53 protein-coding genes and 1 tRNA gene (2 of these 54 only partly in view) are annotated in these 56,472 nt (G+C 66.2%); 27 read left to right on the top strand and 27 right to left on the bottom strand.

Annotation, left to right across the window (positions count from 1 at the left end):
* On the top strand, positions 1–174 hold the end of the coding sequence (locus ACTZWT_RS02805; RefSeq protein ID WP_444768456.1) for a TPM domain-containing protein. The gene continues 324 nt to the left of window position 1, outside the view; only the last 174 of its 498 coding nucleotides appear in the window; the start codon falls outside the window, past its left edge; the stop codon is at positions 172–174.
* 11 nt (positions 175–185) lie between these two features.
* Here the strand turns inward: ACTZWT_RS02805 and ACTZWT_RS02800 are convergent, their stop codons facing one another.
* Positions 186–422: a DUF2798 domain-containing protein gene (locus ACTZWT_RS02800; RefSeq protein ID WP_444768189.1), complete on the bottom strand. Its 237-nt coding sequence runs from the start codon at positions 420–422 to the stop codon at positions 186–188.
* Between the two features lie 118 nt (positions 423–540).
* On the opposite strand from ACTZWT_RS02800, the gene ACTZWT_RS02795 reads away from it, so the two are divergent.
* Both ACTZWT_RS02795 and ACTZWT_RS02790 read left to right on the top strand, forming a co-directional pair.
* Positions 541–981: an RrF2 family transcriptional regulator gene (locus ACTZWT_RS02795; RefSeq protein WP_444768188.1), complete on the top strand. Its 441-nt coding sequence runs from the start codon at positions 541–543 to the stop codon at positions 979–981.
* Between the two features lie 13 nt (positions 982–994).
* Positions 995–1,885 carry an NAD(P)/FAD-dependent oxidoreductase gene (locus ACTZWT_RS02790; protein ID WP_444768187.1) on the top strand — a complete coding sequence of 297 codons (891 nt, stop codon included), beginning with the start codon at positions 995–997 and terminating at the stop codon, positions 1,883–1,885.
* A 15-nt stretch (positions 1,886–1,900) separates the two neighbouring features.
* Here the strand turns inward: ACTZWT_RS02790 and ACTZWT_RS02785 are convergent, their stop codons facing one another.
* Positions 1,901–2,512 carry a glutathione S-transferase family protein gene (locus tag ACTZWT_RS02785; RefSeq protein ID WP_444768186.1) on the bottom strand — a complete coding sequence of 204 codons (612 nt, stop codon included), beginning with the start codon at positions 2,510–2,512 and terminating at the stop codon, positions 1,901–1,903.
* 196 nt (positions 2,513–2,708) lie between these two features.
* On the opposite strand from ACTZWT_RS02785, the gene ACTZWT_RS02780 reads away from it, so the two are divergent.
* The 3 genes from ACTZWT_RS02780 (at position 2,709) to ACTZWT_RS02770 (ending at position 5,898) form a co-directional block, all read left to right on the top strand.
* Positions 2,709–3,665: a hypothetical protein gene (locus ACTZWT_RS02780; protein WP_444768185.1), complete on the top strand. Its 957-nt coding sequence runs from the start codon at positions 2,709–2,711 to the stop codon at positions 3,663–3,665.
* Positions 3,666–4,195: 530 nt separating this feature from the next.
* The gene (locus ACTZWT_RS02775) at positions 4,196–5,704 is read left to right on the top strand and encodes a hypothetical protein (protein ID WP_444768184.1); all 1,509 of its coding nucleotides are present in this window, start codon (positions 4,196–4,198) and stop codon (positions 5,702–5,704) included.
* Positions 5,705–5,736: 32 nt separating this feature from the next.
* The gene (locus ACTZWT_RS02770) at positions 5,737–5,898 is read left to right on the top strand and encodes a hypothetical protein (protein ID WP_444768183.1); all 162 of its coding nucleotides are present in this window, start codon (positions 5,737–5,739) and stop codon (positions 5,896–5,898) included.
* Here the strand turns inward: ACTZWT_RS02770 and ACTZWT_RS02765 are convergent, their stop codons facing one another.
* Together ACTZWT_RS02765 and putA are read right to left on the bottom strand one after the other, a co-directional pair.
* On the bottom strand, positions 5,899–7,104 hold the full coding sequence (locus ACTZWT_RS02765; RefSeq protein WP_444768182.1) for a CaiB/BaiF CoA transferase family protein: 1,206 nt from the start codon (positions 7,102–7,104) through the stop codon (positions 5,899–5,901).
* Positions 7,105–7,333: 229 nt separating this feature from the next.
* Positions 7,334–10,342 (bottom strand): bifunctional proline dehydrogenase/L-glutamate gamma-semialdehyde dehydrogenase PutA, encoded by a 3,009-nt coding sequence (gene putA, locus ACTZWT_RS02760; protein WP_444768181.1) that lies wholly within the window; start codon positions 10,340–10,342, stop codon positions 7,334–7,336.
* A gap of 149 nt (positions 10,343–10,491) precedes the next feature.
* Between putA and ACTZWT_RS02755 the strand changes: the two genes are divergently transcribed.
* Complete coding sequence (locus ACTZWT_RS02755; protein ID WP_444768180.1) at positions 10,492–11,145, top strand: hypothetical protein; 654 nt, start codon at positions 10,492–10,494, stop codon at positions 11,143–11,145.
* 76 nt (positions 11,146–11,221) lie between these two features.
* Here ACTZWT_RS02755 and ACTZWT_RS02750 read toward each other — a convergent pair whose 3' ends face one another.
* From ACTZWT_RS02750 to ACTZWT_RS02735, 4 genes are all read right to left on the bottom strand, one after another.
* Complete coding sequence (locus ACTZWT_RS02750; protein WP_444768179.1) at positions 11,222–11,479, bottom strand: hypothetical protein; 258 nt, start codon at positions 11,477–11,479, stop codon at positions 11,222–11,224.
* A gap of 348 nt (positions 11,480–11,827) precedes the next feature.
* Complete coding sequence (locus ACTZWT_RS02745; RefSeq protein ID WP_444768455.1) at positions 11,828–13,504, bottom strand: adenylate/guanylate cyclase domain-containing protein; 1,677 nt, start codon at positions 13,502–13,504, stop codon at positions 11,828–11,830.
* A 701-nt stretch (positions 13,505–14,205) separates the two neighbouring features.
* A complete protein-coding gene (locus tag ACTZWT_RS02740; RefSeq protein WP_444768178.1) occupies positions 14,206–15,324 on the bottom strand; it encodes a YcjF family protein in 1,119 nt (372 codons plus the stop codon).
* Positions 15,321–16,790: a YcjX family protein gene (locus ACTZWT_RS02735; protein ID WP_444768177.1), complete on the bottom strand. Its 1,470-nt coding sequence runs from the start codon at positions 16,788–16,790 to the stop codon at positions 15,321–15,323. Before ACTZWT_RS02735 ends, ACTZWT_RS02740 begins: the two co-directional genes overlap by 4 nt.
* A 225-nt stretch (positions 16,791–17,015) precedes the next feature.
* Here ACTZWT_RS02735 and trhA point away from each other — a divergent pair, with 225 nt between their 5' ends.
* Entirely contained in the window at positions 17,016–17,714 is a 699-nt protein-coding gene (gene trhA / locus ACTZWT_RS02730) for a PAQR family membrane homeostasis protein TrhA (protein ID WP_444768176.1), read from the top strand.
* A 113-nt stretch (positions 17,715–17,827) separates the two neighbouring features.
* Complete coding sequence (locus tag ACTZWT_RS02725) at positions 17,828–18,631, top strand: SDR family oxidoreductase (protein WP_444768175.1); 804 nt, start codon at positions 17,828–17,830, stop codon at positions 18,629–18,631.
* 193 nt (positions 18,632–18,824) lie between these two features.
* Here the strand turns inward: ACTZWT_RS02725 and mdlC are convergent, their stop codons facing one another.
* From mdlC to ACTZWT_RS02700, 5 genes are all read right to left on the bottom strand, one after another.
* Positions 18,825–20,447: a benzoylformate decarboxylase gene (gene mdlC, locus ACTZWT_RS02720; RefSeq protein ID WP_444768174.1), complete on the bottom strand. Its 1,623-nt coding sequence runs from the start codon at positions 20,445–20,447 to the stop codon at positions 18,825–18,827.
* 301 nt (positions 20,448–20,748) lie between these two features.
* Complete coding sequence (locus ACTZWT_RS02715; RefSeq protein ID WP_444768173.1) at positions 20,749–21,606, bottom strand: FAS1-like dehydratase domain-containing protein; 858 nt, start codon at positions 21,604–21,606, stop codon at positions 20,749–20,751.
* Positions 21,607–21,619: 13 nt separating this feature from the next.
* Complete coding sequence (locus tag ACTZWT_RS02710; RefSeq protein WP_444768172.1) at positions 21,620–22,714, bottom strand: CaiB/BaiF CoA transferase family protein; 1,095 nt, start codon at positions 22,712–22,714, stop codon at positions 21,620–21,622.
* 199 nt (positions 22,715–22,913) lie between these two features.
* Positions 22,914–24,089 carry an acyl-CoA dehydrogenase family protein gene (locus ACTZWT_RS02705; protein WP_444768171.1) on the bottom strand — a complete coding sequence of 392 codons (1,176 nt, stop codon included), beginning with the start codon at positions 24,087–24,089 and terminating at the stop codon, positions 22,914–22,916.
* 30 nt (positions 24,090–24,119) lie between these two features.
* Complete coding sequence (locus ACTZWT_RS02700) at positions 24,120–25,385, bottom strand: cytochrome P450 (protein WP_444768170.1); 1,266 nt, start codon at positions 25,383–25,385, stop codon at positions 24,120–24,122.
* Between the two features lie 365 nt (positions 25,386–25,750).
* On the opposite strand from ACTZWT_RS02700, the gene ACTZWT_RS02695 reads away from it, so the two are divergent.
* A complete protein-coding gene (locus ACTZWT_RS02695; protein ID WP_444768169.1) occupies positions 25,751–26,923 on the top strand; it encodes an isovaleryl-CoA dehydrogenase in 1,173 nt (390 codons plus the stop codon).
* 301 nt (positions 26,924–27,224) lie between these two features.
* Here the strand turns inward: ACTZWT_RS02695 and ACTZWT_RS02690 are convergent, their stop codons facing one another.
* Together ACTZWT_RS02690 and ACTZWT_RS02685 are read right to left on the bottom strand one after the other, a co-directional pair.
* Positions 27,225–28,040, bottom strand: coding sequence for a DUF2927 domain-containing protein (locus tag ACTZWT_RS02690; RefSeq protein ID WP_444768168.1), 816 nt, complete (start codon positions 28,038–28,040; stop codon positions 27,225–27,227).
* A gap of 86 nt (positions 28,041–28,126) precedes the next feature.
* Entirely contained in the window at positions 28,127–28,711 is a 585-nt protein-coding gene (locus tag ACTZWT_RS02685) for a L,D-transpeptidase (RefSeq protein ID WP_444768167.1), read from the bottom strand.
* Between the two features lie 183 nt (positions 28,712–28,894).
* Here ACTZWT_RS02685 and ACTZWT_RS02680 point away from each other — a divergent pair, with 183 nt between their 5' ends.
* Together ACTZWT_RS02680 and ACTZWT_RS02675 are read left to right on the top strand one after the other, a co-directional pair.
* Positions 28,895–30,439 carry an acetolactate synthase large subunit gene (locus ACTZWT_RS02680; RefSeq protein ID WP_444768166.1) on the top strand — a complete coding sequence of 515 codons (1,545 nt, stop codon included), beginning with the start codon at positions 28,895–28,897 and terminating at the stop codon, positions 30,437–30,439.
* A 101-nt stretch (positions 30,440–30,540) separates the two neighbouring features.
* Positions 30,541–30,975, top strand: a complete 435-nt coding sequence (locus ACTZWT_RS02675; protein WP_444768165.1) for a DUF5413 family protein — start codon at positions 30,541–30,543, stop codon at positions 30,973–30,975.
* Positions 30,976–31,169: 194 nt separating this feature from the next.
* Here the strand turns inward: ACTZWT_RS02675 and ACTZWT_RS02670 are convergent, their stop codons facing one another.
* Positions 31,170–31,487, bottom strand: coding sequence for a hypothetical protein (locus ACTZWT_RS02670; protein ID WP_444768164.1), 318 nt, complete (start codon positions 31,485–31,487; stop codon positions 31,170–31,172).
* Between the two features lie 688 nt (positions 31,488–32,175).
* Between ACTZWT_RS02670 and ACTZWT_RS02665 the strand changes: the two genes are divergently transcribed.
* The 6 genes from ACTZWT_RS02665 to ACTZWT_RS02640 all read left to right on the top strand — a co-directional run bounded on the left by ACTZWT_RS02665 (position 32,176) and on the right by ACTZWT_RS02640 (position 39,816).
* Entirely contained in the window at positions 32,176–32,481 is a 306-nt protein-coding gene (locus ACTZWT_RS02665) for a hypothetical protein (protein ID WP_444768163.1), read from the top strand.
* A gap of 140 nt (positions 32,482–32,621) precedes the next feature.
* Positions 32,622–34,598 (top strand): hypothetical protein, encoded by a 1,977-nt coding sequence (locus ACTZWT_RS02660; protein ID WP_444768162.1) that lies wholly within the window; start codon positions 32,622–32,624, stop codon positions 34,596–34,598.
* A gap of 7 nt (positions 34,599–34,605) precedes the next feature.
* A complete protein-coding gene (locus ACTZWT_RS02655; protein WP_444768161.1) occupies positions 34,606–36,486 on the top strand; it encodes a glycosyltransferase family 2 protein in 1,881 nt (626 codons plus the stop codon).
* Positions 36,483–37,949 (top strand): hypothetical protein, encoded by a 1,467-nt coding sequence (locus ACTZWT_RS02650; protein ID WP_444768160.1) that lies wholly within the window; start codon positions 36,483–36,485, stop codon positions 37,947–37,949. The genes ACTZWT_RS02655 and ACTZWT_RS02650 overlap by 4 nt, the downstream gene beginning before the upstream one ends.
* Entirely contained in the window at positions 37,840–38,973 is a 1,134-nt protein-coding gene (locus tag ACTZWT_RS02645) for a response regulator (RefSeq protein WP_444768159.1), read from the top strand. The genes ACTZWT_RS02650 and ACTZWT_RS02645 overlap by 110 nt, the downstream gene beginning before the upstream one ends.
* 66 nt (positions 38,974–39,039) lie before the next feature.
* On the top strand, positions 39,040–39,816 hold the full coding sequence (locus tag ACTZWT_RS02640; RefSeq protein ID WP_444768158.1) for a transporter: 777 nt from the start codon (positions 39,040–39,042) through the stop codon (positions 39,814–39,816).
* Here the strand turns inward: ACTZWT_RS02640 and ACTZWT_RS02635 are convergent, their stop codons facing one another.
* From ACTZWT_RS02635 to ACTZWT_RS02615, 5 genes are all read right to left on the bottom strand, one after another.
* Positions 39,817–40,860: a glycoside hydrolase family 113 gene (locus ACTZWT_RS02635; RefSeq protein ID WP_444768157.1), complete on the bottom strand. Its 1,044-nt coding sequence runs from the start codon at positions 40,858–40,860 to the stop codon at positions 39,817–39,819.
* Positions 40,857–41,552: a response regulator gene (locus ACTZWT_RS02630; protein WP_444768156.1), complete on the bottom strand. Its 696-nt coding sequence runs from the start codon at positions 41,550–41,552 to the stop codon at positions 40,857–40,859. The genes ACTZWT_RS02635 and ACTZWT_RS02630 overlap by 4 nt, the downstream gene beginning before the upstream one ends.
* Positions 41,549–43,780, bottom strand: a complete 2,232-nt coding sequence (locus ACTZWT_RS02625) for a PAS domain S-box protein (protein WP_444768454.1) — start codon at positions 43,778–43,780, stop codon at positions 41,549–41,551. Before ACTZWT_RS02625 ends, ACTZWT_RS02630 begins: the two co-directional genes overlap by 4 nt.
* Before the next feature lie 95 nt (positions 43,781–43,875).
* Positions 43,876–44,544: a LuxR C-terminal-related transcriptional regulator gene (locus ACTZWT_RS02620; protein WP_444768155.1), complete on the bottom strand. Its 669-nt coding sequence runs from the start codon at positions 44,542–44,544 to the stop codon at positions 43,876–43,878.
* 14 nt (positions 44,545–44,558) lie between these two features.
* A complete protein-coding gene (locus ACTZWT_RS02615) occupies positions 44,559–44,975 on the bottom strand; it encodes a response regulator transcription factor (protein WP_444768154.1) in 417 nt (138 codons plus the stop codon).
* A 317-nt stretch (positions 44,976–45,292) separates the two neighbouring features.
* On the opposite strand from ACTZWT_RS02615, the gene ACTZWT_RS02610 reads away from it, so the two are divergent.
* The 4 genes from ACTZWT_RS02610 to ACTZWT_RS02595 all read left to right on the top strand — a co-directional run bounded on the left by ACTZWT_RS02610 (position 45,293) and on the right by ACTZWT_RS02595 (position 47,186).
* Complete coding sequence (locus ACTZWT_RS02610; RefSeq protein ID WP_444768153.1) at positions 45,293–45,526, top strand: hypothetical protein; 234 nt, start codon at positions 45,293–45,295, stop codon at positions 45,524–45,526.
* Positions 45,527–45,620: 94 nt separating this feature from the next.
* Positions 45,621–46,151: a response regulator transcription factor gene (locus ACTZWT_RS02605; protein ID WP_444768152.1), complete on the top strand. Its 531-nt coding sequence runs from the start codon at positions 45,621–45,623 to the stop codon at positions 46,149–46,151.
* A gap of 203 nt (positions 46,152–46,354) precedes the next feature.
* Positions 46,355–46,699, top strand: a complete 345-nt coding sequence (locus tag ACTZWT_RS02600) for a hypothetical protein (protein WP_444768151.1) — start codon at positions 46,355–46,357, stop codon at positions 46,697–46,699.
* A 133-nt stretch (positions 46,700–46,832) separates the two neighbouring features.
* Positions 46,833–47,186, top strand: coding sequence for a Spy/CpxP family protein refolding chaperone (locus tag ACTZWT_RS02595; RefSeq protein WP_444768150.1), 354 nt, complete (start codon positions 46,833–46,835; stop codon positions 47,184–47,186).
* A 61-nt stretch (positions 47,187–47,247) separates the two neighbouring features.
* On the opposite strand, the gene ACTZWT_RS02590 is transcribed toward ACTZWT_RS02595, so the two are convergent.
* On the bottom strand, positions 47,248–48,006 hold the full coding sequence (locus tag ACTZWT_RS02590; protein WP_444768149.1) for a VIT1/CCC1 transporter family protein: 759 nt from the start codon (positions 48,004–48,006) through the stop codon (positions 47,248–47,250).
* A gap of 849 nt (positions 48,007–48,855) precedes the next feature.
* Here ACTZWT_RS02590 and ACTZWT_RS02585 point away from each other — a divergent pair.
* The 3 genes from ACTZWT_RS02585 (at position 48,856) to ACTZWT_RS02575 (ending at position 50,574) form a co-directional block, all read left to right on the top strand.
* On the top strand, positions 48,856–49,020 hold the full coding sequence (locus tag ACTZWT_RS02585; protein WP_444768148.1) for a hypothetical protein: 165 nt from the start codon (positions 48,856–48,858) through the stop codon (positions 49,018–49,020).
* 307 nt (positions 49,021–49,327) lie between these two features.
* Entirely contained in the window at positions 49,328–49,510 is a 183-nt protein-coding gene (locus ACTZWT_RS02580) for a hypothetical protein (protein WP_444768147.1), read from the top strand.
* A gap of 317 nt (positions 49,511–49,827) precedes the next feature.
* Positions 49,828–50,574 (top strand): Crp/Fnr family transcriptional regulator, encoded by a 747-nt coding sequence (locus ACTZWT_RS02575; RefSeq protein ID WP_444768146.1) that lies wholly within the window; start codon positions 49,828–49,830, stop codon positions 50,572–50,574.
* Positions 50,575–50,647: 73 nt separating this feature from the next.
* Here the strand turns inward: ACTZWT_RS02575 and ACTZWT_RS02570 are convergent, their stop codons facing one another.
* From ACTZWT_RS02570 to ACTZWT_RS02555, 4 genes are all read right to left on the bottom strand, one after another.
* The gene (locus ACTZWT_RS02570; protein ID WP_444768453.1) at positions 50,648–51,331 is read right to left on the bottom strand and encodes a Crp/Fnr family transcriptional regulator; all 684 of its coding nucleotides are present in this window, start codon (positions 51,329–51,331) and stop codon (positions 50,648–50,650) included.
* 618 nt (positions 51,332–51,949) lie between these two features.
* Positions 51,950–52,024: transfer RNA gene (locus ACTZWT_RS02565), tRNA-Val, on the bottom strand.
* 154 nt (positions 52,025–52,178) lie between these two features.
* Positions 52,179–53,414: a hypothetical protein gene (locus ACTZWT_RS02560; protein ID WP_444768145.1), complete on the bottom strand. Its 1,236-nt coding sequence runs from the start codon at positions 53,412–53,414 to the stop codon at positions 52,179–52,181.
* A gap of 253 nt (positions 53,415–53,667) precedes the next feature.
* Positions 53,668–54,267, bottom strand: a complete 600-nt coding sequence (locus ACTZWT_RS02555; protein WP_444768144.1) for a DUF1134 domain-containing protein — start codon at positions 54,265–54,267, stop codon at positions 53,668–53,670.
* Between the two features lie 110 nt (positions 54,268–54,377).
* Between ACTZWT_RS02555 and ACTZWT_RS02550 the strand changes: the two genes are divergently transcribed.
* Complete coding sequence (locus tag ACTZWT_RS02550; RefSeq protein ID WP_444768143.1) at positions 54,378–54,884, top strand: YHS domain-containing (seleno)protein; 507 nt, start codon at positions 54,378–54,380, stop codon at positions 54,882–54,884.
* Positions 54,885–54,921: 37 nt separating this feature from the next.
* Here the strand turns inward: ACTZWT_RS02550 and ACTZWT_RS02545 are convergent, their stop codons facing one another.
* Positions 54,922–55,695 (bottom strand): 3'(2'),5'-bisphosphate nucleotidase CysQ family protein, encoded by a 774-nt coding sequence (locus ACTZWT_RS02545; RefSeq protein WP_444768142.1) that lies wholly within the window; start codon positions 55,693–55,695, stop codon positions 54,922–54,924.
* A 195-nt stretch (positions 55,696–55,890) separates the two neighbouring features.
* Between ACTZWT_RS02545 and chpT the strand changes: the two genes are divergently transcribed.
* Positions 55,891–56,472 carry the 5' portion of a histidine phosphotransferase ChpT gene (gene chpT, locus ACTZWT_RS02540; RefSeq protein WP_444768141.1) on the top strand. 72 nt of this gene lie beyond the right edge of the window, so 582 of the gene's 654 nt are visible here — the first part of the coding sequence; the start codon lies at positions 55,891–55,893; the stop codon falls past the right edge of the window.

The following is a 56,472-nucleotide window of genomic DNA, read 5'->3' as shown; positions in this document are numbered from 1 at the left end:
GACGCTGCGGCGTGGGAGGACATCTGCCGCGAGATGGAGAGCGCCTTTCGCGACGGCCGCTTCGAGGCCGGCGTGCTGCGCGGCATCGAGCTGATCACCGCGCATCTGGCGCGGCATTTCCCGAAAGACAGTCGCGGCGACAACGAATTGCCCGACGCGCCTGTTGTGGTGTGAGCCCCGGGGCGTCAGATCCGGTCTTCGGTGGTGAGCGCCAGCGTCAGCCGCCGCAGCATCGGCGCCGCGAACAGCACCACCGGCAGCATCACCATCCACGACACCAGCCACGCGCCCAGCCAATGCTCCACGAAGGTCCCTTCGCCGAGGAAGGGTACGCTGGCGACCATCGAGGCGACCGCGGTGGTGATCCCCGATTGCAGCACCGCGTAGACGAAATGGCTGAATCTGCGAGGAATGCCGAGCATCGATCAATCCCGTCAGGGGCGAATGGCTCGGATTCAAGCAAACCTCGTGCCGTTTCGCCAGAGATCAGCCGGATCATCCGGCTTGCGTTTGCGTCCTAATCGTAATAATTGAAGTTACATGAAAAGGGACAGCCGCCTGTCGTCGGTTCTGCATGCGCTGCTGCACATGGCGGAGCACGACGAGCCGATGACCTCCGACCAGCTCGCCGCGTGCATGTGCACCCATCCGGTGGTGGTGCGGCGGACGATGGGACTGCTGCGCGAGGCCGGGCTGGTGGCGTCCGAACGCGGGCCGTCCGGTGGCTGGCTCATCACGGCCGATCTCGAAGCCGTCACCCTGCGCGACCTGCACGACGCGCTGGGGGAGCCCGCGATCTTCGCGATCGGCAATCGCAACGAGACGCCGCAATGCCTCGTCGAGCAGGCCGTCAACGCCGCGCTCGACGGCGCCTTCGCCGAGGCCGAGGCGCTGCTGCTCGACCGCTTCGCCAAGGTGACGCTGGCGAAGCTGTCGGCGGATTTCAACCGGCGCCACGCGGCGCATCGCACCCGCACATAAAGGATCGATCGACATGCAGCACGACGTCATCGTGATCGGCGGCAGCTATGCGGGCATGGCCGCCGCGCTTCAGCTCCTGCGCGCCCGCCGCAGCGTGCTGGTGATCGACGCCGGCGAGCGCCGCAACCGCTTCGCCGCGCATTCGCACGGCTTTCTCGGCCAGGACGGCGCCGATCCGGCCGCAATCGCCGCCTCGGCGCGGCGGCAAATCGAGGCCTACAAGACGCTGCGCTGGATCGACGGCGTGGCCGACGCCGCATCGGGCACGAAAGACGCATTCGCCGTGACGACGCGCGACGGCGCGCAGCATGGCGGCCGGCGCTTGCTGTTCGCCACCGGCGTGTCGGATCGTCTGCCGGCGATCGAGGGGCTGCAGGCGCGCTGGGGCGTCAGCGTGTTTCTCTGTCCGTATTGCCACGGCTACGAACTCGACCAGGGCCGTATCGCGGTGATCGCCACCGGGCCGATGTCGCTGCATCAGGCGCAATTGCTGCCCGAATGGGGCGAGGTCACGCTGTTCACCAACGCCGCCGTCGCGGCTGACGACGCGACGCGCGCCGATCTGATCGCCCGCGGCGTGACCATCGAGGACACGCCGGTCGCGCGCGTCGACGGCCATGCCGACATCGTGCTGAGCGACGGCCGGCGGCTGCCGTTCGCCGGCATCTTCACCACCGCACGCAACGCGCCGGCGACGCCGGTCGCCGAATTGCTGGGCTGCGCGCTGGGCGAGACGCCGTTCGGCACGCAGATCGTCACCGACGAGGCGAAACAGACCAGCGTGCCGGGCGCGTTCGCCTGCGGCGATGCGGCGCGGGTGCCGCATTCGCTGTCGCTGGCGGTCGCCGACGGCGCCTGGGCCGGCGCAAGCCTGCATCGCTCGCTGGTGTGGCCGGACGCCTGACGACGGCAGGCTCGACTAAGCCTTCGCCGACGGCCGCGCCGCGATCCGCTTGTGCCATTCCACCAGCACGGTGTTGGCCGGATCGAGCGGCTGGCCGACCTGCGCGCCGAAATCGATCCAGCCGTACAGCAAGAGATCGGCGAGCGTGAAGCGCGCGCCGCAGACGAACTCCTTGCCCTGCATCTGCGCGTTCATCCATTGCAGCCGGTCGGCGGCCATTTTCTTCAGCCCGGACGCGGCTTCGGGGACACACAGCAAGCGGTTCTGAAACATCTTCAGGCCTTCGCTGAAGCGGAAGCCATTGGTCAGCGGCTCGCAGACATAGAGGTCGATCCGCCGGGTCCACATCCGGCACTCGGCGCGCTCCTCGGCGGTCGAGCCGATCAGCGGCGGGGTCGGATGTTTCTCTTCGAGATATTCGCAGATCGCGGTGATCTCCGACAAAAAGCTGCCATCGTCGAGTTCGAGAGTGGGGGTCTGTCCGTGCGGATTGCGCGCCAGATGCTCGGGCTTGCGGTTGTCGCCGGCCCGGATGTCGACGCTCTGGGTCGGGATCGTCAGGCCCTTCTCGGCGATGAACATCCGCACCAGGCGCGGATTGGGCCCGATCGAATCGTACAGCTTCATGGTCGTCTCCCTGATCGGCGGCTTGGTGCGCCGTTGCAACGATCTGTCCTAGCGCGGGACAGCGCGCGGCGCAAAGCCGCGCGGCCGCGGCGCGCCGGGGATCTGAATCCTGAAATTTTGGTAAGCAACGAGGGAAGTAACGGATTGGCAAGTAATCAAAGTTACCGAATGGTCAAGCGTATCAGGAGGATTTGACGTGGACGAGCATCGCAAACAGCCCAACGGCGAAGATCAGGCTGGCGCCGGCGCTGCGGCGGGCGCGTCGGAAGGCGCCGCGCATTCCGCGCAGCCGCCGGCCGTGAACGCGAACGGCGATGCCGCTTCGTCGCAAGGCCCCGGGGCCGAGCCGGCGAACGAGTCCGCGACATCGGCCGGCGAGATCGCCCAGCGCCGCCCCGGCACCGTCACCATCATGGCGCCGCCGCGCAAAGAGGACTGGGCTCGCCACTGGGACGACGAGATCGAGGTCGAGGCGCCGGATGAACCCGACGCGTCGGCCGCAAAGCCGCACGGCCGCCGGCAACTGGCGCTGGTCGCCGTCGCTGTCATTCTGGCCGCGATCGCGGGCGCAGCCGGCGGCGCGCTGACCAGCGCAGGCTTCGCGCATGTCGGCGGCAATGCCGATGCGGCGGCCGAGGCGCAGGCGCAGACGCGCGCGCTGGACGAGCAGGTCTCCAAGCTGCAGACCGAACTCGCCGCGCTGAAGGCCAGCGTCGATCGCGCCGACAAGGCCGCCAGCGCCCAGATCGCCAAGGCCAATGATCGGATCGAGAAGGTCGAAAAGGCGCAGGCCGAACCGGCGCAGAAGATCGCCAGGCTGAGCGAGACCGTGGAAAAGCTGCGCACCGCGCAGGCCGAGAAGCCGGCGCCCGCGCCCGCACCGGCACAGGTCGCCTCCGCATCGCAGGACATCACCGGCTCGGTGCCGCCGAAGCCGGCGGCGAAACCGAACGACGTCGGCCGGCTGCCGACGGTCTCCGGCTGGGTGCTGCGCGAAGTCTATGACGGCGGCGCGGTGATCGTCGGTCGCCAGGGCACGTTCGAAGTCTATGCCGGCGATCCGGTACCGGGCCTCGGCCGCGTCGACGCGATCCGACGCCAGGACGGACGCTGGGTGGTGGTCACCAGCCGCGGCCTGATCGTCGGGCGCTGATCGTTACACAGGCTTGTTGTTCGGCGGCGCGGCGTATGCAGACACGTCGCGCCGTTTGCTTTGGGGGGTTCTATCGATTGATCGAATCGATATGGCCCTTGCCAGATGCGCTGACTCGTCATCCTGAGAGTCTGACCGAAAATGCGGCCAATGGAATCAGTCACTGTCGTCTCAACTCGTCATGCCCGGCCTTGTGCCGGGCATCCACGCCATGCAGCGGAAGCCGCGAGAAAGGCGTGGATGGCCGGGACGAGCCCGGCCATGACGGAGTGAATTGCGACGTGAACCTTCAAACGCGATTGATTTTGCTGCCTGCATTAGTCGGATTCTGAGGAGCCCGCGAAGCCGGGCGTCTCGAAGGATGGGGTGACGCAGGGCCCGTGGCGCATGGTTCGAGACGGCGCTGCGCGCCTCCTCAGTTGTGCCTGTGGTGAGTGTCCAGGACCATCAGTGCTGATTCCATCGGAGACAGAATTGCGTTAGCTTCTCCGCAGACCCGCTGCTCCTTCGCAGCGCGACTGCTCGGGAGCATGGCACGGGTGCGACGTCTCCTCGGCCTGGCATTGCTGATCAGCGCTCTGCTGCGGCCTGCGGCAGCCGGGCCGGCCGAAGATTTGTCACGTGGCCTTGCGATCACCGATCCGCTGGCGCTGCGTGAACTCGATCGGCGCGATCATCGTGACGACGGCTCGACGCATCCGGGCTTCGGCCTGCGGCAGATGCTCGATCCCTCGTCGTCCGGGCCGCTGCACAACGATCGACTGTTCGCGCTGCCGGCGATGACGGCGCTGCGCGCCGAACTCGACGACGAATTCCTTAACTATCAGCAGGCGCGTCCGGGACAAACCCTGCGGCTGTTCGACCGCGACCGGCTCTATGCCGACGCGACGCGCTTCGTGCTCGCCGGCATCGTCAACCGGCTCGACCGCGGCTTCGTCGCAGCCGACGGTTGCGGCGAGATCCGGCTGATCTATCGGCCGATCGACGACGCAGCCGGCGCGCCGCAGCGGCTGCCGATGACGCTGAACATCGTGCTGCGCGCGACGGCCGCCGGCATCGCCTGCCGCGAGGTCGCGCGGCGCTGGCTCGCCGCGGGCGAATGGCCCGACACCGGCGCCGATCTGGCGCGCAGGCTGATCGCGGCGGATGGCCCGCTGGCGCTCCTCGGTCCCGCGGATATCGACCGCATCGAGATCAATCTGCAGATCGCCACGATGCCGGCCGCAGCGGGCGGCGCGTTTCGTGCGGACTATCTGATGAAAGTCTTCCGCTTCGATCCGGCGTCGCAGCGTTATCAGGCCGCGCCGATGGAGAACCAGATCGATCGCGACAAGCTGCTGGCCGACCGCGATCTCGGATCGCGGTTCAAGCGCTGGCTCCTGCAGCCGGAGAATTTCGCGGCATTCGATCGCGGCACGCTGTTCGTGCCCGAAGCCTATCTCGCCCACAGCGCCATCGCCGCGACGCCGGCGGCATTCACGCATTCGGAGCTGCGGCTCGCTTTCGGCCTCGCAGGCCAGGGCACGCCAGATCCGCTGTTCAGCGATGACGACGTGGTCGCGGCGCTGCAGCGCGCGGCTGATCGCGGCGTCGCCTTGCAGAATATCCGCTCGCCGGCCGGGTTCGCGCGGCGGCTCAACGACATCACCTGCTCCGGCTGTCATCAGACGCTCGGCATCGGCGGTTTCCATTTCCCGGGCGTCGACGGGAGCGCGGAATCGGCGTCGCGCGCCGCCGCGCCGGGATCGCCGCATTTCGTCGGCGACCAGCCCCGCCGCCGCGACATCGTCGCTGCGATCCGCGACGGCCGCGCGCCCGACTATTCGCGCGGCTTCACCGATCGGCCGCAACTGCGCGGCGCCACCGCACTGAACGGCACCGACGACGACGGCTGGGGCGCGGCGTGCGGCCTTGCCGGCCCGGACGGCACCATCGATCCGAGCTTCGGGAACTGGCGCTGCGCGGCCGGGTTGACCTGCCAGCCGGTGCGTGGCGCGGCGGCGTTTCCGATCGGCATGTGCTTCGTCGGCCACCGCTGATCCCGGGCACAGGCCGAAGTGAGGAGGCCGCGATGAGCGATCCGAGTCCGGACACCAAGCAGCGCAATCAGGAAATCGCCGACAATGAAGCGTCGCGCAAGACCGCGAGCGAGGTCCGCGTCTCCGGCTTCGTGATCGCCGTCACCGCGCTGATTGCGCTCGCCGCCTTCGGCTGGATCTTCTTCGGTCGCTGATTATCCCACGGTGCCCGACGTCCGCAGCGCGCGGATCGCCGCGTCGTCGTAGCCGGCGCCGCGCAGCACGTCGTCGCTGTGCTCGCCGAGCGCCGGCGGCAGCCGCGGCCGCGTCTTGGCGCTGCCCTCGACCCAGATCGGGCTGTTGATGGTCATGATGGTGTTGTTCTCGAACGGCACCAGCACGTCGTTGTCGATCATCTGCTGATCGTTCGGGATGTCGTCGAGGATGCCGACGACGCCGAACACCAGCCCGCTGCCGTCGAGCGCCTTGCGCCAGTCGGCAAGGTCGCGGGTCGCGAAGATCTCGTCGAAGATCGCGATCAGTTCGACCGAGCGGGCATGGCGGTCGGGTTTGGTGGCGAAGCGCGGATCGTCGGTGAGGTCCTCACGGCCGAGGCAGCGCGTCAGCGTCGGCCACTGCTTCTCTTCGTTGAGCAGCGACAGGATCAGCCAGCGGCCGTCGCGGCAGCGATAGTGATTAGCCACCGCGTTGAGCGCGCGCTCGCGCGGCATCCGCGGCTGGAACTGCGCGCCGACCAGCTTGGCCTGCGCCAGCACGCTCGACGACCACACGCCGTTGGCCATCAGGTTCGACTTCACCTCGCTGCCCTTGCCGCTGCGCTCGCGCTTGTACAACGCGGTGACGATGGCGCCGTACAGCGCCATCGCGCAGGGATGATCGCCCATGCCGGCGACCGAGCGGGCCGGCGTGGTGTCTTCATCGGCGCGGACCAGATCCATCATGCCGGAGCGCGCCCACCACGCATTGCTGTCGAAGCCCGGCTTGTTGGCCTCCTCGCCGCGCTCGCCATAGCCGGTGAAGCTGGCATAGATCAGCCGCGCGTTGAGCGGCGCCAGATCCGCATAGGCGATGCCGAGCCGCGCCCGCACCTGCGGCGGGAAATTGGTGATGAACACGTCGGCCCCGGCGACCAGCCGGCGCAACACCTCCTTGCCTTCCGGCTTGGCGAGGTCGAGCGCGAGGCTGCGCTTGTTGCGGCTCTCGATCATCCACGCGTAGTTGTGCTCGCTGCGCGGATAGCCCGGCAGGTTCGGCAGGTTGCGATAGGGATCGCCGGCGCCCGGCGGCTCGATCTTGATGACGTCGGCGCCGAAATCCGACAGCACGGTCGCCGCCGCGGGGGCTGCGATGAAGCTCGCGCAATCGAGCACCTTGAGGCCCTTGAAGATGCCGTCGTCCATTGTGCGTCGCTCCTGGCGTTTCTTGTTTTTCGTCGTCCGGAATTCGTGCTGGCGCAGGTTTCCGGCTGCGGCGCGCATATGAACCGGGTTGGCCGGACGATGCAATATTGGAACCGCAACTCCCGTCATTGCGAGGAGCGAAGCGACGAAGCAATCCAGCGTTGCAGTGCACGGAGCTCTGGATTGCTTCGCTGCGCTCGCAATGACGGATATTGAATGGCCGGGTGTCTCAGTCCTGTTCCGACAGCAGCGCCGCGTTGCCGCCGGCGGCCGCGGTATTGATCGACAGCGTCTGTTCCAGCGCGAAGCGCGGCAGATAATGCGGGCCGCCGGCCTTCGGGCCGGTGCCGGACAGGCCCGAGCCGCCGAACGGCTGCGCGCCGACCACGGCGCCGATGATGTTGCGGTTGACGTAGACGTTGCCGATCGCCAGCCGGTCGACGATGCGCGCCACGGTGTCGTCGATCCGCGACTGCACGCCGAGCGTCAGCGCGTAGCCGCTGCGCGCGATCGTGGCGAGCACATCGTCCAGATCGGATGCCTTGTAGCGCACCACGTGCAGGATCGGGCCGAACACCTCTTCGGTCAGGTGTGACGCGTCGCGCAGTTCGAAGACGTGTGGCGCGACGTAGTTGCCTTGCGTCGGTGCAGTGCCTGCAAATTGCACGCTCGCCTCGCGCGTCATCTTCGCGGCATGCGCATCGAGCTTCGCCTTGGCCTCGGCGTCGATCACCGGGCCGATATGGGTCGCCGGATCGCGTGGATCGCCGATGGTCAGTTCGCGGGCGCTGCCGGCGATCATCTCGATCATCCGGTCGGCGACGTCGTCCTGCACGAACAACAGCCGCAGCGCCGAGCAGCGCTGGCCGGCGGAGCGGAACGCCGAGGCCACGACGTCGTCGGCGACCTGCTCGGGCAGCGCGGTGGCGTCGACGATCATCGTATTGATGCCGCCGGTCTCGGCGATCAGCGGCACGATCGGGCCGTCCTTCGCCGCGAGCGCGCGGTTGATCGCGCGCGCCACCTCGGTCGAGCCGGTGAACACCACGCCGGCGACGTCGCGATGCGCCACCAGCGCCGCGCCGATCGCGCCGTCGCCCTGCACGAGCTGCAGCGCGGCCCGCGGCACGCCGGATTCGTGCAGCAACCGCACGGCGGCTTCCGCGACCACCGGCGTCTGCTCAGCCGGCTTGGCGACCACCGCGTTGCCGGCCATCAGCGCCGCGGTGACTTGCCCGAGAAAAATCGCCAGCGGAAAATTCCACGGCGAGATCGCGACGAACACGCCGCGGCCGCGCAGCCGCAGCGTGTTGCGCTCGCCGGTCGGGCCGGGCAGCACGACACCGTCGCCGAACAGGCGGCGGCCTTCGGTCGCGTAGTAGCGGCAATAGTCGACCGCCTCGCGGACCTCCGCAACGCAATCGTCGAGCGTCTTGCCGGCTTCGTCCTCCAGCAGCGCGATGAAGTTCGCGCGGCGCTGCTCGAGAAGATCGGCCGCGCGCACCAGCGCGGCGGCGCGGGTGTCGGCGGGCGTCCGGCTCCAATCCGCGAAGCCGTCACGCGCAGCGACAATCGCGGCGGCGGCATCTTCCGGCGTTGCGGGGGTGATGCGCGGCAGCGGCCGGCGCGCAGCGTCGATCTCGCTCACCAGCCGCTGCAGCGCGGCGCGGTCGCCGAATTCGATGCCGCGCGAATTCTGCCGCTGCGGCTGAAATAGATCGCGCGGCAGCGGGATGTTCGGATGGCGGGCGTCGTTCGGCGCGCCGATGATCTCCTCGGGCCGTCGCAACAGTTCCGCCACCGGCACGGTGTCGTCGCCGGCCTGCGCCACGAACGAGGAATTGGCGCCGTTCTCCAGCAACCGCCGCACCAGATAGGCCAGCAGATCGCGATGGCCGCCGACCGGCGCGTAGATCCGGCATTCCAGCTCGGGATGCTCGGCGCGCAGCCGCGCATACAGCGCCTCGCCCATGCCGTGCAGCCGCTGGAATTCATAGCCGTCGCTGTCGCCGGCGAGCTCGCGCACGCTGGCGACCGTCAGCGCGTTGTGGCTGGCGAATTGCGGGAAGATCCGCGGCCGCAAGCGCAGGAGCTTGTCGGCGCAATGCAGGTAGTTGAGGTCGGTCATCGCCTTGCGGGTGAACACCGGATAGTCGTCGAGCCCGCGCTCCTGCGCGCGCTTGATCTCGGTGTCCCAATAGGCGCCCTTCACCAGCCGCAGCATCAGCCGGCGATCGAAGCGTTGCGCCAGCGCATCGACGTGGTCGATCACCGCGGAGGCGCGTTTCTGATAGGCCTGCACCGCGAGGCCGTAGCCGTCCCAGCCTTTGAGCGAGGGGTCGGCGAGGCAGGCGGCGAACACTTCGAGCGAGAGTTCGAGGCGGTCGGCCTCCTCGGCGTCGACGGTGAAGCCGAGGTCGTGGTGTTTGGCCTGGCGCGCCAGCTCGATCAGGCGCGGCGTCAGCTCGCGCATCACCCTGTCATGGCTCACCGCCTCGAACCGCGGATGCAGCGCCGAGAGTTTCACCGAGATGCCCGGCCGCGCCTGCAGCGGCGCGTTGCCGGCGGTGCGGCCGATCGCCTCGATCGCCCGCGCATAGGACGCGTAGTAACGCTCGGCGTCGGCCTGCGTGCGCGCGCCTTCGCCGAGCATGTCGTAGGAATAGCGCGCGCCGCCGGCACCATGCGCCTGCGCGCGGGCGAGCGCATCGTCGATGGTCTCGCCGAGCACGAAGTGATTGCCGAGCAGCCGCATCGCCTGCCGGGTCGCCGCGCGCACCGCCGGCGCGCCGATCCGCTTCGCCAGCGCGGCGAGCGTGCTTTGCGGCGTGTCGCCGGCTTGCACCACGCGTGCCGACAGGCCGAGTGCCCAGGCCGAGGCATTGACCAGCAGCGCATCGGACTTGATGCGGTGATGCGCGAAATCGCCCTGGCCGAGCCGGTCCTCGATGAAGGCGTCGGCCGTCGCCGCATCCGGCACCCGCAGCAGCGCTTCGGCCAGCACCATCAGCGCCAGCCCTTCTCTGGTCGACAGTGCGTATTCGCGCAGCATCGCCTCGACGCTGCCGAGGTGGTGATCGCCGGCGCGGATCGCGGCGATCAGTCCGGTCGCGGTCGTGTCGATCCGCGCCTCACCTGCGGGGTCGCGCGGCATCGCCGCGATCAGCGCCGCCGCGAGCGTGGCGTCGTCGGGCGCGTAGGCGGCGTCGAATGCGGGAAGCGGCGAATCAGGCGGCATGATCGGTCCTCGCGCGGAATCCGCGGTGCGGACGGTGTGTGCGGGACGCATCAGCCGTCCCGCAAATACGCCGCCGCCCGACTCCAATATTGGCACCGCAGGCCGGTCACGCTAGCGTCCCGGCGATGAAGATGCGGGCAGGAGCGAGGATGCAAGTGGGATTAGTCGGTCGATCGCAGCGGTGGCGCGGCTTGGCGCTGGTGCTCGCGGCGATCTCGGCGGTCGGCGCGGGCCTGTTGCCAGCGCGGGCCGATCCGCTCAGCCGGGAGGTGGCGCAGCTCTACAGTTCGGTGTCGATCAACCCGCCATCGGCCTCCGGCATGACGGTATGCTACGGCTTCGTCTGCCGCCGCCGCCACGAACTCGCCTTCGGCCCGGGCGACCGCGCCGCGCTGTCGCGGATCATGGCCTCGGGCCGGGCCTCGGCCGCCGCCGAGCGCGCGGCGGTGCAGAAGGCGGTGGTGTGGCTCGACCGAAGGCTCGGTCCGGTGCTCGGCACCGACAAGCGGATCGCCCGCGCGGATTTCCGTTACTTCGACGACAAGCACAATTTCGATTGCTGGGACACCACCCGCAACACCACCAGCCTGTTGCTGGTGATGCAGGGCTGGGGGCTGTTGAAGCATCACAGCGTCGGCGATCCGAAATATCGCGGCAACGTGCTGGTGCTGCAGACGCCGCACAACACCGCGGTGCTGGTCGAGCGCGGCAGCGGCGCCCAGTGGGTGGTCGACATGTGGACCCGAGGCTATGCGAAGGCGCCTGAAGTGATGCCGGTCGCTCAGTGGGTCAAGCTGGACTGATCATCAGCTCATCGGGAAACGGAAATCCCGGCCGCGCCGGCGGCCGGGACTCCCACATCTGCGACGTCGGAAAACCTCAGTAGCAGATGTTGAAGGTGCGCCAGCGCCAGCCGTGCGGGGTCGGAACGCGGCGGGTGACGTAGCAGCTTCCGTAACCGGCGCCGTAGCCGGCACCGATATAGCCGACGCCGAAGGCGGGGCCGTGGAAGTGGTGGTGATGGCCCCAGCCATGGTGATGCCACTTGCCGCCGCCGGCGGAAGCGGAAGTCGGCGCCAGCGCGACGACGCTGAGCGAAGCGGCAGCAAACAGTCCAAGTGCGATCTTGCGAAACATGGTCGTTCTCCTCGAAATGCGCCCGCGGCGCGGTTGTTACTTCATCAAGTCCGGTGGTCGTGGACCTGCCCATCGCACGTTCGTCGCGATGAAATTTGCGCGGGTTCACGCCGTGTGGCGGCGGATCGAGGAGGCGATTTGCGCAATGTGCTCTGGATCACGTTGTCGGAAAGCGGATCGATCCGGTCGTGGCTGCCCCACGCAAGTCATTCCGGGACGCGCCGTCAGGCGCGGACCCGGAATCCGGAGGTTGGTGAACGAGGCGCGCTGAACAGCTCCGGATTCCGGGTTCGCGAGCTGCGCTCGCGCCCCGGAATGACGGCATGGTTGCTGGCTTTCGGCCTGCTCTTACGCCAACGTCAGTTCGCTGTGGTCGAGCGCCGCGGCGAGGTCGCGCGATTGCGCGATCGGGCAGACCAGCATCGGCTCGGCGCGGCCGCGGATCTCGACCTGCTGGGTCGGCCACGAATCCGCGGCGATGCCGGCGGTGGCGCGCAGTTCGTCGGACAGCAGCGTCTCGCAGCCGAGCGCCTTGGTCATGTCCTGCAGCCGGGCCGCGACGTTGACCGAGTCGCCGAGCGCGGTGAACACCATGTGGTCGCGATAGCCGATCTCGCCGAGGATGACGTCGCCGCCATGGATGCCGATGCCGAAGCGGATCGGTTCGGGGAGATCGTGGCCGATGAAGCCGTTGAGTTCGTCGACGGCGGCGGCGATCGCCGAGGCGGCGCGGATCGCGTTGCGGCAAGCGTCGCGCGGCGTGTCCTCGAGGCCGAACAGCGCCAGCACGCCGTCGCCGATGAACTGATTGGGCCGGCCGCCGCAAGCGATCACGGCGCGCGACACCGCGCCGAGGAAACGGTTGACGATGAACACGGTGTCGAACGGCAGCCGCGTCTCGGCGATCTTGGTCGAGCCGCGCAGGTCGACGAACATGCTGACGAGGTAGCGCTCCTCGCCGGCTTTCGTGGCGCGCGCCATCCGCCGTGCCGCCGCCGCGTTGCGCGGCGCAAAGACCGGCATGAAGGCGAGGTCGTGGGTCGGCCGGAGCTGGCAGGCGAGGCGGACCGACGGATCGTCGCCGGCACCCACGCTGGCGAGCACGAAGGCCTCGCGGCCCGACGGCGCCGGCAGCTCGGCGGGGTCGCCGATCACGCGAATCCGGCAGGTCGAGCAGCGGGCGCGGCCGCCGCAGACGCTGGCATGCGGAATGTTGTGGCGCTGGCTCGCCTCCAGCACGCTGGTGCCCTTCGGCACGCGGATGCTGCGGTCGGTGCCGTAGGTGAGACGGATCATGCCGCCGCGCCGCTCGTTCAGGCTGCGCGCGGCGCGCCCGAGCAGCGCCAGGCCGATCAGCCCGAGATAGCCGACCACGAACGCGTCGCCGATCCGGTCGAGCGTCGCCCGCTGGTGCAGCGTGCCGAGCTGCTTCACCGACATGTTGGCGTCCTGCCAGCCCGGCGCCGATGCCGCCCGGATGGTGTCGCGGCCACCCTGATAGAAGCCGAGCAGCGCCAGCGTCGGGATCAGCACCGCGAGCGCGAGCAGCCACGGCATCACCCGGCGCGCCATCGGTTTGATACGCAGCCAGATATACAGCCCGATGCAGCCATGGACCCACGCCACCACCAGGACCGTCACCATCAGCCACAGCCGGTAGGTCGGCTCCGCGATCCAATAGGCGTAGAACACCTGCGGATACAGCTTGTCGATGTCGTACAGCGCGTTGCTGAGCCGCAGCCCGATCACATGGCTGTAGATCAGCAGCGGCACGCTGAGGCCGAGCAGGAGCTGCAGCGGCTCGACCGTGCGCCATCGGAATTGCCGGCGCTGAACCAGCGCCCACAGCCCCAGTCCGGTATGCACCGCGACCGAGCCGTAAAACAGGATCGCCACCGGCAGGAACTGCCAGAATGCGAGGTGCCACATCACCCCGGCTTCGAGCGCCTCCGCCGAGACGTTGCCGAGCGCGTGATTGAGGTAGTGGCTGAGCAGATAGGCGAACAGCACCAGCCCGGTGAACATCCGGACCTGGCGCAGGCCGATGCGGCGGACGAAGCCGAAGCGGTGCGGACGCGTCACGTCCACGCTGCGAGGTCGGTCGGTGATGGTTCGCGGGTTCGGCACTGGCGGGTTGTCGAGGGAATCCCGGCCGCGGTCAACACGCGGGGCGGCATTCGCGATACCGTGCCTTCACCTCTCCCCGCTTGCGGCAGGGCGATCGCATATGAATCGATTATTCAGCCGCTGCATCCGCAACGAGTCGTCCCCGCGCAGGCGGGGACCCATATCCCCTGGCTTCCCGAGTGAAGGAAGGCCTCTGCCACAAGGTTTCAATCGAGATGCTGCGGCGTATGGGTCCCCGCCTGCGCGGGGACGACAGAGGATAGGCATGACCAAGCCACTTATCGACACCGGGCTGGAGCCCGCGAGCGCCGCGAAGCCGGGCGGGTGAGGGGGCGCTTCCGCAAGGCAGAGACTCAATGCTTGCGTCGCCCCTCACCCCAACCCTCTCCCCGCAAGGGCGGGGCGAGGGAGCGCGCCGTGCCGCGGGGCAGCTCATCTTTCCAGCTTCGGCACGAAGCGCACTTCTTGTTCGTGCACGAAGTGCGCTTCTTCGCCTCTCACAGCGTGGGGAGCCGAGGCCGGCGCTTCGATCGCGATCATCGTTAACGAGCCGTTAGCGGAAGTTAACAAGTGCTGAACCGCCGCATGCGTCCGCCCGCTTACTCTTCCTTCTCGCGCTTCTTCAGCAGGTCCTTGACGAGATCGCCGAGCACCGGCCGGGGCAGGGCGTCGAAGGGGAGCGGCCTCGTCAGGTCGATGGCGGCGAGGCCGAGGCGGGCGGTCAGCATGCCGTTGACGACGCCTTCGCCGAGCTTGGCGGACAGCCGCGAGGCGAGGCCGTGGCCGAGCACGGATTGCATCACGCTGTCGCTGAGCGCGATGCCGCCGGTGACGGCGAGGTGCGACACTGTCTGCCGCATCAGCTTGAACATGCCGAGCGCGCCGGGGCGGCCGCCATACAGCCGCGCCAGCTGGCCGATCAGCCGGGTGGCGACGATCGCCACGAACAGCACGTCGATCAGCGCCTTCGGGCTGATCGCGGTGACCAGCGAGACGCGCTGCGCCGCCTTCGAGATCAACACCCGCGCCTCGATGTCGAGCGTCGTCATCAGCTCGCGCTCGGCCAGCCGGATCAGGTCGGCGCCGTCGATGATGTCGTCGACATGTTTGGCGAGCATGGCGCGGCCATGGGCGAGCTGCGGATTGGGGTGCTCGAATTTCAAGAGCTCGCGAATGATCGCCTGGGCCTCGGCGCGGTTGTCGGTTTCCAGCACCTTGGCGGCGCGGGCGTGCAACTGCTCGATCCGCGCCAGCCGGATCAGGCCGAACGCCTCGCGGCCGACAATGATCGCGAGCGAGCCGGCGGCCAGCAGCGCCAGCACCATGCCGACGGTGCCGAGCATCTGGCTCTGCGCGAACAGATCCTCGATCAGCTTGCTGACCCACAGCCAGAACGCCAGCGTCACCAGCCCGGTTGCGGCCGTCCAGAACAGCGCGCCCCAGCGAAAACCCTTCTTCGGGTTGATGACGCTGGCCGGCGGCTTCGGCGCGACGATCGGCGGCTCGGCTTCCCTAGCGAGCTGGATCCGCGCCCGCGGCGGCGGCGCCGAGGCTGATGCCGAGGCTGACGACGACGCCGAGGACGATGCTGACGTCGTCGCGCTCGCCTGCGCGGCAGCGCGGCTGGTGCTGCCGCTGTCGTCGGCATCGATCAGCACGACGCTCGGGTCGGTGAGCTTGAAGGTCGCCGGCCTTCGGGGAGGCACCCGCTCGGTCATTGCAGTTTGTCTCCGATCAGGAACTGGAGCGCGCGGTCGAGGCGGATGTGAGGCAGTGCCGGACCCTCGGGATCACGCGTATCGAGCCGCGGCGGCCGGAAGCGCAGAAAGCGGAAATCGGCGTCCTGATGTGAGCCCGCCGCCAGCCCGCGGAAGGTGTCCTCACCCTTGAACAGCCCCTGCAGATTGGTCGGCAGGTCGCCCGGGAAGGTCGCGACCTCGGTCTCGCCGTCGAACACTTCGCCGTCGGCCATCTCGCCCATGATCGGGGTGCCGACGATCGATGGCAGCCGGTCGCGGCCGCGCTGCACCTGCGCCTCGCGGGTGGCGCGCACCGCGGCCAGCGCCACCACATCGACCTTGGCGCCGGCGAATTCGGCGCGCTGCATCGCCCGCTCGACCAGCTTGCGGAGGATCGCCTCGAGCCGGTCGTGGCTGGAATGGTGCAGGTGGTCGGCCTTGGTGGCGGCGAACAGGATGCGGTCGATCCGCGGCCGGAACACGCTGGAGAGCAGCGTCGAGCGCCCGACCCGGAAGCAGTCGAGGATGCCGGCAAGCGCGGCTTCGAGATCGTGCAGCGCCTCGGGGCCGGCATTGAAGGCCGACAGCGCATCCGCCAGCACGATCTGGCGGTCGAGCCGGGCGAAGTGATCGCGGAAGAACGGCCGCACCACGACGTCCTTGTAGGCCTCGTAGCGCCGCCGCATCATCGCCCACAGCGAGCGCTCCGGCGCGGTGCCGCCCTCCGGCACATCGAGCGGGGCGAAGGTCAGCGCCGGCGAGCCGGCGAGGTTGCCGGGCATCAGGAAGCGGCCCGGCGGCAGCAGGCTCATCGCGAACTGCTCGTTGCGGCAGTCGCGCAGATAGGTGGTGAACAGCCGCGCCGCGGTCAGCGTCTCCTGCTCGTTCTCGCGGCCGTTCGGGTCGAGCGTGGCGAGATGGGCGTGCCAGTTCACGGCGACGCGTCGGCGCGGGTCCTGCCGCGACAGCGCCAGGCTCTCCGCCGCCCATTTTTCGTAGCTTTTGGTCAGCAGCGGCAGGTCGAGCAGCCATTCGCCGGGATAGTCGACGATGTCCAGCGTCAGCGTCCGCTCGGCGCCGTTCTTGCGCTGATAGTCGATCACCAGCCGCAACTCGCTGATATCTACGGTCGAGCTCGGCCAGCTGCGCTGCTCCATCAGGGTGGCGAGAAAGCCCTCATAGCCGAACCGCGGCACCGCGTCGTCGGGCTGCGGCGCCAGCCGGGCCTTGGCGATCCGCCCGGTCGACATCGATTCGAAGATCGGGAAACGGCCGCCGCGCGACAGGCCGTGCACAAGCGCGGTGATGAATACCGTCTTGCCGGCGCGTGACAATCCGGTGACACCGAGCCGGATCGTCGGATTGAACATGGTTTCGCTGTAGTCTTTCAGCGCCCGCGCCGACAGCCACGCTTCCTCGACCAGATGGGAAAAACGGAAGGCCATGCGCGCTAATGTTCAATCAGGAGGCAGGTACCGGCGAAACTAGCCGCAAAACGTGCGATGCGACAATCCGACCTGATGCCGATCGGCCCCGGGGCCTTGGCTTCGCCGCCTTTCAGGGGGATAAAATCGATCAGGAACGGCAGGACGCGCCGCGAATTGTATTGCATTGCCGTCGTGAACCATGAATGCGCCAGATCAATTCGAGACAGGGTGTCGCCTCCGCCTATGACGATCTTTCGGATGAAGCAAATCGATTCGCATTCCAGGATCGACTCCAGGGGATCGGTTCACTGGAATTACGATCGCGCTGAGCTGATTGCGGATGGCGTGGTCCACGTGCTGGGCCTCGTCGCCGGCCTGATCGCCGTGACCGCGTTGATCACGCTGACCGGAGTGTTCGCGAATACGTCCAAATTCGTCTCGGTCACGGTCTATGCCACCGGCCTGCTGGCGATGCTGGGTTTGTCGGCGGCCTATAATCTGTGGCCGGTGTCGCCGCGCAAATGGCTGCTGCGGCGGTTCGACCATTCGGCGATCTACATCCTGATCGCCGCAACCTACACACCGATCATCAGCCAGATCAAGGACCAGACGTTCGCGCTGGCGCTGCTCGCCGGCGTGTGGAGCGTCGCCCTGATCGGCATCCTGCTGAAGCTGTTCAAGCCGGGCAAGTTCGACAAGCTTTCGGTCGGGCTGTATCTGGCGATGGGCTGGAGCGGGTTGATCGCCTATGAGCATGTGATCGAAACGCTGCCGAATCTGGCGATGTGGTTCCTTGCCGCCGGCGGCGCGCTGTATACGCTCGGCGTGATCTTCCACGCCTGGCGCCGGCTGCGATTCCAGAACGCGATCTGGCACGGCTTCGTGCTGATCGCCGCCGCCTGCCACTATGTGGCGGTGATGGACCTGGTGCTGGCCGCCTAACGCTCGGCCGGCGACGGTTTCCCTTTGCGCATATCCCGGTCGCAAAACCGGGTGCCACTTTTGCGGGATACGCGCTAAGAACCCCCGAACAACAACCAGTCGGGGGAAATCCAATGCAAGTTGTGGGCAAGGTCGTCGTCGTCACCGGCGGCGGCAATGGGATCGGTCAGGCGATGTGCGAGGCGTTTGCCAAAGCGGGCGCCGCCAAGGTCGTGGTCGCCGATCTCGATTCCGCCCGCGCCGAGGCGGTCGCCGCATCGATCGGCGGCGCGGCGTTCAAATGCGACGTCGCGGTTGAATCCGACATCAAGCACGTGATCGACGAGACCGAACGGCGCTTCGGCCCGATCGCGCTGTTCTGCTCCAATGCCGGCATCGGCGGCGGCTTCGATCCGCTGTCGGAGAATGCCGGCGGCGCGTCCGACGAGCCGTTCATGAAGAGCTGGATGATCCACGTGATGGCGCATGTCTATGCCGCGCGACATCTGATCCCGCTCTACAAGGCGCGCGGCGGCGGCTATTTCCTCAACACGATCTCGGCGGCGGGCCTGCTGTCGCAGGTCGGCAGCCCGGCCTATTCGGCGACCAAGCACGGCGCGGTGGGCTTTGCAGAGAATCTGGCGATCTCGCACAAGGCGCACAACATCAAGGTCTCGATCCTGTGCCCGCAGGGCGTCGACACCAACATGCTGCGCGGAATCCCCAAAGGCCCGCAATCCGCCGACGGCGACCTTTCGCCCGAGCAGGTCGCGCAGGACGTGATCGAGGGGCTCGCGCAGGAGAGCTTCCTGATCCTGCCGCACAAGCAGGTGATCGACTACATGCGCAAGAAGACCGAGAACTACGACCGCTGGATCGGCGGCATGGCCAAAATCCAGGCCGGCCTGCGCGAGGCGTTCGGGAAGAAGGCAAACTGAGCCTTCGTCGCTTCGCCCAAACTATCGTTCGTCATTCCGGGGCGCTCGCGTAGCGAGCGAACCCGGAATCCATAACCTCTGTGTTCTCAGCAAGAAACGGGGAGACGAATTTTTGCAATTAATAGTTCAGGGGATATGGATTCCGGGTTCGCTCACTCCGTGAGCGCCCCGGAATGACGCCGAGAGGGTGTCTCTACCCGTTCTTCGCATAGAGCAGCGGCACCGCGCTATCCAGCATTGCTTCGACCACGAACACGCCATCATGCGCCAGCGCGCGGGCGAGCACCGGCGCGAGGTCCTCACAGCGTGACACGCGTTCGGCGACACAGCCCATCGACTGTGCGAGCTGCACGTAGTCGATCCCCGGCAGCTCCAGCCCCGGCACGTCGCGGACCTGCATCACCTGGCTGAACGAGCGCATCGCGCCGTAGCCGCCATTGTTCAGCACCACCACCGTCAGCGGCAGCCGGCGCTGCGCCGCGGTCCACAGCGCCTGGATCGAATACATCGCCGAGCCGTCGCCGATCAGGCACACGGTGCGGCGCTGACCATGCGCCAGCGCGAAGCCGACCGAGGCCGGCAGCGACCAGCCGAGCCCGCCGCTCGCCATCGTGGCGAAACTGTCCTGGCCGCGCATCGGCATGTATTTCTGCATCGCCAGCCGATGCGACGGCGCCTCCTCGACCAGCATCGCGTCGGCCGGCATCGCCTTGCTCAGCGCATCGAGCAGAAATTCGGCCGGCATCGGATCGGCTGCGGCAGGCGCTGGCGGCAGCGCCCGCGCCGGCGGCGCCGCGCGTTGGGTCTCTGGTAACAACTCCAGCAGCAGCGCCAATGCCGGCTTCATGGTGGCGATGATACTGGTGCCGCGCGGCGTCACCGAGGCGGCCTCAGGATCGTCGGTGATCTGGAACAGCGCCGTGCCGCCGTCGAAGATCGACGCGCGGCCTTCGACATGAAAGGTGAACACCGGCGCGCCGATCACCACCACGACGTCGAAAGCGCCGAGGGTCTCGGAGAGTTGCCCCGGCGAGGCGGGCAGGAAGCCGGCGAACAGCGGATGCCGCTCCGGGAAACTGCAGCGCGCCGAGAACGGACTGACGAACACCGGCGCATCGGCGCGCTCGGCGAGGCGCACCATCAGATCGACCGCCGCGGCGCGATCGATCGCGGGGCCGGCCACCAGGGCGGGCTTCTTCGCCTCCGCCAGCGCCTCCGCCAGCGCCTGCATCGCCGCGCGCTCCGGGCCGAGTTCGCGCGTCACGTTGCGCGGTGCGACTGGCTGCGCGGGGCGGACCCAGTCGTCGATCGGCACCGACACGAAGGCCGGCCCGCACGGCGGCTGCATCGCCACATAGTAAGCGCGCGCGATCGCCGCCGGCACGTCCTCGGCGCGCGCCGGTTCGATGCTGTATTTCACATATGGCCGCGGAAATTCGGATGCGCGCTCGGCGCCGAGAAACGCCTGCAGGGGAAGGATGCTGCGCGCCTGCTGGCCGGCGGTGATCACCAGCGGCGTCTGGTTCTTGAACGCGGTGTAGATGTTGCCGAGCGCGTTGCCGACGCCGGCGGCCGAATGCAGATTGACGAAGCCGGCATTGCGCGTCGCCTGCGCATAGCCGTCGGCCATCGCCACCGCGCTCGCCTCCTGCAGCGCCAGCACGTAGTCGATGTCGTCCGGCCAGTCGCTGAGGAACGGCAGCTCGGTGGAGCCGGGATTGCCGAACACCTTGTCGATCTTGAACGCGCGGAGCAGATCGAGCGTGGCGGATTTGACGGTGCTGACGGCAGCGCTCGGCTTCGGCTTCTTCGGCAAGGCGGTTTCCTCCGGCGGCGGCGCGCCGTGATTGTTGCTTGCGCCGATCAATCAGGAGGTGGAGAGGGGAGTCAACAGCCTGTGCAGGCAGTACGGCCTGTGCAAGGAGGCACCTCCGCGAGGTTGAGGGCCGCGATGCAGCGCCGGGCACAGCCTGCTCCCTCGCCCCGCTCTTGCGGGGAGAGGGGTGGGGTGAGGGGCGACGAGCACTGAGTCTCGGCCTCGTCGAGGCGCCCCCTCACCCGACCGGCTGCGCCGGTCGACCTCTCCCCGCGCGCGGCGAGAGGTTAGGACGCGGCTGCTACCAGCTCGCGGTGGCCTTCATCGTCGGGACGCCGTCGGCATTCGCGGTCCACAGTTCGAGGCCGGTTGCCGTCTCAACGGCGTTGACGGAAAATTCGGCGCCGTCGAACAGCGGTTGCACGCCGCGATAGGCAAACGTCTTCGGCGCCGCGCCTTTCAGCCTGGCGGCGAACTCGACCAGCAGCGCGGCCTGCATCGGGCCGTGCACGATCAGGCCGGGATAGCCCTCGACCTTGGTGACGTAGTCGCGGTCGTAGTGGATGCGGTGGCCGTTGAAGGTCAGCGCCGAATAGCGGAACAGCAGCACCGGATCGGCGAGATGGCTTTCGCGATGCTGCGCGGCCGGCGGTGCCGCGGCCGGCTTGGCCGGAGCCGCCGGTGTGGCGGAGGGCGGTGGCACGTCGCGATAGACGATGTCCTGGCGATCACGGATCGCCAGCCCGCGCGGCGTGGTGATCTCGTGATTCACCGTGACGAAGCACAGCGTGCCGGTCGAGCCCTGCTTGATCGTCACCTCGCCGATCGTCGAGGTGCGCGTCACCTCGTCGCCGACCTTCAGCGGATCGATAAAGGTCAGTTCGCCGCCCGCCCACATCCGCCGCGGCAGCGGCACCGGCGGCAGGAAGCCGCCGCGGGCCGGGTGGCCGTCGGGGCCGAGCATGTCCATCGGATAGACCGGCTGGCCGAGGCACCAATGCGCGGTGAAGGGTGCTGCGTCGCCGGCCGCGGGCTTGCCGATGTTGAGAAACAGCGTCGCGCGCAGGCCGCGGACGAGCTGCGCGGTGACAATGTCGGCGGCCTGTTCGCTGCGGCCGATCCATTGCCGCAGATGATCGATGTCGAGCGCGTCGGTCATGTGGAGTCCTCGCTTACTTGCGCTTGTCGCCGATGCCAGGCACCGCGCCGTAATGCCGGTCGTCGCCGACCACGATCGCGGCCGGCGCCGGATAGGTCACCTTGCCGTTCGGGGTGTCGACCTCGATCCGGCGCAGATGCGGATGCTGCGACAGGTCTTCCATCGTGTTGACTTCGGCGAAGGCGATGTCGGCGCTGGCGAGGTGTTCGAGCAGATCGTCGCGGGTCAGCGCGCCGAAGATGTCGGCGACGATCTTGTCGGTGTAGGCGCGGTTCTTCACCCGCTCGACGCCGCTGCACAGCCGCGGATCGGTCGCAAGATCCGGCTGGCGCAGCACGTCCGAGCACAGTTTCTTCCATTCCCGCTCGCTCTGGATCGAGATCAGGATGTCCTTGCCGTCCTTGCTGGTGAACACGCCGTAGGGCGCGATCGACGGATGCGCCAGCCCAAGCCGCTTCGGCGGATTGCCGGCCTCGGCATTGAGCAGCGGCACGGTGAGCCAGTCGGCCATCACGTCGAACATCGAGATCCGGATGTCGGCGCCCTGGCCGGTGCGGCCGCGGCCGATCAGCGCTTCCAGGATCGCCGCATGCGCGGTGGCGCCGGTGGCGACGTCGACGATCGACATGCCGACCCGCGAGGCGCTTTCCGGCCCGCCGGTGATCGAGGCGAGGCCGCTTTCGGCCTGGATCAGAAGATCATAGGCCTTGCGATGCGCGTAGGGCCCGTCGTCGCCATAGCCGGAGATGGTGCAGATGATCAGCTTCGGATAGTCGGCGCGCAGCCGTTCGCGGGTGAAGCCGAGCTTGTCCATCGAGCCGGGCTTCAGATTCTGCAGCAGCACGTCGGCCGAGGCGATCAGCGTCTCCAGCTCGGCGCGGCCCTCTTTTGTGGAGAGATCGACCACGGCGGATTCCTTGCCGCGGTTGAGCCAGACGAAATAGCTGCTCTGGCCCTTGGCGGCATGGTCATAGCCGCGCGCGAAATCGCCCTCGGGGCGTTCGATCTTGATCACATGGGCGCCGGCGTCGGCCAGCCGCGAGCTGCAGAACGGTGCGGCGACCGCCTGTTCGACGGCGATGACGGTCAGTCCTTCGAGCGGAAGCATTGCTCAATCCTTGGGATGGTCATCGGTGGGCGGCACCATTGTCGTCATTCCGGGGCGCGAGCGATAGCTCGCGAACCCGGAATCTCGAGGCGTCGTGCCGCCGCCGGATGAACAGCTCGGGATTCCGGGTTCGCCGCTGCGCGGCGCCCCGGAATGACGATTCGATCGGGCTGGGTGCATTGCACGCAGCGCAGGAGACTCAATACGACCGCGGCATGCCGAGCACGTGCTCGGCGAGATGCGACAGGATCAGGTTGGTGGAGATCGGCGCGACCTGATAGAGGCGCGTTTCGCGGAATTTGCGCTCGACGTCGTATTCCTCGGCGAAGCCGAAGCCGCCATGGGTCTGGATGCAGGCATTGGCGGCCTCGAACGAGGCGTCGGCCGCGAGCATCTTGGCCATGTTGGCCTCGGCGCCGCAATCCATGCCGGCTTCGTACTTCCGGGTGGCTTCCTTCACCATCAGCTCGGCCGCGCGCATGTTGGCGTAGGCCTTGGCGATCGGAAACTGGATGCCCTGGTTCTGGCCGATCGGCCGGCCGAACACCACGCGGTCCTTGGCGTAGTTGCTCGCCTTGGCGATGAACCATTTGGCGTCGCCGACGCATTCCGCCGCGATCAGGATGCGCTCGGCGTTCATGCCGGAGAGGATGTAGCGGAAGCCCTTGCCTTCCTCGCCGATCAGATTTTCCTTCGGCACCTTGAGGTCCGTGAAGAACACCTCGGTGGTGGCGTGGTTCATCATGGTGCGGATCGGGCGGATCTCGAGGCCATGGCCGCGCGCCTCGCGCATGTCGACCAGGAACACCGACAGGCCCTCGGTCTTCTTCGCCGCCTGATCCTTCGGCGTGGTGCGCGCCAGCAGGATCATCAGGTCGGAATATTCGGCGCGGCTGGTCCAGATCTTCTGGCCGTTGACGACGTAGTCGCCGTTATCGTCCTTTTTGGCGAAGGTCTTCAGCGAGGTGGTGTCGGTGCCCGAGGTCGGCTCGGTGACGCCGAAGGCCTGCAGCCGCAATTCGCCGGAGGCGACCTTCGGCAGCCACTTCGCCTTCTGCTCGTCGGAGCCGTGCCGCAGCAGCGTGCCCATGGTGTACATCTGGGCGTGGCAGCCGCCGCCATTGCAGCCGGCGCGCTGGATCTCTTCCAGGATCGCGGCCGCGGCCGACAGCTTCAGACCGGCTCCGCCGTATTCCTCGGGGATCAGCACCGACAGATAGCCGGCGGTGGTCAGCGCGTCGACGAAGGCTTGCGGATAGGCCATCTCGCGGTCGAGCTTGCGCCAATATTCGCCGGGGAACTGCGAACACAGTTTGGCGACGGCGTCGCGGATGTCGTGGAATTCGTCCTGCTCCGCGGCGGCATGATGTTTCATTTTGGAGGCTGTCTTCTTTTTCTTAAGGGGTCATGAGATGCGAACCGGCAAGGACTCGTAGCCCTTGACGAAGCTCGAATACACCCGCTTCGGCTCCCCCACAACTTCAATGCGCTCGAACCGTTTGAGCATTTCTTCCCAGACGATCTTCAGTTGCAATTCGGCCAGCCGCATCCCGACGCAGCGGTGGATACCGAAACCGAACGACAGATGGATCTTCGGCCGCTTGCGGTCGATGATGAACTCGTTCGGGCGCTCGATCACCTCGTCGTCGCGGTTGCCGGAGACGTACCACATCACCACCCGGTCGCCCTTCTTGATGGTCTTGCCGCCGAGTTCGGTGTCAGCAAGGGCGGTGCGGCGCATATGCGCCAGCGGCGTCTGCCAGCGGATCACCTCGGGTACCATGGTGTCGATCAGCGACGGGTTTTCGCGCAGCTTGGCGAACTGGTCCGGGTTCTGGTTCAGCGCCAGCACCGAGCCGGTCATGGTGTTGCGGGTGGTGTCGTTGCCGCCGACGATCAACAGCAGGATGTTGCCGATCAGATTGTCGCGGTCCATCTGCCGGGTGGCGTCGTGATGCGCCATCATCGACAGCAGGTCATTCCGCGGTTCGGAATTGACGCGCTCGTTCCACATCGCCGCGAAGGTCGCGGCGCATTCGTTCAACTCGCTGCGGCGCTCCTCCTCCGACGCCACGATCATGCTCTTGGGCAGCGAGGTGGCGACGTCCGACCAGCGCGTCAGCTTGCGGCGCTGCTCGAACGGGAAGTCGAACAGCGTCGCCAGCATCTGCGTCGTCAGCTCGATCGAGACCCGCTCGACGAAGTTGAAGGTCTCGTTGCGGGGCAGGCCGTCGAGCACGGTCTGGGTCCGGCCGCGGATCAGCACCGCGAGTTCGTCGAGATGGTCCGGCGTGAACATCGGCGACACCGTCTTGCGCTGCGCCGAATGCCGCGGCTCGTCCATCGCGATGAAGCTCGGCCAGTCGTAGCCCTGCGGCGCGTCGCGGATCGAGATGCCGCCGAGCGTGGAATCCGACGAGAAGATGCCGTGGTTGGTGTCGACATGCATGATGTCGTTGTATTTGGTCACGCTCCAATACGGCTCGATCGGCGCGTTGGTGCAGTAGTGCACCGGCTCTTCGTTGCGCAGCCGCTCGAACCACGGCCACAGCGTGTCGTCGCGGAAGTGCCGCGGCGCGCCGGGGTGGAATTGCGACAGCGGCGTCGCATAGGCTTCGTCGCGCGCGGCGCGCTGGCGGGCGGCGTTGTCGATCTCGATGGTGCCGTGCATGAAGGGCCCTCGGTTGTTGTGTGTTGGCGTTTCTGTCCGACGGGCCGTTGGCGCGGCGATCGGCTGGTCTCCCCGTCCGCCGTCTTGATCGCGGCGGATCGTGCGGGCGCGATTACAACCGGTTGTCGTGGCGAGAGCAAGGTACTCCCGTCACATCCGGGGCCTCGGCCGAACAAATTGATTTGACGACGGATTTTCCATCCGGCGGCGTCTTGCGTCGAGACGCTGGCGAAGGCGTCCCGGACGCGTCGCCGGAGCGACCAATGGAGCCTTCTCAGCCCTGCGGCGCCATGACATGGTGGCCGCAACCAGAACACTGGCGCGCGGCTTCAATGCTGCGCCCGACGAGTGGAGACGTTCCGACCATGATCCCCAACGCGCAGAGCATGTTCAATTTCGATCTCGGCGAGACCGCCGATGCGATCCGCGAGACGGTGCGGGATTTCGCCTCGAACGAGATCGCGCCGCGCGCGGACGCGATCGACAAGACCAACACCTTCCCGCGCGATCTGTGGCCGAAGCTCGGCGAGCTCGGGCTGCACGGCATCACCGTCGAGGAGGAGTATGGCGGGTCGGGTCTCGGTTATCTCGAGCACTGCATCGCGGTCGAGGAAATCTCCCGCGCCTCGGCCTCGGTCGGCCTGTCCTACGGCGCCCATTCCAATCTCTGCATCAACCAGATCCGCCGCAACGGCAGCGAGGCGCAGAAGCGCAAATATCTGCCGAAGCTGATCTCGGGCGAACACGTCGGCGCGCTGGCGATGTCCGAGCCCGGCGCCGGCTCCGACGTGGTGTCGATGAAGACCCGCGCCGAGAAGAAGGGCGACCGCTTCGTCCTCAACGGCAACAAGATGTGGATCACCAACGGCCCGATCGCCGAGACGCTGGTGGTCTACGCCAAGACCGATCCGAACGCCGGGCCGCGCGGCATGACCGCGTTCCTTGTCGAGAAAGGCTTCAAGGGGTTCAGCACCGCGCAAAAACTCGACAAGCTCGGCATGCGCGGCTCCGACACCGGCGAACTGGTGTTCGAGGATTGCGAGGTGCCGGAGGAGAACGTGCTCGGCGAGGTCGGCCGCGGCGTCAACGTGCTGATGAGCGGGCTCGACTACGAGCGCGCGGTGCTGGCGGCGGGGCCGCTCGGCATCATGCAGGCGTGCATGGACGTGGTGATGCCCTATGTGCACGAGCGCAAGCAGTTCGGCGAGCCGATCGGCACGTTCCAGCTGGTGCAGGGCAAGATCGCCGACATGTATGTGACGATGAACGCCTCGCGTGCCTACGTCTATGCGGTGGCGAAGGCCTGCGACCGCGGCCAGACGACGCGCGAGGACGCCGCCGGCGCCATCCTCTACGCCGCCGAGAAGGCGACGCAATGCGCGCTCGATGCGATCCAGCTGCTCGGCGGCAACGGCTACATCAACGACTACCCGACCGGCCGTCTGCTGCGCGACGCCAAGCTCTACGAAATCGGCGCCGGCACCAGCGAAATCCGCCGCATGCTGATCGGCCGCGAGCTGTTCGCCAAGACGGCGTAGCGGGGGATAGTTCGGCGAGGATCTCTTCCCCGCGCAGGGCATCACCTCTCCCCGCGCGCGGGGAGAGGTCGGCTTGCATCGCTAGATGCAAGCCGGGTGAGGGGGCGCCTCGACAAGGCCGAGAGTCAGCGACTCGCCTCGCCCCTCACCCCAACCCTCTCCCCGCAAGTGCGGGGCGAGGGAGCTCGCCGTGCGTGGCGAGAGTCAACGTGCCTGGTGAGGGTCAGAGCGCTTGGTGAGGGGACGAGCCGCCGCTGATGGTGTTGCCGGCAAGCGATGTTCGTGGTCGCCCGTGCCCGTCTCACGGCCCCGTCCCGTTCACCCTCGCGATCCAGCCACGCACGTCGCTCATCACTTGCGGCAGCACCGCCTTGACCTCCTGCACGGTCATCCCGGGCTTCACCTCGGGGTGATACAGGATGTTCATCAGATACTGGTCGTAGACGTCGAAATAGCCCTTCTGGACGTCGTCGTTGAACATCGTCCACGGCACCTGGTCGGTGTCGTTGATCGGGCCGAGCGACTGCAGCAATTCCTCATAGGCGCAATCGAGGAAGACGAAGTCGCCGTTGTCGACGGTCAGGATCACCTGGGCCTGTTCGATCTCGTATCGGTCGTTCTTGCGGAAGCCGGACAGGCATTGCGGGTCGAGCGAATCGTGGATCTCGCGGGCGCGCTCGGCGCCGTAGAAGGTCGCGATCGTCTTGCCGAGATTGCGGTCGCGCACCAGGTGGACGGTGACGTTGGCCTCGTCGCTATCGTCGGTCATCGCGATGTCGAGATGGCGCACGCGTCGAGCGATGTCGGCGACCACCCGGGAAAGCTGGGCGCGCCGGTCGGGCCGGCTCTCGCCCTCGGCGTAGACCCGCACCGGACCATCGAACTTCCGGATGCGGTCGACCCGGCCGGCGACATGGTACTCGGCCCCGAACGCGATCTTGAAGAAGCCGTCGAGGATCTGGCTGTCGCTGAAGTCCGTCTTCTCGGCGCGATGGTTCGCCGGGATGTCGGTGTTGTCGGCCGCGGACGATGAAGCCACGACGGACGCCGTCAGAACCGCGACGACGATCGCCGCGAGCGCGCGTCGGATCGGCGGGGGGCGGGTGCCACATTGCATCGCCGAACGCTGCCGCAATCGCGGCGGCCGCACAACCCGCAATTCGAGGCACCGGGCCGCCAACGCGCCCGGTGCACGCGATCGTGTCAGTTCTTGACGACGACCTTGGTGCCGACGCGGACGCGCTCGTAGAGGTCCTTGACGTCCTCATTGGTCATCCGGAAGCAGCCGGACGACACCGCCTGGCCGATCGTCTCCGGTTCGTTGGAGCCGTGAATGCGGTACAGCGTCGAGCCGAGATACATCGCCCGCGCGCCGAGCGGATTGTCCTCGCCGCCGGCCATGTGGCGCGGCAGATCCGGGCGGCGGCGCAGCATCTGCGCCGGCGGCGTCCAGCTCGGCCATTCCTTCTTCGCCGTGATGCGGTGGGTGCCGGCCCAGCGGAAGCCGTCGCGGCCCACGCCGATGCCATAGCGCAGTGCGGTTCCGTCGGCGCCGACCAGATACAGCCGCCGTTCCGAGGTGCTGATCACGATGGTTCCGGGCGCATAATTGCCCATGAAGTGGACGCGCTCGCGCGGCACCGGGCTCACGCCGGAGGAGCCGGAACGGAAGAACGGCCCGAAGCCCATCACCTCGCGCAGATCCATCTCCTGCGCGGGCGCCTGGGAGATCCCGGCTGCGGCAAAGGCGGCGGCGAAGGCGAACAGGCGAACAGCGGAAGCGATCATCGATGAACCTCGCAATCGTCAGAATGTTACCCAAGACAGGCCACAATCATAGCGCCGGCGCAAGCCGTCCGGGCAGCGCGCATTGTCGCCTCGCGCAATTCTGATCCGCGCTGTGGCCCTTTGACGAAACCCGGGAACAATGATTGATCGGTTGAAGAAACGCCACAACCGGGGAGAGATATGATGAACGGTGCCGAAAGTCTGGTGCGGACGCTGGTCCATGGCGGCGTCGACGTCTGCTTCACCAACCCCGGCACCTCGGAAATGCACTTCGTCGCCGCGCTCGATCGCGTCGAGGGCATGCGCTGCGTGCTCGGCCTGTTCGAGGGCGTCGTCACCGGCGCCGCCGACGGCTATTTCCGGATGAAGCGCACGCCCGCCTCGACGCTGCTGCATCTCGGCCCCGGCCTCGCCAACGGCCTCGCCAATCTGCACAACGCCAAGAAGGCCAGTTCCGGCATCGTCAATATCGTCGGCCAGCACGCCACCTACCACATCGACTACAACGCCCCGCTCACCTCGGACATCGAAGGCCTGGCCCGGCCGATGTCGGCCTGGGTCCGTACCTCACCGGACGCTCAATCCGTGGCGCGCGACGGCGCCGCTGCGATCGCCGCGGCCAGGAGCGCGCCGCCGCAGATCGCCACGCTGATCCTGCCGGCCGACACCGCGTGGGGCGAAGCCGACGGCATCGCCGAGGTGCCGGAGGATTCCCAGCGCCCGAGCTACTCGCCGCACGCGGTGGAAGCCGCCGCGCGCGTGCTGCGCTCCGGCGAGCCGACGCTGCTGCTGATGACCGGCGGCGCGCTGACCGAGCACGGCCTCGACCTCGCCGCGCGGATCGCCGGCAAGACCGGATGCCGTGTGATGGGCCAGACCTACAATCCGCGGATGGCGCGCGGCCGCGGCCGCTATTCGATCGAGCGGATTCCCTATGTGATCGAATCCGCGCTGCCGATCCTGAAGGACTTCCGCCACATCGTGCTGGTCGAGGCCAACGATCCGGTGGCGTTCTTCGCCTATCCGAACAAGCCGAGCCTGCTGAAGCCCGAAGGCTGCGAGGTGCATCGCATGACTGAGGGCGGCGAGAATTCGGTCGCAGCGCTCGAAGCGCTGGCCGGCGCGCTCGGTGCGAAAGCGCAGGACGCGCAGCCGCAGAAACTCGTCGAGATCGCGCGGCCGAGCGGCGCGCTGACCCACGCCTCGATCGCGCAGGCGATCGCCATGGCGATCCCGGACAACGCCATCGTGATCGACGAATCGATCACCACCGGCCGCGGCTTCTTCCCGCCGACGGCGGCGGCCGCGCCGCACGACTGGCTGCAGAACATGGGCGGCTCGATCGGGTTCTCGCCCCCGGTCGCGGTCGGCGCCGCGGTGGCCTGCCCGGACCGCAAGGTGATCTGCCTGGTCGGCGACGGCAGCGCGATGTACACGCTGCAGGCGCTGTGGACCCAGGCGCGCGAAAATCTCGACGTCACCACCGTGGTGTTCGCCAACCAAAAATATCAGATCCTGCGCGGCGAGTTCGACGGCGTCGGTGCCGGCGAGCCGGGCCAGCGCGCCCAGGACATGCTGTCGCTGGATCGGCCGAACCTCGACTGGGTGTCGCTGGCCCGGGGCATGGGCGTGCCGGCCCGCGCCGTGACCAGCGCCGATGAACTCAACAAGGCGCTCGACGCCGGCATCGCCGGCAGCGGCCCGAATCTGATCGAAGTGCAGATGTAGCCGGCGGGCAGCGCCGGCCGGCGCCTGCCGCGCCAGTTGTCGAAGTTGGTGGTTCTGCGTAGCGTAGGCCGCAGGGCGGAGCTGCCATCGGTGGAGTAGGCATGAAGCGATATCTGATTTTCGGCGCGCTCGGTCCGTTCGTCGGCGGGCTGCTGCTGCTGTTGGCGACCAGCTATCTGTCGGGCTACTGGGCCCACACCAATCTGATGGAGGTGAAGAAGTTCGTCGTCGTGCTGTTCAGGTCGCTACAATACAGCTACCTGTTCGGCCTGCTGCCGGCGCTGATGATGGCTGCGATCGACGAGATCATCTGCCACCTTCGCCCGATCGGCCCGCGGATCCGGATGCTGATCGTCGGCCTGATCGGCTTCGTCGCCACCGCCTTTCTGTATTCCAACCGCGGCGCCGACGCCGGCTCGCTGCAACTGGTGCTGTACGGGCTGGTCGGCCTGGTGCCGGCGATGCTGTCGTCCTGGCTCGCCGAGAAGTTCTGTCCGCCGGTCGTCACGAAGACGACGGGGCAGGCGTCGGCCTAGGGACCGGTGGTGATCCGGCCGTAGGTCAGGTCCCGTGCCGCGAAACGCATGGCTGATTCCGCCTGCACACCGATACAACGTCATCCTACGCGAACGCGTAGGATCCAGTATCCCCGAAGGTGTCGGCGGAAAGCGGAAGCTCTGCCATACTGGATCGCCCGCTTCCGCGGGCGATGAGTGTGGGGTGTGGATCGTCAGCCGCGCGCAGCGGCGCTGCCCCAGTCGCTCAGGCTTTCGATCGCGTCGTCCTGCAACGCGGTGTCGATCTTGTCCTTCAACTCGGCATGGCGATGGCGCGCCGATTCGAATTCGGCATCGCTCATCGCGCCGCGATGCGACCGGATCTGCGGATCGAGCCGCAGGAATTCCTCGGTCTCCGCGGGTGAGAGGCCTGCGATCACGGTGACGCCGCGCGCGTCCTTGATCAGCGCGCGCATCTGCTCCAGCCATTGCCGCAGCGCGGTCTCCTGCTCGAGCAAGCCGATGATTTTCTGTTCGAGGGTGTGAGCCATGATGTTCGTCCGCCTCCCGCCAATGGTCTGCTGAGCCATCTGCCCAGTCGCCTAACCGACCACCGCCGCGGCGGCTTTGTGCCGGATCAATTGCTGCGGTGCGTCGGTGTGCGGCCGATTGGCGCGAATGCAAGCGAGGGGCAGAAGCAAAGGAAGCGCAGAAACGTCGGGCGCTCGCCCTGTGCTGTGACAAGTACAAGATATTCGATGAGCGATGCGATGATCGGGATCGAGTGCGTCGGGTCAAAGGCACTGGTTGCGCGTCGGCGCGCGCACATAGCCGGACGCGTTGGAGGGGCGCCACCACAGCCTCTCGTGTGATCACGTCTCGGTGGCGCGGCCACGTCGTTGTGTCGCTGAGATGATCGGTCGCACGTCCTTGCGGTGATATCAGCACCCGGTACGTATTTCGCGATTCAGGGGCCGTTTTAGCACCCGGCGCAGCCGTTGAAATCGATATGTCATGATCTAAGTAATATCGCGTACGGATAGAGAGAAATACTCTAAGTAATCGCCCGTTGTCAGAGTAAGTACTTATGTCGCGAGTAAATATTCTTCTTTGTGGTAGCGTATTCAAGTATTATTAAGTGAAGCATCTTATCCATGCGACATGGCAAGCTCGCAACGACAATTGCTTCAGGATGCGGAATTCGCGCGGCGGATCGCCGAGATACGCGCCCGGTTTTTTTTGAAACTCGACGACAGGATCAAGTGCATTGACGGCAGCTTCGAAGCGATGCCGAGCCACCTGAAGGATTCGGCGGCAGCCGTCGCGCAGGCCTATCGACACATTCACGATATCTGCGGCGTCGCATCGACGGTCGGACTGGCCACGACCGGTCTGGCGGCGCGTTCGCTCGACAGCCTCTTGATCGATCCGTTTCGCGCGCAGCGCGGGCTGACCGGCGACGAACTCGCGCAGTTGAAGGTTGGCCTCACTGCGCTCCGGACCGCCGCGCTCGCCGACATTTCACATGAGACAGTTCAGGAGTGAGAACCTTGATGCGATCCTCTGCACGCGTTCTGCTTGCCGCATGTCTGACTGCGACCGTCACCCCCGCTGCCCGATCCGAGCCGAAGCCCGTCCTAACCAATCGCCCCACGGTGGTGCGCGCGCAGCCGCAGCCCCGCAATATGGTGGCGGTCGTGCCCGAGGTGCGCGAAGCGCCCGCCGATCCACAATTGCTGAAGTCGATTTCGGTCGGAGTGCTGTTCGCCAATGTCGGCTATCCCAACGGCTTCCGGTTCTCCAATCTCGGCGGCCGCCGCGAGATCTACATTCCGGTGCCGCAAGGCATCGAACTCAGTCTCGCTGCCCTGAAGCTGGTGTTCGACGACGTCAGCGCCCATGACGCGCGCCGCAGCCTTGAAGTTCTGGTGAACGATCGGTCGGTGTCGGCCGTCGCGCTCGACGGCAAGAGCAGTGCCCGCACCGTCCATGTGCCGCTGCTCGGCGCGGTGGCGCGCGACGGCTTTCTCAAGCTGTCGTTTCTGTATTCCGGCGCGGCGACGCAGGATCGATGCATCGACGTCCGCTACGTCGGCGACAGCCTGACGGTGCGCCCGGAATCCGCGGTCGAATTCGAGGTCGGCGTGCGCGGCGCGCCGAGTATCGCCGCGACCGCGGCGCTGTTGCCGCAGAATGTCGCCATCCTGCTGTCGGATCCGAGCCCGCCGTCGGAGGATGTCGCGGCAGCGTTGACGCTGGCGCGGTCGCTCAGCGCCAACGGCCGGCAGATCAGCTTCTATCACGGCGTCGAAAACCTGCCGCCGCTGGTGAAGCCCGACGACCGTCGTCAATGGATACGCGGCCTGATCGTGGTGGGTGGTCTCGATCGCATGGTGGGACACGTCGACGCGCCGCTGCCGAGCCTGGCCAGCACGGCCGAAACCACCCCGATCGACAATACGCTCGCCGCCGGCAGGATCGGCGGCATTCCGATGCTGATGGTGACCGACGCCGCCTCCGCGCGGGCCGGCCGCCTGATCGGGAATCCCTCTCTCGCGGCGTTGCGTGACACGCCGTCCGCCTCGGTCGGGCACGTCACGTCGCCAAACGGCCCGACCGAACGCGTCAGTTTCGATGAACTCGGCCTGGTGCCGGCGAAGGCGGAAGTGTTCGGCCGTGCCGATCTCGCCGTCACCATCGCCAACCGCATGCTGGCGGGCGGCACGAGGCCATCCCGGATCCTGCTCGATGTGATGGTGGCGCCGGACGGCGCCGGCGAGAAGGCCGTCGTGAGCGCCTTTCTCAACGAGCGGCTGATGTCGAGTGCGGTCGCCGCGATCGGCGAGCCGACCCGGCTCGATCTGGCGCTTCCCGAGGGGCTGGTCGGCGCGGTCGCGAACATACGCGTGGTGGTTCAGCGTCGAAGCGCGCAGGGCGATTGCAGGTTCGAACCGCAAGGGTATCCGGCGGAAATTCTCGGCTCGAGTTCGGTCATTCTGTCGCCGACCGGCGCCACCGCGCGGGACTTTTCCGACCTGTCGACGTTCTGGGCAAATGGCGTTGAAGTGCTGGTGCCCTCCACGACGGCGGTGAAGCCGCTCTCCGTGCTGCCGATGCTGGCGGACGTTCTTGACGGGCTGTCGCGCGAATCCGCGCCGATCGCCGTGCGATATGTCGACGCCGGCGCTGCGCCGGCGCCGACGGCGTCGTTCATCGCGGTCAGCAATCTGGCGCCGGTCGGCGCCGGGCAACGGGTCAGCTTCGATCGCGGCAGGGTGGCGATCGTCGATCGCTCCGGCCGAACGCGACTCGATGTCGGCGGATTCACCACCGGCGCGGTGGCCCAGATCGTGACCGCCGGGGAGATTCCGGGACTCTGGATCAAGCCCCTCGGCGCCGATAGCGCGCTTCCGGTCGCTCCTGGCGTCGACCTCGATCGCGGCGATGTGGCGTTTCTCGACAAAACCGGCGTTGCGTTGGCGATGTCGACCGAGCGCGACACCCTGCTGCGGGTGTCCTATCCCGAGCAAAGCTCATGGCTGAGCACGTTCGAGCGCTTCCGATCCTGGATCATCGGCGGGATCTGGGTTCTCATCACGCTGACCCTGCTGTTCATTCTGCAGCGCCTGTATCGTCGCCGCGCAACCGCCGCGGGCGAGTGAGGGCCGGATGCAGCCGCTCTCACCCTCCGATCTCGCTCTCGGTGACTTGCTGGTCGCCCGCCGGGTCCTCAGCCTGCCGCAACTCGACGAGGCGGTCGGCCTCGCCGAGGCCTGGCATGTCCGGCTCGGCGACGCCATCCTGTCGCGGGCCTGGGTCGAACCGGCCGTGTACTACCAGGCGGTCGCCTATCACTACGAGCTGCCATTCGTCGATCTGATCGGCGACGCGCCGGACCGGTCGCTGCTCGCCGCGGCCGACGCGGACGTCTACTCCCGTCGGCTGACGATGCCGTGGCGGACCCGGGACGGCAAAATCGTGATCGCGACTGCGGAGCCGGGGCCGGACGTCGTGCTGTTCGCTCGGCAGCGCTGGGGCAACGCGATCGAATTCGTCGTCGCGTCGAAATTCGACATCATCTGGGCGGTGCAGACGGTCTTCGCCGACGCGCTGTCGCATCGCGCCGTCTACGAACTCGCCGAGTTCGATCCGGACATGTCCGCCCAACAGGTGTTCACGCCGGTTCAGGTTCTGTTCGGCTACCTGATCGCGACCTGTCTGCTGATCGGACTGGCGGTCGTCCCGATCGCGACGCTGATCGCGATCAACCTGATCATGAGCCTGTTCTATCTCGGCAACTTCCTGTTCAAGGGCGTTCTGGTCTCGGTGGGAGGCGCCCGCTCGGTCGATCGCGACGAGGCCATCGCGATCGCGGCGCGCGCGCTCACCGACGACGAGTTGCCGGTGTTCACCGTGCTGGTGCCGATGTATCGCGAGCCGAAGATGCTGCCGATGCTGGCGCGCTCGCTGCGTCAGCTCGATTATCCGCTCGGCAAGCTCGACATCAAACTGGTGCTGGAAGCCGACGATCACGAAACCATCGAGGTCGCCAGCACGCTCGGGCTCGAAGGCATCTTCGAAGTCATCCGGGTGCCGCCGTCTCATCCGCAGACCAAGCCGAAAGCCTGCAACTTCGCGCTTCAGTTCGCCCGCGGCGAATTCCTGGTGATCTACGACGCCGAGGACCGGCCGGAGCCGGATCAGCTCCGCAAGGTGGTGGCGACGTTCCGCCAGTCGTCGGCCAACACCGCCTGCCTGCAATGCCGCCTCAGCTACTTCAACGCCCGCGAAAACTGGCTGACGCGGATGTTCACGCTGGATTACGCGCTGTGGTTCGACCAGATGCTGCCGGGGCTGGAGCGGCTCAACGTCCCGATCCCGCTCGGCGGCACATCCAATCATTTCAAGATCGACGTGCTGCGCGAACTGCACGCCTGGGATCCCTTCAACGTCACCGAGGACGCCGATCTCGGCGTTCGCCTCACTCAGAAGGGCTACCGCGTCGGCGTGGTCGACTCCACGACCTTCGAGGAGGCGAGCTGCCACACCGGCAACTGGATCAGGCAGCGCTCGCGCTGGATGAAGGGCTACATGCAGACCTTCCTGGTCCACACCAGGCGTCCGCTGCATCTGCTGCGCAGCATCGGTCCGCTCGGCTTCCTCGGCTTCGTCTTCTTCATCGGCGGCACGGTGCTGGCCGGACTGATCAATCCGGTGTTCTGGCTGATGTTCGCGATCTGGCTGATCGGGCTGACCAACGGGTTCGATCGGGTGTTTCCGGAGCCGCTGCTCTATCTCAGCCTGTTCAACCTGCTGGCGGGCAACGGCGCTTTCATCTTCCTCAACATGCTGGCGCCGATCCGAAGGGGGTGGCTCAATCTGATTCCCTACAGCCTCACGGCACTCGGCTATTGGGTCCTGATCTCGATCGCGAGCTACCGCGGGCTCTGGCAATTGCTGCGGAATCCGTTCTACTGGGAGAAGACCAACCACGGGGTATCGAAGCACGTCGTCGAAGAGCTGGCGCTCGGTCAGGAGACGACGACATGAATCGCGCTGTCCCGGTGCTGTCGGCGGCGCTGCTGACCTTCGTCACCGTGCTGCTGATGGCGAAGGCCGCCGCGAATGCGGGTCTGGTGCCGGAGGACGCGATCACGCTGTGGTCGAATGCGATCACCGCGAGCGACAGCCAGATGCCGATCGGGCGGGTGCTGGCCGCCTATCCGACCATCCCGTTTCTCGCCACGACGCTGCTGGAGTTTCTCAATCCGGTCGGCCTGTCGGCGCCGGTGGTGCTGACGGCCTTCGTGCTGGCGGCGCTGGCGAGCGTCTGGCTCGTTTCCTTTCGGCGCGCCGGATTGCCGCTGTTCGCAGCCCTCGCGGCGACGCTGCTTCTCGCTTTGCATCCCGCAATGCTGCGGGCGGCCATCGCCGGCCCCGCAGAAATCATGCTGGCCGGATTTCTCTATCTGCTGAGCCGCGCGCTCTACGACATCCGCGCCCGCAGCGCCGCGCCGGAAGTGATGGCAGTCGCGCTCGCGATGCTGGGGCTGACGTTCACTCATCCGATGGGCGCCGCGTTGACCTGCGCCGCGGTTCCGCTGCTGGTGTTCGCGCTGCGACCGGAATTGCTGGCGGGCTCGGTGCTCAACCTGATCGTCGCGCTGGTGTTTCCGACGGTGTTCTGCGTCGCCGCTTTCACCTACATGTCCTGGGTGTTTCCCGGCAGCGGCTGGAGTTTTCTGGTTGCTCCGTCGGAAGGTCTGGCGGCCTGGACGGTCGGGTTTTCTCAATTGTTCGGTCGCGGCCTCAGCGGTTCGCTGGCGCTCGACGCGGGGATCGCGGTGGCGGCGGCACTGCTGATGGCGGCGCCGATCGTCCCGATCGCAATCGGCTGGGTGCTGCAGCGTCGGCCGCTGGTCGCCCCCCCCGTGGTAATCATTGTGATGACGATGGCGGCGGCCGGCATTGCGGTTATCACCGGCCTGTTCGGTGATCCGGCCGCACTGGCGGTGATGCCGCCGATTCTGGCCGCCGTCATCATGGTGCGCGTGCCCGTGGTCCGTGAGCGACTAGCCTTCGCGGTTTCGTTGCTGGTCGTGGGATGGATCGGCGGCATCGCCGGTCTGGTGTTGCTGGACCCGCGAGGCGCCATCAACGTCAGCATCGCGCTCGACGGCGGTCGCACCGATACCGAGCGGGCCGCCGCCATCAATCTCGGCAATGCAACGATCGGCCTGGATGGTGTTCTGGTCGACACCTTCAGTGCCCCGGCCGTGGTGTTGGGCCGTGGCCGGGCAAAGGGACTGTTTTCGCCGTCCGACGATGCGTTCAACTTCGGTGTGCGCTTCTCCAGAATCGAGACGCCGTTCGTCGCCGTGCCGGATCCGCAGGTCGGAGCCGGTGCGCAGGACCGTCTCAACAAGGCATTTCCAACCCTCTATTGGCGCGGCGCGCCCGGCTATCGATTGGTTTACGAGAACGCGAACTGGAGATTGTTCGCGCGGGATTGATGCGGTCCGGATTCACCGGCGTTTGGGAATGAGCTGTCGCTCGACACAGGGAACTATCTGTATGCGAATTCTGGTTGTCGATGACAGTGAGGATGCGCGCGATGTCGCCGAGGCGATGCTGCTTGCCGCGGGCTACGAGGACATCCAGACGTCTGAATCGGCGGAGGAGGCGTATCACATTCTCGCGGTAGGAACTTCAGCCCCGGCAACGGTGTCGCCCGTCGATCTTGTCCTGATGGACATCATGATGCCGGGGATCGACGGCATCGAAGCTTGCGCCCGGATCCGCGGCGAACCGCATTTGATGGACGTGCCGATCATCATGGTGACGTTGCTGGACGACGTCGACAATCTCGCCAATGCCTTTGTCGCCGGCGCCACCGACTACATCACCAAGCCGATCAAACGGGTCGAACTGCAGGCCCGGGTTCGTTCCGCGCTGAAGCTGAAATCCGAACTCGATCGACGTCGTGCGCGAGAGCGGGAGCTGCTCGAGTTCCTGTCCAACCTGGGCGACCGCCGGACGTCGCACTGGATCGACCAGGCCACCGGACTGATCGTCGGCGATGTCGCCGAAGCCTACCTGATCGCGGAAAATCACGCCGTCGGCGAGATGTCCGTCATCGCTCTCGGTGTCGATCGGCTCGAGGCCTTGCGCCAGAGCCGGGGAGACGCGGCAACGGCGGAGATCTTGTCTCGCGTCGCCCGCTCGGTCCGCGCCGCGGCAGCGACGGTCGGGGTCGTCGCCGCCGCCTATCGCAATGGCACCATCGTGCTGATCGCTCCGGATCTGCCGTTTCAGCGCGCATTCGAACTCGGGGACACGCTACGCGCCGCGGTGTCGGATCTTCGCATCGCCAATCCGGAAGCGATTTACGCCGACCACGTCACCGCGAGCGTCGCGGTCGTCACCGGCCAGGTCGATAGCGGCATCGAGAGAATACACTTGCTGACACGGGCGATGGCGGCGGTGCCTCGCGCAGCCGCCGATGGCGGCGATCGCACCGTGCGGGAAGTCGCCTGACGTTTGATGCGGTGCAAACCGCGTACAGGGGAGTGCGGAGAGGTGCGCAGATTCATAGGGCTCGGGGTGTTGACCGCAATCGGCATGACGGCGTCTCACACCGCAGCGCTCGCCGCCGCGTGGACGCTGCAGCAAGGCCAGGGATACGGATACGTCACGACAACGGCCAGTGCGGCAAGTAAGGCGTTCGACGGCACCGGTACGCAGCAGCGGATCCCACGCTACCGGAAGGTCGAGTCGCAGGCCTGGATCGAATACGGTATCACCGACTGGTTCACGGTGATCGTTTCGCCGTCGTTGCAGTACGTCGACATCGCCGCGCCGATCGACGCCAGCCGCACGGGACTAGGCTACACCGATCTCGGCGGCAGGGTGCGGCTCTGGACCGACGGCTCATGGGTGGTGTCGGCGCAGACGACCGTCCGGATTCCGGGCACCTACGACAAGTCGAACGTGGCGGCGATCGGATACACGGACCCCGAAATCGATGTCCGCGGTCTGGTGGGATACAGCTCCACGCTGGGAGGGCTGCCGGCCTTCGTCGATGTCCAGATCGCGCAGCGGTTCAGGCTGGGCGGCCCGCCGGACGAATTCCGGGCCGACATCACCTTCGGCATTCGGCCGCAGGAGCGCTGGTTGCTGCTGGCGCAATCATTCAACGTGGTTTCGGAAGGAACGGGCAGCTGGGGATATGCGAGCTTCGCGTATCACAAGTTACAACTCAGCGCGGTCTACGCCCTGACGTCGGCGCTGTCGCTGCAGGTCGGCGGCTACACCACCTATGCGGGACGAAACGCGTTGCAGGAAAACGGCTTGGTGCTCGGGGCCTGGTTCAGGTTCTGATCAGGGCTTGCTGCAGATTCCGGTCCAGGCGCAGGACAACACGGCTTGCGCCGGCTTGCCTTGCACGGTGAAATCGGTGTCGGCGGCGCCGCCGGCCGCTGGGTCCGTGAACCAGCGCCAGATCATCACGCCGCCGATGGACGGGCGGTCGAGCGCTGCCAGCCAGTCGGCGATGACATCGGCCTGCAATTGCTGATCGGGTTCGGCGACGCGTTCCTCCGCGCTTTCCCACGGCTTCGCCGTCGCGCCCTTTGCCGATCTCAAACCGATTTCGCCGACCAGGATCGGTTTGTCGACGCGGCGCGACAACAGTTCGAGGCGATCGGCGACGCCCCGCATCACCGACTGCCTGCCGGCGCGATCGTCGTCGGCTCCCAAGGGTGGATAGAGCGACACGCCGATCGCGTCGAGCAACGGCCAGAACGTCAACGCTTCGGCCTCTTCGACATTGTGGGCGACGTAGAACAATTGCCCGGGAAAGATCCGGCGTGCGGCGGCGATCAGCTCGATCCACTCCGGCCGGTGGCTGGTCTTCTTGAGTTCAGTACCAATCGACAGTCGCTCGGCTCCTTCTTCGGCCGCGATCCGTGCGATCCGCTCGAGCTCGGTCCGGTAGCGGGAGAACCAGATCCGCCACGCCGCCTCGGAATCCGGTTCGACCGCGCCGGCCCAGCTCTCCGGCACCCAGATGTGAGGCTTCACGACGACGGACAGGCCTTGCCGGTGGGCCTGGCGGATCGCGATCCGCAGGGCCTGGTCGGGCATCTCGCTGCCCGATCCGATCTCGGAGCTCGAAATCGTCGGTTGCCAAAGGAACGGAATGATAGCGACGGCGCGCGCGCCGAGATGCCTGGCGAGGCTCAGTGAGCGCTCGGCGTCGGCGCTCCCGAATGGATGGCCCGTGGTTGCGACAAGGTTGAAGCCGTCGAGCCGCTGAGCGACGGCTTGACTGGTTGCTGCGATCGTCAGCGCCAGAGTCAGGGCCGTCAGCAGCGGGGAAGAGCGCCGACACCGGTCGCTTGATCTGCCCGGCGCCAGGGTCACATTACGAAGTCCTTCTCAGCGTCACGTGCCGAGATGCCCGCGAGCAGCAGATCGAGCGAGCGATTCACAGTGCCGAGATCGGCCGAACCGATGACCTCGTCGGCGATCGCATGTTCGAGGTCGGCGGCGAGGTCGCCGAGCTGCGGAAAGCCAAAAACGCCGGAGGCGCCAGCCAGGCCGTGAGCGATCTCGCCGATCTCCTTCAAGCCCGCTTTCGTCGGCGTTGCCTTGCCGAGAGTGCCGGCGAGTTGCTTCAGCCTGGCGACATCGTTGTCGAGCCGGTGCAGAAAATCGCTCTGCAGTCGCGCGAGTTTGCTGTCGACCGGCTCGATCAGCGAACGCACCGAGGCCGCGAGCGTCATCGGGTCGAACGGCTTGGGTATGACGCCGACGGCGCCGAGAGACCGGAACAGGTCGAGTTCACGGGTCTGGGCGCGCGCGGTCATGAAGATCACCGGAATGCTCGCGGTGGTCGTGCTTGCGCGCAAGCGGACCAGCGTCGCCGGACCATCCATTTCCGGCATCATGACATCGAGCAGGATGATATCGGGCGGCCATTCGGCGGCGGCGGCGATGGCTTCGGAGCCAGATCCGCAACTGCGTGTGATGAATTCCGAATCCAGACCGAGCGAGATGGCCGCGATTTCGCGAATGTCCGGCTCGTCGTCGACATGAAGGACACGAATCGTCATGCGACCTCGCGGCGTTCGCGACGTTCGCGTCGATCGGGGCGGGCCAGGCAGCTCTGGACTGTCGCCAGCAACAAATCCAGCGGGGTCTTGGATTTGATCAGGGCTGCGCGGACCTGCCGGTCATAGGCAGGCTCGATCGGGCCGGCGCAGAAAATGATCACCGGAATGGAATTGCCATCGAGGTCGTGCAAATCAGGTAACAATTCCAGCCCGCAATGCTCGCCGAGCGCCAGATCCAGCACGGCCAGATCGATCCGGTCGACCGACAGGATCTGTCGTGCGCCCTGAAGCGAATTCACTGAGATCACCTGGGCGGTCGCGCTGAGGGTATGGGCGACGATTGCCAGGACGTCCGGGTCGTCATCAAGGTGCAGAATTCGATAGTGCGGAACCGGCGATGCGTCGTCGACCGGATTCGTCCACTCCGGAAGATCGACGCAGAACACCGTTCCTCCGCCGGCCGCGTCGTCGAAGCTGACCTGGCCATTCAGCCGTTCGACGATCTGCTTGACGATGCTGAGGCCGAGGCCGGTGCCGCCCTTTCGCCTCGCATCGGTCGCGTCGGCCTGGGCGAATTTTTCGAACATATGCATCCGGAATGCGGCCGGAATTCCGGAGCCCCGATCGCGAACCGAAATGCGGACAAGGTCGTCGCATCGTTCGACCGCGACCAGCACTTCCTGCCCCGGCTGGGAAAACTTGATCGCGTTGGAAAGCAGGTTGGTGATCACCTGCGCCAGACGGTCGGGGTCGGCATTGACTTCGCCGCTCGCCGATGCGGCGGCGAGCCGCACCTTGACACCATAGCCTTCGGCGAACCCACGATTGCTCTCGATCGCCTGCTCGACGGTGATGCGGGCGTCGACCCGGCACAGATTGAAGACTACACGACCGTCCTCGAGCTTTTCGATGTCGAGGATGTCGTTGATGAGGCGCACCAGCCGCTGGCTGTTCTTGTGCGCGATGGCCACGAGCCGTGCCGCCGGCTCCGGAAAGTTGCCGGTCCATTGCCCGACCAGGAGGCTGAGCGAGCCGGAGATCGACGTCAGCGGCGTACGCAGTTCATGACTGACGGTTGAAACGAATTCATCCTTGAGCCGCTCCATGTGCTTGCGAGCGCTGATATCCCGTATCGCCGCGGTCACCAGGATGCCGTCTTCGCTTTCCAGCGGACTGAGCATGATCTCGATCGGGAATTCGCTGCCGTCCTTGCGCCGGCCGGTGAGTTCGATGCCGGCGCCCATGTGCTGGGCCAGCGCGTCTTCCCGGGATCGCAACCGGTCGGCGATCAGCCGCTCGGCGAATCCCGCGGGAATGATGTTGGTCACCTTCTGTCCAAGCAACGCGTCCCGCCGATAGCCGAATTGCTTTTCCGCCTGGAGATTGAGCAGGACGATCTCGCCGCCCTGATTGACCACCACCATGGCGTCCGGCGCCGCTTCCAGAAGCGCCCGGTATCTGCCCTCCATCTGGACCAGATGCCGCTCAGCGTCCTTACGCTGCGAGATGTCCCGGATCGCGGCGGTGACCAGCACCCCATCGGCGCTGTCGAGCGGGCTCAACATGATTTCGATCGGGAACTCGCTGCCGTCCTTGCGGCGCGCGATGAGTTCGATGCCGGTTCCGATCTGCTGGGCGCGCGCATCCTCGACCGATCGAAGCTTGTCGGCGATCAGACGCTCGGCAAAGCCCTCCGGGATGATATTCTTGACCTGCTGCCCCAGAAGCTCGTCCCGGTGATAGCCGAATTGCTTCTCGGCCTGAACATTCAGAAGCACGATATCGCCGGACTGGTCGACGACGACGATCGCGTCCGGCGCTGCTTCGAGCAGCCCGCGATATTTTCCCTCCAGCTGAGCCAGATGCCGTTCAGCTTCCTGGCGCTGGCTGGCGTCGACGATGACCACCAGAACAAGGTGATCGTGCTCCAGCTGGACGGGCGTCAGCCCGATCTCGACCGAGAACTCGCTCCCGTCCCGCCTCAAGCCGAAGAACTGCTGTCCTGCCGCGATGCGGTGGGTCGCCGGACGTCGGCTGAAGCCGTCGCGGTGACGGGCGTAATCCTGGCGAAGGCGGGGCGGAATCAGCATCTCGGCCGTCTGCCCGATCAGCCGCTCCCGATCATAGCCGAATTGTCGTTCGATCTCGGCATTCACCATCACCATCCTGCCGTCACCACTCAGCATCAACATGCCCATCGGACTGGCCTCGATAGCGAGCCGAAACATGTCTCCCGCGAGCTTGTGCCGTTCGACGCCGGGACCACCCGGAACTTCCGACAGGTACGGAACCCCGGCTTCGCCGAAACTACTGTCGGCCGTGCTCATGTCGTGCTGAGCGCGATTCGAACCAGATCGGCTGCGTTCCGGGCGCCGATCTTCTCCATGACGCGGGCCCGATGCACTTCGAAGGTCCGGGTGCTGATGCCGAGCCGATGGCTGCCTTCCTTGTTGGAAGATCCTCCGGCTATCAGCGCCATCACCTCGCGTTCCCGGGGCGTGAGCGGGCTTCGCACCAACACGGGAGGCCGGGAGGATTCGAGTCCGGTCGGTGGATCCAGCGTATGCCGCCAGGCGTCGACGCTGTGGCGTCCGCGGGCGATGGTGTTGTCGATGTCTGCAGGACGATCCCCCGCGTAGTTCAGGCGGTCCATGATGTCGCAAGCGCGCTTGGCTTCCTGGATCGCGGTTTCGAGCAACGACCTGGCCCCGCCGATTTCCTCGGTCACGCCGGAGACCTCGATCCGGTGCTTGATCTCATAGAGATACAAGAGGAGTGCGGTGAGCGGTTCGTTCATCTGGTGCGCGATCGCAGCGCCGATCTCGTCGGTCGCCCACATCGAGGCCGATGACACCGGTTCCACGTGGCTTCCGTTGAGGCCCTGATCGCCGGACAGTCGCGCGGCTGCGGGTGACTGGGGGTCGAAAGATTTGGGATCGAAAGATTTGGGATCGACTGATTTGGGATCGAATTGTTTGCGCTTCAGAGGCATTTGGTGATCCTTTCTCAGCGCTTCAGTTGCGCAGTGCAATCGAGAGCAGCCCCCTGAACCAGGCATGCATCGATCGCCGACATGAGTTCCATCGGGGAAAATGGTTTGCGCAACACCGATGCGGCCCCGAGCTTTCGGGCCATCGTGAGGAAATCGAGACGCGGGCCGTCCGTCCGGAAGCGCAGCCCTGAAATTGCAATGATCGGAACCAACGGCGAGGTCCGACGGAAACGGGAGATCATGCTCAGTCCGTTTTCGCCCGGCATGAAAATATCAGCCAGCACCAGGTCGAAGGCGTATTTGTTAAAGGCCTCTGTCCCCGAACTGGCATCGGCGGCGTATGTGGTGCGATAACCTCGATAGTGCAGCAGCGTGTTGATCGCCGCGCCGATCGACGGGTCGTCATCGACGATGAGGACAGAAGCCGTCAATGCAACGGCCGCAACAGCCGGAGTTCCGAGGCGCCATGTGTCGTCATCAGGAAATCTCCTATCGAGCGTCGGCGATTGAGTCGCTCCACTCTTGCAAGCAACCTGACACTCGTCTGATCAAAAGCGATCACAAACCCCGAGACAAGTACTTACGAAGAGAAGCAAATTTGTACGCATTGTTGCGAACTGGCCGGCTCGAATCCGTGTCACTAGTCTGCAACATGCTACGCCGTCAGGATCGACGCGTCTTCGACCCATCGGATCATGCCCATCGGATAATGATCGATGGGGTCTCAGTCATCATCAAAGGACTGGCGATGAAACAGGTGTCCTCGGACCGCGATGCAACAACTGGATACTCCGCCGATCATCTGGACGAACGCGACCGGGTCATTGAAAAGCTGAGATCGGAAAACCGGAAGCTGAGAAGCCTTGTCGTGAGCCTTTCCCAGACCGTGCTCAGGAATGTCGTCGCCGAAGGCCCGACAAAAGTTCCATTCGGCAGCGTCGCAACTACAAAGCGCGGCACGCGTGTATTGTTCCCATTGTAAGGCGCGGCAGGGTCAATACGCGGATGGCGGTCCAGCGGCGGGCATCAGGCCGACCGATCGGGAGCGGCGTCCGCAGAGATGGTGAGGCGATGACGTGCGAATTCTCCTTGTCGACGATGACGACGACGTTCGTGCCGCAATGGGCCGTGTTTTGGCGGACGCCGGACACGACGTCACCCAGGCGGACAACGGCCGGGAAGCCGTGTCGATGGCCGTGACGATGAAGTTCGATCTGGGCATCGTCGATATCTTCATGCCGACGATGGACGGGCTGGAGACAATTCGGCATTTCCACGGGCACTTGCCGTTGCTGCGGATCCTGGCGATTTCCGGATCACGACGTCGGCGTGGCGCGACGGCCCCCCGCTTCCTGAATGCCGCTATTGCGTTTGGCGCGGCTTCGACGCTTGCGAAGCCGTTCTCCTCGAGCGAACTGCTTTGTGCAGTGCACTCGATCGATCGTCTTGTGGCCGCGGCCAATGCAATATCCGCCGGGGTTGTGCGATGCGGCGACCCGTTCCCGAAGGCCGCGCACGATGAGCGCCTTGAAAATCGATCCCGCTTCGAGCGAACCGCGACGGGGGAGATCGCGCGGCGGCACTTGTCCTGCAAAGGAGCGCCGTGATCGATTAGATAACCGCACTCAGCTCGGACTTGCATCTCCGTCGGTCGGCCTTCGCGCCGCCGAATCATTAACGCGCGTCAGTGGTCCGTTCTGACCAGCTTTGGTGCGGCCGATCATTAAAGATAGCTCATCACCGCCCAGCCTTTGGCAGACCATCGGTGACTGAGAGTGCATTTGCTCCCGCCCCATCGTGGAGATGCATCATGCCCCTTTTCGATCAGGAAGAGTTCGTATGCGCGCTGGCAAAAAAGTGGGGCCACGGCTTCCTCAATGATCCGGACGGTCTGTTCTGCGCCTTTGAATTTCCGTCCTGCCGCGGTTGTCCAAAGTCAGTCGGCGCCGGCAAGAGCTCGGCGTGTTCATCCGATGACCCGATGAAGGCGCAGGCCTGGCGTGATGTCCCGGGGCCGCTGTCGGCCGGCGAAGGGGGGCGTCCACTACGATTGGTATCAAACCCCGTCGGGCGCTCGAGCGGCACCTCTGGAGCGTTTTCGAGCGATGTGGACGCCGGTTGGCAGTCACGGTCGTCTCAATCGAGCCAACCTTGAAAGGAAAACGATCATGCGGAAAGCACTCGTCGTTCTGACCACAGCCGCCTTGCTGGCGGGCGTCGTGACGGGTCCGGCGGTCGCACGGGACCGGTCGGACCGCTCCGTTCGCACGGAATTGACCGAGAGCCAGATGGCCGACAAGGCGGCGGCTCGCGCCGCCCAGATGAAGGTCGATCTGCGCCTCACGCTGGATCAGGACAAGCACTGGGCCGGATTCCAGGCGGCGATCGTCGAGGTCTGGAAAACCCGGGCTGAACAGCGGGCCTCCTGGCGCAATGCGCGCGCCAACCAGGCCGACCAGCCAGGCAAGCCGAATCTGATCGATCAGATCCGCAAGGATGGCGATGCTCAGATCGAGCGCGGCAATCTTCACAAGAAACTCGCCGATGCCGCCCAGCCGCTCTACGAGAGCCTCGACGAGCAGCAAAAGCAGCGGTTCGCCGAAGCGCTGGCGAGCAGGGGGCGCTATCGGCATTCCGATTGAGTGAGGCGCGTTCGACCGGACAGCCTCGATCGCGAGCAGCTTGACGGCTGCTCGCAAGACCCTAGAGGATCGTTCCGAAAATCTTGCCGATGCCGGCCGTGAGCCCCAGCGCCAGCGCGCCCCAGAACGTCACGCGGATCGTGGCGCGCAGGATGTTGGCCCCGCCCGCCCTGGCGCCTACGGCACCGAGCACGGCGAGGAACCCGAGCGAAGCGGCCGATGTCAGAGGGATCAGCAGGTTCGCGGGCGAGATGATCACAATCAGCAGCGGCATCGCGGCACCCACCGTGAATGTCAGCGCCGAGGTGAGGGCGGCCTGCACCGGCCGGGCCGTCGTCGTCAGCGTGATGCCGAGTTCGTCGCGCGCGTGCGCGCCGAGCGCATCCGACTTCATCAATTGTGCGGCCACCTGCCGGGCGAGCATCCGGTCGACGCCCCGCCCGACGTAGATCTCGGCGAGTTCGTCGAGCTCGCCGTCGGGATCATCGCGCAACTCGCGCGCCTCGCGCCGAAGGTCGGCGTTTTCGGTGTCGGATTGCGAACTCACCGAGACGTATTCGCCCGCGGCCATCGACATTGCGCCGGCAACAAGTCCGGCGACGCCGGCAATCACCACATCGTTCTGATGCGCCGCCGCCGCGGCAACGCCGACGATCAGGCTCGCCGTCGAAATAATCCCGTCATTGGCCCCCAGCACCGCCGCGCGCAGCCATCCGATACGATTGACGAGATGGAGCTCCTTGGGGCGGACGGATCTGATCACGAAGCGGCTCCGGGACGGGGTGCAAGATCGAGACTCGTCGACGAGCCCAAACGCCATGTCTCAATGCGATTCTCCGCGGGTGTGCAACGAATCCGAGCGGACGTCGGTGCTTCGGCTCGTTGAGCTGCAGCCCGCCCGGGGCGCCCGGGGATCGTTGCGTCGTCGATCGGGGAAGTTACTTGCGAGGACGGCCCCTCTTTGCAAGCTGAATGCCCTCGCAATCGGCTGCAAACTGCAGGAGGCCGGCTTGCTTCAGGGCTTCAGCGCGCTGCGGCCCCGGCTTCATTTTGCGGGCAGCCTCCAGAGCTTCCCTGGCATCCTGCTCCGAACTGCCGGACCGGAATCGCGTGCGCATGTTCCGCTGGGTGCCGGTCGAGCCGGGCGCCGAATCGGACGATGTCACGCTCAGATTGGTGGGCTCCCCCCGATCCCCCATGTGTCGCTCCCCTCAGCCCTGGCGATCGCAGCGTCGGCTATCGATCGGCCCGCCGCCGGACGCGTCCGGCTGCTGGTCGCCGGCGCCATTGCGGCCGTTGTTGTGGTGATCGGCTCCGTGCTGCCCAGGCCCATGACCTGATGGTCCAGAAACTTGAAGGCTTGACGAGCGGTTCATTGTCGATCGGGGCAATACACCCAGCTCCGTGATTCAAATCGTGCGCGGACGAGACGTCGGCTGCCGACAGCCGGAGGTCATCAAACAATTCAGTCACGAAAGGGTTGCGTTGGATGCTCCCTATTGCTCTTTTCACTTACAATTCATCCGTGCAATTTCGCAGAGCCCGACGAGCCGGGCGAGAAACATGCGAGTGCCTCTGGCTGGCAACAGGGCGGCGTGGGACAAGGCGGATGCGCGAGCCGAGTCGGCGAAGCGCTAGCAAGTCTGCCGCGAACGGGATGGATGGACCGATGACCGACCACAAGCACGATCGAGAAACGCCCGCCGCGGGCGGGCGCGACTGGAGGCGAATTCATCATTCGCCGACCTTCTGGATCGGCATCGTGCTCTGCCTGGCGGCCATCATCGTCTATCTATGGTCCGACGACCTGTCGTGGCAGCCGAACGTCCAGTAGGCGGATCCGTCAGGCCCGACAGTTTCGGGAAGCGGCGTCAGGCCGTAGATGACCGGGCGGATGATTTCGGTCGGGCGCTGCGTCGGCTGGATCGCGTCGGCGCCGAATGTGCCGGGCGTCTCCGGGATGGCGGCGCGGACGCCGTTTCTCAACCGACGATACCACAACGCCGAACCAATCCGCCGCTGCCCGCAAAATCGGCTCACAGATCGACGTTTTCACAGCTTTTCGCCGCCGCTCGGTGGTGTGGACCACCGACAGCGCGCAAGCGGCTGTGCGACCACAGGCCTCGCGTGAGGAGATCTGTGTGTCCAGATTCGACGATAGGCGGAAGCGTGATCTGGAATGCGCGCGTCTTGCAAATGAATTCATGCAGTTGTCGCGCGGCACTCTCAATCCGGAGCTGAAGGCGCACTGCATTCGAATGGCGCGCTATTGGACCGATCAGATCGAGGCCGGCGGCCCGGACGATCCGGTGAGCCCGGTTTGACGGTGGCTCGGCGTCGCGATTGATTGCGCGCCGGTCGCGTCGCCGCCGTTCACTCCGAGATCGGCAGATCGCCGCGGCGTCGAACACCGAAACCTTCCCAAGCCATATTTTGCGAAGCGGCGGTCGCTCATTGAGCTCGCTGTTCGCCCCGCTGCCGGCCGCGATCGGAACGGATCTGCGATAGCGCGGTTGTGAGCCGTTATGCTCAGCATTGTCGCGGCGACGCGTCCAAGAGACACGTCAGCGAGATGCCGCCGCCGCCGCGCGACCGCGTCGGAGCCGGTCGCCCCTCGGACTGGACGATTGACAGGACACGGATGTCGAAGGCACAGACCGACCATGATCTGCGGACCAATCAGCTGCTCGACGCGCTGGCGCCGGACAGCCGCGGTCGTATCGACCGTTACCTCGAGCCGGTCGAATTCAAGCTCGGCGACATGGTTTGCGAGGCCGGAGGCCTGCTCAGGCATGCGTATTTTCCCCGGGGATCGGTGCTGTCGCTACTGACAGTCTTGGAGAACGGTGCGGCCATCGAGACCGCCAATATCGGCCGCGAGGGTGCGTTCGGCCTGTTCGCCGCGATGTACAGCAGGGTTTCCTTCAACCGCTGCATCGTGCAGCTCGAAGGCCATACGGTCCGGTGCCCGATCGAGCTGCTGCAGCGCGAATTCGAACTGAGCGAGCGCGTTCGCAATCTCTTCGTCAGCTATTCGGAAACCCTGCTGTCTCAGGTTCAACAGACCGTCGCCTGCAACGCGATGCATACGACGGAAGAGCGGATGTGCCGGTGGCTGCTGATGATGCATGACCGCGCCGAAGGCGAAGCGCTTCCTTACACGCATGAATTCCTGTCGCAGATCCTCGGCGTCAACCGTAAATCCGTGACGCTGGCGGCGCAATCGATGCAGTCCGCCGGACTCATCAGCTATCATCGCGGGATGATCCAGGTGGTCGATCGTGCGGGCCTGGAGCTGGCGTCGTGCGAGTGCTACGCCATCGTCAAGCAGCGGTTCGACGCCTTCCTCAAGCCGCCTTCGACAGCCGTGAAAAACGAGCTGGATTGACCACAACTATCCCCAGTGTGGGTCCGACGAGTGTTCTTGACCCGAACCGGTGTCCACTTTTCGGAACCATGCTCTAGGGATCGAGCTGCGATGTCGTGGACTCGTCCCCGGAAATATGCGGCTGTTCGTGCAGCACGACATTCAGCAGCGAGGTGTGGATTTCGAGGTGACCGTTGTAGTCGATCAAGCCCATCTTGCGGAATTTGTTCATGAAGTAACTGACGCGCGAGCGCGTGGTGCCGACCATTTCGGCGAGCGTTTCCTGGCTGACTTTCGCGATGACCTTCTTGGGCTCGCTGTCGTTGCCGAAATTCGCCAACAGCAGAAGCGCGCGCGCCAGCCGCTTCTCGCTCGAATTGAACAGTTGGTCGACCAGGTCGGCTTCGACACGGATGGTCCGCGCCAGAACATGCGCGACGAACATCTCGGAGAAGGTCGGCTCATTGTGCAGAACCGCCAACATCGCCGGCTTGCTGATCCACATGATCTCGCAATCGCTCATCGTCGATGCGGTGGCAAGACGTCGTTCCTGTCCGGTGAGGCAGCCTTCGCCGAAGAACTCGTCCGGTCCAAGGATGGCAATCACCGCTTCCTTGCCCTGTTCGGACAATACGACGATCTTCACTTTGCCTTTTATGATATAAAAAACCGAATCCGAGACATCGCCCTGGGAAAAGACCGCCAGGTTCTTCTTGTATCGGTTGACAGTGTGGCCGACGCCGGTGGCCTTCAAAAACGCCACCGGATCGAAGAGCAATTGCTTGGTATCCTGAGCTTCGGGCGTCTTTGCCAAAGATATCTCCAAGCTCGAGGGGATATCCCGACGCCAGCACGAGCTGATCTCACGGTCTCTCAAGCGTCGATGCAGGATAACGGCTTTGCCGTCTGTTGTGAAGGGAAACGACCTGCTTCCCGGCGATCCGGGCGCTGCGGAATCTGGCGATGCGGGAGTAGCTGTGCAGGTGTGCAATTCTGATCGCGAATCGCCAGTGCATGCAAAGTAGTACCAATTGCCGGATTGTCCGAATGTCTCTCCGTGGTCTGAGACGCGTTTGGCGATTGACGTTTGGCGATTGACGTTTGGCGTTTGACCGCGGATCGTGATCACTACGCCGCGATGTTCACCTGCGACAGATGGTATCGATTAGTTGCGAGGCCATTTCCAAAACGTCCATCCGAAGGAGGACGCCGAGTTGGTCGGGATGGAACTTTGTTGAAGCATTCGCCGACGATCTCATCGAAGGTCTTCTGAAAAATCACTGTTCTGATCGCCGCATGCGATGCGGTTGCTTCCGTGGCACTCGCGCGATCCGTGAGAGCCGCGTTGGGCGGCGTGCAGCCGCGACCACGGTGAAGGATGTTTCAGAGGATCAGATGGTGGGCGCACAAGGGATCGAACCTTGGACCTCTCCCGTGTGAAGGGAACGCTCTCCCGCTGAGCTATGCGCCCGGGACCGATCGGAACGGGGCCGCGGAGCGGCCGGTGCCAATGATCGTAGAGGCGCGATTTACGGAGTGCGGGGCGGGGGTGTCAAGCGTCAAGCCCGGGATTTGCGGCCGGGTTCACCCATTTGCCGCGGCTTTGCCGAGGATGACGCGCCCCTTCAGCCGATCTGCCGGGCGCGCGAGGCGTGGGACTGCAATGCGCGGATGCGTTCTGCCAGCGTGCCGCCGGCGACGGCCGGGGCGGCGGTGGTCTCGGCGCCGTTGGTGCGGGCGGAGGCCGCGGGCGCGGCCGTCGTGGCCGACGCGGCGGGCGAGGGCGCGCTCTGACCCGCCAGAATGGCTTCGATCGGCGAATCCGGGCCTTCCAGCGTGATCGCGAGCTTGGCGACCTCGGCGGCGATGTCGTTGATGCGCTCGCGCAGCAGCGCGTTCTCCATCCGCTCGGTCGCCCAGGTGCTCTCGGTCTGCTGCTGGATTGCGGCCAGCTCGCGCTGCGCCTTGGCGCGCTCGTCGCGGGCGATGCGCAACTGCTCTTCCAAAGCGGCCTTCTCGGCGCGCAACCGGGCGAGGTCGGGCGACGCAGCAGCCTTGCCCGTGCCCTTGGCGGTGGTGCCGGCGGCGGCGCGCAGCTCGGCGTTCTCGGCCTCGAGCGCGGCGACGCGGCTGCCGAGCATTTCGGCTTCCTTGACCTGCGCCAGCAATTGCCGGTCGAGATCGGCGACGCGCTGACTGAGATTTTCGACGCGGCCTCGGGCCTCGTCGAGCTCGCGGCTGGCGCTGGCGGATTCGCCGCGCTGGGCTTCGAGCCGGGTCTGCGTTGCGGCGAAGTCCTTCTCGGCGTCGCCGACGCGGGCGCGCAGCTCCTCGATCTGGGTGCGCACCGCGACCAGCTCGACCTGCCGCGTGTCGGCGAGCATCGAGCGGTCCGCGAGCTCGGCGTTGATCTGCGCCAGCTCGGCCTGCTTCTCCGTCAGCGCCGTCTCGGCGCTGCGCAGCGCCTGAGTCTTGGCGGCGAAGTCCTCTTCGGTGGTACGGAGCTGCTCCTTCACCGCCTTCTCGCGCGCCTCCAGCGTGACAATCGCCGCGTTCTTCTCGGCGAGCTCGACCTTGAGGCGGTTGACCGCGTCGCTCTTGCGCCCGAGCTCGGCGAGCTGGCTGGTGGTCTTGTTCCGGAGCTGGTCGACGCTCATCTCCAGCCGCCGCGCGGACATCGCGAATTCGGCGCGGAGCTGGTCCTTGTCGGCCTGGATCTCGGCCATCGACAGCGGCGTCGCCGCCTCCAGCCGCTTGGTGGTCAGCCGCACCGCGCGATTATGCACCAGAGGCGCAATCATCAGCGCGAGCAGCATCGCCACCAGAAAGCCGATCGCCAGATACATGATCTGTTCGACCATGAAAGTCTCCTACCCGAGGATTCCGAGCGTCCACGCTCCGCGATCCGGCCGGAACGGCGGATTGCGCCTGCGCGACATCTGATGCGAGCCGATGGTGCGGCGAGCCATTGCCTGAGATGGGTCCGGGTAGACGTTACCGTCCGGCCGGAAATCTCCAGCCCGCACAATGCCACGGAGCGGCGCCGCAGCGCCAGTGCGTTGCGGCGTTAACGTGAATCCCGGCGGGGGATGGCCGCCTGACCGGCAGCCTGGATCAGAACGGATTCCAGGTCGCGGTCGGGGTGAACTTCAGATAGCCGATATTGGCGCCAAGCCGCAGCCCGATGCCGGACTGGATCGGCACCAGCACGATATTGTTGGCGGTGAGCGCCGTCATGCCGAAGCCGCCGACCACATAGGCCGATCCGTCGATGCCGCCGAAGCGCTGATAGATCGCGTTGGTGGAGGGCAGGTTGTAGACCAGCGTCATGGTCCGGGCGCCGTTGCCGCCCCAGTCGAAGCCGACCGACGGACCCTGCCAGTACACCCGCAGATCGCCGGCGTTCTTGGTGTAAAGCGTGCCCTCGCCATAGCGCAGGCCGGCCACGAACGCGCCGGAGCCTTCCTCGCCCAGCACGTAGCCGTTCGGCAGGCCCCATTGGCTGACCGCGCGCTCGATCACCGAGGCGAGGCCCCGCGACACATTGCCGAAGAAACGGTGGCCGGCACTGGTCAGCTCTTCCGGTCCGTAGGTGGCCGGGCCCGGACCAGCCTTGGGCGGCAATGGCTGCTGTTGCTGCTGCGCCGATGCCGGCACGATGAAGGCCGCCGACGCAAGCAGCGCCAGCGCGGCACGACGTGAAACGATGGTCATCAAACTCACCCCTGGGTCTCGATCCCCGACGCCGCCTTAACCGGATGCTGACCTGCACCCTCTTACTGTGGCGCCTCTGCCCCGCGACTCGGACGTTATCGGGTTCAACTATGACGGCACAACGGCAGGAAGGAAACGCGCTGCGCCTCGGTTTCGCCACGATCGGCCTCGCCGCGTTGCTGCTATGTCCCGCGAGCGCCGCTCTGTGGGCCCAGGGCGCCACGACCGAGCGGATTGTGGTCGATCGGCACACCGGACTGGCGATCGATGGCTTCGATCCGGTGGCCTATTTCACCGACGGCGCGCCCCGGATCGGGGAGGCCGGCTTCGAGGCCTCGGCGGCCGGCGCGATCTGGCGGTTCCGCAATGCCTCCAACCGGGCGGCGTTTGTCGGCCACCCCGAGATCTATGCGCCGCAGTTCGGCGGATATGATCCCGTCGGCATCGCCCGCGGCGTGCCGTTGCAGGGCAATGCGACGATCTGGCTGGTCGCCGGCCAGCGGCTGTATCTGTTCAGTCGCGAGGACGATCGCGACGCCTTCGCCGCCAGTCCGGAACGGTATCTCGCCGCGGCCCGGCAGCAATGGCCGGCGCTGATTGCCACGCTGGCGGATTAGGGCCGCCCCCTGCCGCGTCCGCCACCGCATCGTCCCGTCAGGACGCGGCCCGGGCGTCGCCCCAGGCAATGAACTCCGGCACGATGAAGTTCGGTCGCGGCTCGTCGAACCGCAGCGGCCTGCCGCTGCTGTCGGTCAGTTCGCCGCCGGCCGCGATCACCACGGCGGCGCCCGCGGCGATGTCCCATTCGCAAGTCGGCGACAGCCGCGGATAGATGTCGGCCTCGCCATCGGCGATCCGGCAGAACTTCAGCGCCGATCCCATCCGCGCGTGCACGCCGCCCGGCCGTTCGGCGATGAAAGCCAACGTGCGTTCGTCGAGATGCAGCCGGCTGATCGCCACGATCCACGGCGCGCCATCGGCAGGCATCGGCCGGGTGTGGATCGGCGTCGCGTCGTAGCGCGCGCCGTCGGCATTGACCGCCAGCCGCTCCGCGCCGTGGCCGACCACGCCGCGCCACACCTGCCCGAGCGCCGGGGCGCCGACGATGCCAAGCAGCGGCTTGCCGTCGGTCACCAGCGCCAGATTGACGGTAAATTCGTCGCGACCGGCGACGTATTCCTTGGTGCCGTCGAGCGGATCGACCAGGAAGAAGCTCCCCGAACTGGGCCGGCCGAGGCCGCAGCGCTCTTCCGACAGCGCCGGCACGTCGGGCGCGATCCGTTTCAGCCCCTCGGCGATGATCCGGTCGGCGGCGAGGTCGGCGGTCGTCACCGGCGAGCCGTCCGGCTTGTGCTCGACCGGGTCGGAACGGTCGGTGGCCAGAATCCCGGCCCCTGCGCGCAGCACCAGCTCGGTCAATGGCTGCATTAAAGCGACGGCGTCGTTATGCGAAATCACCGGTCCCGTCCCGAACGCCTGGCCCTTACCCGTCAACCTGTCTTCCTCCGTCTGGCCGGTTGTCCCGGTCCCTCTGTTGGCAGCGCAACCGGCCGCAGTGTATCAAGCCATTCAGCATGGCTGATTCGTCTTGAACGAGCCGCGCGCTTTCCGAGGAGCAGACAAATGTCCGGCAATCCCTCTCCCGTCCAGGCCCCCGCTCCGGACGCGCTCGAACTGGCGGCGCTGCTTTGCTCGCGGGTCTGTCATGATCTCATCAGCCCGGTCGGCGCGATCGTCAATGGCCTCGAAGTGCTGGACGACAGTTCCAAGCAGGAAGATCGCGATTTTGCCCTCGATCTGATCCGCAAGAGCGCCCGGACCGCCTCCGCCCGGCTGCAGTTCTGCCGGCTGGCGTTCGGCGCCGCCGGCTCCGCCGGCGCCCAGATCGACCTCGGCGACGCGCAGAACATGGCCCGCGGCCATCTCGAGGACGAGAAGACCAAGCTCGCCTGGAATCTGCCGCGGGTGCTGCTGGCGAAGAACCGGGTGAAGCTGCTGCTCAACATGCTGATCATCGCACAGCAGACGATTCCGCGCGGCGGCACTTTGACCGTCGAGCCGGTCGGCGAGGGCGAGCATCTCTCGTTCCGCGTGGTGGCGGCCGGTCTCAATGCGCGGATGCCGCAGAACATCGTCGAGAAGCTCGACGGCAGCCATGCCGGCCCGGTCGAGTCGCACGGCGTGCAGCCTTACTACACGCGTCTT

The organism is Rhodopseudomonas sp. NSM, assembly GCF_052445935.1.
Lineage (GTDB): Bacteria > Pseudomonadota > Alphaproteobacteria > Rhizobiales > Xanthobacteraceae > Rhodopseudomonas.
Note: the sequence above shows the minus strand (reverse complement) of the source record. Positions and strands in the feature narration are given on the sequence as shown.

Coding starts and splice junctions, on each gene's coding strand:
- ACTZWT_RS02800 (WP_444768189.1), bottom strand. CDS start 422: ATGCTCGGCATTCCTCGCAGATTCAGCCATTTCGTCTACGCGGTGCTG.
- ACTZWT_RS02795 (WP_444768188.1), top strand. CDS start 541: ATGAAAAGGGACAGCCGCCTGTCGTCGGTTCTGCATGCGCTGCTGCAC.
- ACTZWT_RS02790 (WP_444768187.1), top strand. CDS start 995: ATGCAGCACGACGTCATCGTGATCGGCGGCAGCTATGCGGGCATGGCC.
- ACTZWT_RS02785 (WP_444768186.1), bottom strand. CDS start 2,512: ATGAAGCTGTACGATTCGATCGGGCCCAATCCGCGCCTGGTGCGGATG.
- ACTZWT_RS02775 (WP_444768184.1), top strand. CDS start 4,196: ATGGCACGGGTGCGACGTCTCCTCGGCCTGGCATTGCTGATCAGCGCT.
- ACTZWT_RS02770 (WP_444768183.1), top strand. CDS start 5,737: ATGAGCGATCCGAGTCCGGACACCAAGCAGCGCAATCAGGAAATCGCC.
- ACTZWT_RS02765 (WP_444768182.1), bottom strand. CDS start 7,104: ATGGACGACGGCATCTTCAAGGGCCTCAAGGTGCTCGATTGCGCGAGC.
- putA (WP_444768181.1), bottom strand. CDS start 10,342: ATGCCGCCTGATTCGCCGCTTCCCGCATTCGACGCCGCCTACGCGCCC.
- ACTZWT_RS02755 (WP_444768180.1), top strand. CDS start 10,492: ATGCAAGTGGGATTAGTCGGTCGATCGCAGCGGTGGCGCGGCTTGGCG.
- ACTZWT_RS02750 (WP_444768179.1), bottom strand. CDS start 11,479: ATGTTTCGCAAGATCGCACTTGGACTGTTTGCTGCCGCTTCGCTCAGC.
- ACTZWT_RS02745 (WP_444768455.1), bottom strand. CDS start 13,504: ATGTTCACCGGGCTGGTGCTGTTCGCCTATCTGCTCAGCCACTACCTC.
- ACTZWT_RS02740 (WP_444768178.1), bottom strand. CDS start 15,324: ATGACCGAGCGGGTGCCTCCCCGAAGGCCGGCGACCTTCAAGCTCACC.
- ACTZWT_RS02735 (WP_444768177.1), bottom strand. CDS start 16,790: ATGGCCTTCCGTTTTTCCCATCTGGTCGAGGAAGCGTGGCTGTCGGCG.
- trhA (WP_444768176.1), top strand. CDS start 17,016: ATGACGATCTTTCGGATGAAGCAAATCGATTCGCATTCCAGGATCGAC.
- ACTZWT_RS02725 (WP_444768175.1), top strand. CDS start 17,828: ATGCAAGTTGTGGGCAAGGTCGTCGTCGTCACCGGCGGCGGCAATGGG.
- ACTZWT_RS02715 (WP_444768173.1), bottom strand. CDS start 21,606: ATGACCGACGCGCTCGACATCGATCATCTGCGGCAATGGATCGGCCGC.
- ACTZWT_RS02710 (WP_444768172.1), bottom strand. CDS start 22,714: ATGCTTCCGCTCGAAGGACTGACCGTCATCGCCGTCGAACAGGCGGTC.
- ACTZWT_RS02705 (WP_444768171.1), bottom strand. CDS start 24,089: ATGAAACATCATGCCGCCGCGGAGCAGGACGAATTCCACGACATCCGC.
- ACTZWT_RS02700 (WP_444768170.1), bottom strand. CDS start 25,385: ATGCACGGCACCATCGAGATCGACAACGCCGCCCGCCAGCGCGCCGCG.
- ACTZWT_RS02695 (WP_444768169.1), top strand. CDS start 25,751: ATGATCCCCAACGCGCAGAGCATGTTCAATTTCGATCTCGGCGAGACC.
- ACTZWT_RS02690 (WP_444768168.1), bottom strand. CDS start 28,040: ATGCAATGTGGCACCCGCCCCCCGCCGATCCGACGCGCGCTCGCGGCG.
- ACTZWT_RS02685 (WP_444768167.1), bottom strand. CDS start 28,711: ATGATCGCTTCCGCTGTTCGCCTGTTCGCCTTCGCCGCCGCCTTTGCC.
- ACTZWT_RS02680 (WP_444768166.1), top strand. CDS start 28,895: ATGAACGGTGCCGAAAGTCTGGTGCGGACGCTGGTCCATGGCGGCGTC.
- ACTZWT_RS02675 (WP_444768165.1), top strand. CDS start 30,541: ATGAAGCGATATCTGATTTTCGGCGCGCTCGGTCCGTTCGTCGGCGGG.
- ACTZWT_RS02670 (WP_444768164.1), bottom strand. CDS start 31,487: ATGGCTCACACCCTCGAACAGAAAATCATCGGCTTGCTCGAGCAGGAG.
- ACTZWT_RS02660 (WP_444768162.1), top strand. CDS start 32,622: ATGGTGGCGGTCGTGCCCGAGGTGCGCGAAGCGCCCGCCGATCCACAA.
- ACTZWT_RS02655 (WP_444768161.1), top strand. CDS start 34,606: ATGCAGCCGCTCTCACCCTCCGATCTCGCTCTCGGTGACTTGCTGGTC.
- ACTZWT_RS02650 (WP_444768160.1), top strand. CDS start 36,483: ATGAATCGCGCTGTCCCGGTGCTGTCGGCGGCGCTGCTGACCTTCGTC.
- ACTZWT_RS02630 (WP_444768156.1), bottom strand. CDS start 41,552: ATGACGATTCGTGTCCTTCATGTCGACGACGAGCCGGACATTCGCGAA.
- ACTZWT_RS02625 (WP_444768454.1), bottom strand. CDS start 43,780: ATGTTTCGGCTCGCTATCGAGGCCAGTCCGATGGGCATGTTGATGCTG.
- ACTZWT_RS02620 (WP_444768155.1), bottom strand. CDS start 44,544: ATGCCTCTGAAGCGCAAACAATTCGATCCCAAATCAGTCGATCCCAAA.
- ACTZWT_RS02610 (WP_444768153.1), top strand. CDS start 45,293: ATGAAACAGGTGTCCTCGGACCGCGATGCAACAACTGGATACTCCGCC.
- ACTZWT_RS02600 (WP_444768151.1), top strand. CDS start 46,355: ATGCCCCTTTTCGATCAGGAAGAGTTCGTATGCGCGCTGGCAAAAAAG.
- ACTZWT_RS02595 (WP_444768150.1), top strand. CDS start 46,833: ATGGCCGACAAGGCGGCGGCTCGCGCCGCCCAGATGAAGGTCGATCTG.
- ACTZWT_RS02590 (WP_444768149.1), bottom strand. CDS start 48,006: ATGGCGTTTGGGCTCGTCGACGAGTCTCGATCTTGCACCCCGTCCCGG.
- ACTZWT_RS02585 (WP_444768148.1), top strand. CDS start 48,856: ATGACCGACCACAAGCACGATCGAGAAACGCCCGCCGCGGGCGGGCGC.
- ACTZWT_RS02575 (WP_444768146.1), top strand. CDS start 49,828: ATGTCGAAGGCACAGACCGACCATGATCTGCGGACCAATCAGCTGCTC.
- ACTZWT_RS02560 (WP_444768145.1), bottom strand. CDS start 53,414: ATGGTCGAACAGATCATGTATCTGGCGATCGGCTTTCTGGTGGCGATG.
- ACTZWT_RS02555 (WP_444768144.1), bottom strand. CDS start 54,267: ATGACCATCGTTTCACGTCGTGCCGCGCTGGCGCTGCTTGCGTCGGCG.
- ACTZWT_RS02550 (WP_444768143.1), top strand. CDS start 54,378: ATGACGGCACAACGGCAGGAAGGAAACGCGCTGCGCCTCGGTTTCGCC.
- ACTZWT_RS02545 (WP_444768142.1), bottom strand. CDS start 55,695: ATGCAGCCATTGACCGAGCTGGTGCTGCGCGCAGGGGCCGGGATTCTG.